This is a genomic window from Chitinophagales bacterium (assembly GCA_041392475.1).
Classification (GTDB): Bacteria; Bacteroidota; Bacteroidia; order Chitinophagales; family UBA2359; genus JAUHXA01.
The window spans coordinates 1,360,926-1,418,596 of sequence record JAWKLZ010000003.1 but is presented as its reverse complement, the minus strand read 5'-3'; the positions used below and the strand labels follow the sequence as shown (position 1 = coordinate 1,418,596).

Here is a 57,671-nt window from a genome sequence, read left to right as displayed (position 1 = left end):
GAGATGCGAAAAGACACGACAAGAGACATCAGCCGTTGGGTGTTGAATCGAGAATATCGGGTGAGTTTTCGGGATACGCTGGACGAATCCGAAAAGATCATTGCAGGGGAATGGCGGGGGCGGGTCAACTCGCCAGAAGATACCATTTTCATCTCCATTGCAGAACGCATTCAAGACAACATGAAAGTGGGTGTTGGTGATAGGGTCAGCTTCAATGTGCAAGGGCAAATCATTGAAACCGTGGTGGGTAGCATCCGCAAAGTGGATTGGCGCAGACTGCAAAGCAACTTTTTTGTGCTGTTTCCAGCAGGTGTTTTGGAGGAAGCACCGCAGTTTCACATCCTCGTTACCCGCACACCTTCCGAACAAGCTTCCGCCAAGTTTCAACAAGCGGTTGTCGAGGCGCATCCGAATGTTTCGATTGTGGATTTGACCATGATTCTCGAAACGGTGGACGATATTCTCGGCAAGGTGTCTTTTGTGATTCAGTTCATGGCTTTGTTCAGCATTTTGACAGGTTTATTGGTTCTGATTGGTTCGGTGATTATCAGCAAGTTTCAACGAATCAAAGAGAGCGTTTTGCTACGAACATTGGGCGCAAGTCGCCGCCAAATATTGACCATCAACGCTTTGGAGTATTTCTTTTTGGGGAGTTTGGCTTCTTTTGTCGGCATTTTGTTGGCGGTTGCAGGGAGTTGGGGTTTGGCGAAATATACATTTGAAACGCCTTTTACTCCCGATTGGACACCTGTGGTTGTGACCTTTTTTGTGATTACCGTTTTGACAGTTGTATTGGGAATGTTGAACAGCCGAGATGTGTTGAACAAACCACCATTAGAGGTTTTGCGGATGCAGGTGGGGTAGGGAGAAGAAAGATATAAGACAAAAGACATAAGGAGAAGACAGAAAAACTCTATGTCATTTTTCTAACAAGATTCCTTCCATAGGACAAATAAAATAAAATAGAATATGAATTCATACTACTTCAAAGAAGAACACGATTTGTTCAGAAAGTCGCTGCAAGATTTTCTGGCGAAAGAGGTGAAGCCGTACATCAATCGGTGGGAGAAAGAGGGTGAAGTGCCGAGAGAGATTTACCACAAGTTTGGTGAAATGGGCTATCTGGGTTTGGAAATGCCCGAAAAATATGGAGGAATGGATGCCGATATTTGGTACTCGGTGGTGCTGCAGGAAGAAATGGCAAAGGTCAATTCGGGTGGTTTTGCAGCTGCAATTGGAGCGCATTTTGGATTGGCAATGACGCACATCAATTCGGAAGGGAATGACGAACAAAAAGAGAAATATTTGATTCCTGGCATTGAAGGGAAATTGATTGGCTGTATGGCGGTTACGGAACCTTTCGGTGGGTCGGATGTACAAGCATTGCGGACAACGGCGGTGAGGGATAGCGACTATTTCATTATCAATGGTTCTAAGACCTTTATTACCAATGGTGTGAACAGCGACTACATTGTGGCAGCCGTCAAAACGAATCCAGATGCGAAGGCAAAAGGCATCAGCATGGTTATCATAGACCGTGATACGTCTGGGGTCAGTGCTATTAAATTGGATAAGTTGGGATGGAGGGCTTCAGATACGGGTGAGATTGCTTTTGACAATGTGCGTGTGCCTGTCAGCAATTTGTTGGGTGAAGAAAACCGAGGGTTCTTCTACATCATGCAGCATTTTGTTTCCGAGCGTTTGTCAATGGCAGTGGGTGCAGTTGCGGCTTCTGAGGAGGCTATTGAAGTGACCTTGAAGTACATGAGTGAACGAGAGGCTTTCGGGCGAAGTATCAACAAGTTTCAGGTATTGCGGCATCGAATAGCGCAGATGTCTGCCGAAATAGAAATGAACAAGGTTTTTGTACACACTTTGTATAAGCGGTATGAGGATGGAGATTATTTGGTGAAGGAGGCTTCAATGGCAAAATTGTTGGCAACTCAGTTGAGTGATAAGGTGACTTTTGAGTGTCTGCAAATGTTTGGAGGTTATGGTTATATGGAGGACTATCCTTTGGCGAGAATGTGGCGAGATTCGAGATTGGGGCAGATTGGAGGCGGAACTTCTGAGATTTTGTGCGAAATCATTGCTAAGACTTTGATTGATGGGAGGGGGTACAATGCGGCGATAAAGAATTAATTTTTGAAGACCGAAGTACGAAAACACAGAGTTTATGGTAGATGGCTAAAATTTTGTGGAAGTGCTAGTACAGCATACGCTAATATAATGGGCAACTTTTATTTAGTGCTCCTTTTGGAGTCAAATATTTGTAGCAAAAGAAGCTAGAGGAATCCACAACTCCTTTTGGAGTTGAACGGAAACTTGTCCCGATGGTGAATCGGAATGGAGTTCTGTGATTACCTTCTCCATTTTTCTACAAATATTCAAGGGATACCTGTTCCGAAGAAATCGGAAACGGACTTATGAGTTACCGTTTATTTACGGCTCATGGATACTTTTAGTGGAGCAGTTAAAGACTTTTGTAGTTTTCTTTTGAGAGCATACTGATTTTCAAACATTCCATATCTTTAAGGGTAAACTACAAAAGTCTCATTACACTAAAATCTTCGATGAACTTATTTACTTTTAGTTGTACTAGAGACTTCCGAAGTCTCCAATAACAGATTTTGTCAAAGAACCCATAAGTTTTGTCATGTAGTGCGAAAAATCAGATTCAATCTCTATTCCATCACTCCCCAATCAATAAATACCCCGCCCAATATATCGGAGCTTTTCCCTCCAATATCATCTGCCTTTTGGCTTCCTTCAATGCCGAAGCATAGTGTTTTTCCTCCAATATGTGCTGGAATAGGTGTTTGGTGAGTTGACAAGAAGCTCTATCGTAAACTTTGAAGAGGGTGAAAATCACATTTTTTGCGCCAGCGTAGAAGAAGCCACGGTTCAAAGACATTACCCCCTCTCCTTTCGCCAATTTTCCTACGCCTGTTTCGCAGCAACTGAGAACAACTAAGTCGGCATTGAGTTCGAGGTTGTAGGCATCGGAGAGGTAGAAGATGTTTTCATCACTGCAAACGTCACCATGTATTTCAGAAGACAACGGGTTTTTCGCTATTGACGAAGACTCCCGATGTATCGTCGGTATCTGGTTTACAGATGGCGACAAAATAATCCCTGTCAAATCTGACTGTTCTTCATTGTAGAATCCATGAGCCGAAATTAATACATATTTATATTTACTAATATTTTGCAGAAAATTGTGGGTATTGGCTTGGCTGTGTAAGTAGGTTTCGGAGGGTATGTTTTTGGCTTTGAAGTAGGATTGTATTTCCTTTACTTCCTCTTCCGAATAAATCAATTCGCTATAGGTATCCTGTCCAATCTGTACAGAACGGGTATTTTGCTCATTGAAATCCATTGTTATAGGGGCAATATCTCTGCTTTCGTTTTTATAAACAGGTGCAAAACCTACAAAACTACTAATCCCTAGTTTGGAATTGATTTTCATCTCTTTATCATACCTACTTTGAAGATTTTGGTGCCAAAGTGTAGCAGAATAATGGTAGCTGATGTCGTATTGAAGGAGCAAATAGGGTAAGTCGGCGTATTTCGCATTTACAGGAATGAATTCGGTCAAAAGGGCTTCAAAAGGAATCGTATTTAGTATATCGGCAGGGATAAGTTTGAGAGTCAATACCTGATATTGTGTTAGTATTGCTTCAATTGGAGCAATAAGAAGTTGGTACAATTCAAAAGCCAATTCACAATAATCGGTTTTATCGCTTTCTTCAATGGACGATTTGAAGGCTTCGATGAGGTCTTCAAAATCGGTGGGTTTGGTGATTTCGAGGCACTGAAAATCATTGGGGGTTAGGGCAAAGATATAGAGTTGTTTTTCTCCAACAAAATATTCAATCATTGCCGTTTGTGGAGGCATATTTTTTTGGAGGGCTTCAATGGTGACTGTTTCCACTTGGTGTTTGAGTTGGAAATAGTTGGGGTAGTCTCTTTCAAATTGCTGGATAAGTTGTTGGTATTCTTGCTCATAATCAAAATAAGTATTTTGCCATTTTCTGATTTGAGTTTCGTCTTTTTCGGCTTCTGGTTTGACCTGTTCTTGGTTGATTTTTTTGGTCAGTTCTGTACGTTCTATGCGTAAATTCTGCTCCTTTTCCAGGAGTTGGGATGGTATGTGCGCCATTGTTTTTGCAGCCTCGTCTTTTAGGTTTGCCAACAACAATAACCCTTTTGCCTGTTCACAAAACTCGAAAGCAGTTTGTGTACAATCTTTCTCATTTTCAGTATATTTCAGCGTTTCAGGCGGATACAAGGAGGTATTGATCTGAACGAGTTCCTTGCTCGTTTGCTCAAAAATTTGCGGTTTTTCCTGTGCTATTTTTGCTGCGGTGAGGGCTATTTCTATGCCTAAGTCACAGACGGGGAAGGTGTTTTGTGCCAAGCGTAATTTGCTGCCCTCATTGAAGTAGTTTTTTCGGATTTGATGGTAAAGCAGTATCGCAATTTTACAACCATTTAGCGCATAGTGCAATGCGTGAATGTTGGAATCTTGCTGTTTGTATAAATCAAAATAAGCTTTGGCTTCAAAAAAAATAATTTCCTGTAGCCATGAATTAGAAAGGGCATTTTGGATGGGAATATGCTCTATAAAGCCTGTTTGTTGAAGTTGGGGAATATTGCTTTGATAGGCTTGTTTGTAGCAGTCAATCGCTTGTTGGTTATTACCTCGTTCGTAATGGCATTTCCCTATTTTGAGGTGACATTCTGCGGTGTAATAATGCAGTTTCCCATTGGTTTGAAGAGAAAAGTGAAGGGCTTTTTGGAGGTGTAGTAAGGCTTTTGAAAAGTCTTTTTTGTAGGCATAGACAGTACCCAAATTCATATAGAACCAAAAAATATTCGGATGTTGTTCGCCCCAAACTTCAAGGGCAAGATTTAGGGCTTTTTGGTGGTGTGCAATGGATTTGGCTGTTTCTCCGATTTCTTTGAAACTTTGCCCCAGATTGCCGTATAGCTGAAAGACTGCGGGGTGTTTTTCACCCAAAATTTTCAGCCTAATAGCAAGTGATTTGTTGTAGTAATCAATGGCCGTGTGGGCATCTCCTTTTTCCGCAAAACATCCACCTAAATTATTGTAAATCATTGCTGTTTGAAGCGAATCTTCACCATAAGAATGAGCGTAAATATTGAGTCCTTTTTGGCAGTAGTTGATGGCTTCACTGTAAGCTCCATTGTTCATACATACTGATCCAATGTTGAGATAACAACCTGCTGTATTAACAGATTCGCTTTCTCCTCTCTTCAACAAATCCTGAAGTCCAGCATTGAAGTAATGGAGTGCTTTTCGACTATTTCCCAAGCGATAATGAGAACTTCCAACATTGTTGTAGTTTCGGTACAATTCAACGGTTTGCCCTTGTGCAGCTAAGTCCAGTTTCATCTCCAAAGATGCTTCGGCATACGCCAAGGATTGTTGGTAATCCCATTTGTACCAGTAAGAAAGTGCCAAATCAAAATAGAGTTCTGCTGTGTCGGTGTGCGGCGGATTGGGGTGAATGGAATGGAGTATTTCTTTGACTTTTTGAAGGGAAGCAATGGCTCGGTCAAAGTCTTGTAATACTTCACAACATTTCCCGATTTTCCACAGACAATCGCCATACGCTTCTTTTTCATTCGTTTGCAGAAAATGGGATTCAGCTTCTTCTAATAAAACCAAAGCTTCTTTGTATGCCTGTTTTTGGTACAAGAGGGTTCCCTCCTTCAATAACTGTGCTGCTTTTGGCAGGTGATTTACTTTGCTCATTTGGTGTTTGCTTCAATAGGGTGTTTTGGAGTGAGGGGAAGCAATCTACAAATTTAAGCAAAAATCGGGCTATTCTCCAATCAACAAATACTCGACCCAACGAATTGGGACTTTTTTCGACTAATGGTAAAGTTTCTCTCGGTGGTGAAAAACTCGCCGAATCCTTCGGATGTCGGCAACGTTTGAAACGAAGTAAAAAAAATGGACAGCCTCCTTCACGAAGCCGTCCATTTCCAAATATCCACTATCGAATCAAAGTCACATTCCCCTTCAACAACTCCCTATCCCCACTCCGATACGTCACCACCACAAAATAAGCATAAGACCCAATATCCAAATCCTGGTTCTTATACGTACCATCCCAACCATCGCCAACAGTTGAAGTCTGGAAAATGCGCTCTCCAAAGCGGTTGTAAATCTGCAAATCAATCGTTTCGATATTTCGGCCCAACACATAAAAGCGGTCATTCACACCATCCCCATTTGGAGAAAAAGCATTTGGCACCAAAGCCATTTCGTTGCTTTCCACCCGAACCGTCACATCAGCAGTAGCGGCGCAGCCATATTCATCCGTCACAACTATCGTATATCTGGTATTTTGAAGAGGCGAAACCGTCAAAAATTCGCAATCTTCGCAAGGCAATTCACCAGTTGAAGCAGACCAATTGAATTGCAAATTTTCGCCAATCGTAGCCGAAATATCCACAGGAATCTCTAATATTTCACCCAAGGTAATCAATACATCTTCAATCGTTTCCACCGCCATATCCGAAATTGTCACCTCCAAATTTGTACTACCATCACACACACTTGGGTCGGTCGAAACCGCCAACAATTGCACCTCATACATACCCGTAGAATCAAAAGTCATCGTGAAAGGTTCAGCACCAATATGTTCTGCAATCGTATCGCCACTTTCCGTATCAATGAACGTCCAAATATAAGCGATGTTTTCGGCAATCCCACTCGCCAAACTGAACTCAATTGCATCCCCCACACAGCCATCCGAAGCCGTTGCCGTAAAGCTACTTTCGGCAGGAACCTGCAAACTCAAATTAAAGGCAGTCGGTGAACTGATACAAGTGGTATCCGATTCATTCACCGCCACTGCAAAATAACTACCAGGAACGTCCGTCAAATAACTCGGTCCAACCGCCAACAAATTCCCATTCGTTGGTGCATCGTACCACTGAATCAATGTATTCGCCAAAGCCGTCAATTCAAACTCCACAGGTTCACCCGAACAAGTCACCGCCGTTTGAGGACTCACAGGAATCGGTGCATCAGGAGGCGTGCAAGTCGTACAATTAATTGCCGTCAATGTCACCGCCACCCTTTCACTCACGCAATCAGTCGTCAAATCCACCATTTCGGCATAATAAGTGCCTGCCATTGAAGGGATAAAACTCTCAACCGTTGCCAACAAATTGCCGCCTGTTGCTTCATCATACCATCGAATTTCAAAACCCGTTGGAGCAGCCAAAACCGAAATTGCAGTTGGTATTTCGTCTTCACAATATTGATTATTGGTTGCTCCAATCGGAGGATTCACCGTTGGACAATCGCAGTTGATAGCCGTCAAAGTCACTGCCACTCTTTCGCTCACACATTCAGCCGTCATATCGACCATTTCGGCATAGTAAGTGCCTGCCATTGAAGGAGTAAAAGTTTCGCCTGTTGCCAACAAATTGCCGCCTATTTCGGCATCGTACCAGCGAATTTCAAAACCCGATGAAGCTGCCAAAACCGAAATCGGTGTAGGCGTTTCGTCTTCACAATATTCATTGTTGACGATTCCCGTTGGAGGATTCACCGTTGGACAATCACAATTCACTGCCGCAAAATTCGCATTGATTGTACAATTTGCTTCATCTGTTGCAAAAATGCTGATACTCGTTCCCGAAGGAATCCCCACAATCGTATAGCTGCCTCCGCCATTCTCAATCACTTCAAAACCACCTACATTGATGTTAAAAACACCCGTTCCACCCGATAAATTGAAGGCCAAATCGTAGGTCGTACCATCTGTCGAACAGTTGCCACTTTCTTCAATCAAAACGATTTCTGGATTTTCCGAAAGCGTCACCGCCACACGACTTTCGCTTTTGCACCCACTACCATTTTCGACCATTTCGGCATAATAAGTGCCTGCCATTGAAGGCGTAAACACCGCACCCGAAGCAATCGAAAATCCACCTGCTGGCGTAGTGAACCATCGAATCTCGAAACCCGTTGCAGGGAAATCCACCGAAATATCCGCAGACGTTTCTCCAAAACAAATTGAATTGTCTTGTGGATTCGTTGGCAAAGGCACATTGTCACAGTCGCAATCAATCGGCCCAAGCAGTTCTTGCACATTGCAGCCTGCTTCGTCCGAAGCCATCGACAAGACGATGCTACCCGCAGGAATCGAGCGAATGACATAATTTCCATTGCCCAAATCTTCCACCGTTTGACCGCCAGCCGAGAAGCTAATCGCACCCGTTCCGCCACTCACATTCACCTCCAAATCGAAGGTCGTCAAGTCTGCCGAACAAGTCGCACTGCCTTGCGTAATCACGATGGCAGGGAATTGGGTCAGCACCACAGGCGTTCGAGGTGTACTTGTGCAACCGCTTCCAATTTGCTCCAATTCAGCGTAATACGTGCCGCCCATTGAAGGAATAAAGCTGGTTTGATTGCTCAACAAATTGCCGCCAAATTCGGCATCGTACCAGCGCACATTGTAGCCCACAGGAGGTGCATCCACCGAAATGACCGTTGGATTTTCGTCCGCACAGTAGGAATTTCCACTTGCGCCCGTTGGAGAGGCGATGTCGTCCGCACAGTCACAAACAGGAGCTTCAAAAATTGCCGTTTCCGAACAGCCATTGCCATCCGTTGCCACAATGCTGAGGCTGTTGTTGGCTTCAATTCCCGTAATTGTAAAACTGTCACCGCCATTGTTCAAAACCGAATAAGGCGCAGCCGATACGCTGAAATTACCCGCACCGCCATTGACCAAAACATTCAAATCGTAGGTCGTCAAATCTGCTGAACAATCGCTGCTGCCTTGTGTCACCACAATCGGATTGCCTTCAATGAGTTCCACCGCAATTCGACTGCTCACACAACCCGAAGCCGTTTCTACCATTTCGGCATAAAAAGTACCAGCCGAAGGTGGTAAAATACTCGCTCCCGTTCCTATCACACTGCCGCCATTTGCTGCATTGTACCAGCGAATCGCAAAACCCGAAGGCACTGCCGTCACTGCAATAGGCTTTGGATTTCCACCAAAACAGAAGCTGTTGGGTTGTGGATTTGTGGGAGGATTCACCACATCGCAGTCACAATTGACCGCTTCAAAAACAGCCATCGCCACACATCCTTCAATGTCGGTAGCCGTTGCAGTTGCTGCCGTTCCCGAAGGAATCGAGCGAATCGTAAATGAATTGGGACTGTTTTTCACGACTTCCAAACCATTGGCAGTCAATTCAAAACCACCGCTTCCGCCATTGACAGTCACCGTCAAATCGTAGGTCGTCAAATCTGTCGAACAGCTGGAAGTACTTTGTGTCAAGGTAATTTGTGGCAATTCCTGTAATGTCACTGCCACTCGATTGCTCGTACATTCGCTGTCGTCGTTCACCGTTTCGGCATAGTAAGTACCTGCTGCTGATGGGCTAAAGGTTGGATTGGTACTCAAAACCGTTCCACCAAATTGTGTAGCATACCAACGCACCGAAAAACCATCAAAGGGTGAGGCTACGGAAATCGAAGTCGGATTTCCGCCAAAACAAAAGCTGTTTCCTGTCGGCTGCAAAGGCGCAATCACCGTTGGACAATCGCAGTTCGGCGCTTCAAAACTCGCCATTTCTTCGCAGCCTCTCACGTCCGTTGCGGTTACACTCACGTTTGTTCCCGCAGGAATATCTCGGACAGTAAAATTGCCCAAGCCATTGTTCGCCACCACAAAGCCCAAACTCTCCAAAGTCAGACTTCCTTCGCCTCCACTCACTTGCACATTGAGGTCGTAGGTCGCCAAATCTGCCGAACACAATTTGCCCGCTTCTTCAATGATTATCGGTTTGCCCTCGGTCAATTTTACTGGGATTCGGCTACTGCTACACCCCGTTACATCTTCCACGATTTCAGCATAGTACGTACCAGCACTTGAAGGAACAAATCCACTCGAACTGCTCACCAAATTTCCGCCAAAAGGTGCATCATACCAATTGACGCTAAAGCCTGTTGGCGGTGTCGCTACCGAAATTGTTTTGTCGGGCGTTGCGCCAAAGCAGAAAGTCGCTGGTTTTGGGTTAGTCGGTGGGTTCACTGGGGCGCAATTGCAGACTTTCGGAGCTAAGGTCAAACTGCCTTCACATCCCTCGCTGTCCGTCACATTGACCGTCACCGCTTGCCCTGCTGCAATGTTGGTGATACTAAACTCGCCAAATCCTTCATTTACAACCGTTCCAGTGCTTGCGCCCAAAGTATAGCCATTGCCGCTTCCGCCAAAAACACTCAAAGTAGCGGTGTAAGTCGCCAAATCTTCGGAGCAAGCTGATGCGCCTTGGAAAATGCTGATGGGCGGCAATTCGCTCAAAGTGACTGCAATTCTATCGCTCCTACATCCGCTTGCATCTTCAACGACCAAAGCGTAGTAAGTGCCTGCCACTGACGGAGTAAAGCTATTGGAACTGCTGACCAAATTTCCGCCAAAAGGCGCATCGTACCATTCTATGCTGAATCCGTTGGGCGCATTTCCGACTGAAATAGCAGCCGTTTCACCCTCACAAACTTCTGCATTTTGGGGATTTGTTGGTGCTGCAATGTCGGGGCAATCGCATTGAGGGGCATTGAAATTGGCGTTTTTGGAGCAGCCTTCAATGTCGGTAACGGTCAGAGTCAAACCTGAATCGGCTGCAATTCCTTGAATCGTAAAGTTTCCGCCGCCTTCTTCAATGACCGTCAAGCCACCCACTGAAAAACCAAATCCGCCACTGCCACCGCTTACATTGACTGTCAAATCGTAGGTCGTCAAATCTGCCGAGCAATTGAAGCCCACTTGACTGACCACAATTTCTGGCAATTCGGTCAAAGTCACTTCAACGCGCTCACTCACACAGGCATTTGCATCCACTGTTTCTGCAAAATAACTGCCTGCTGCGGATGGGGTAAAGCTCGCACCTGTCGCCAATGAAATTCCACCCGTTGCGGTATTGTACCAGTTGATAATCGAACCTCCTGATGGGTTCGCTACCGAAATCGCTGTTGGGCTTTCGCCAAAACAAAACTCATTCGGCATTGGGTTGGTCGGTGCTGCAACTGTTGGACAATCGCAGGAAAAAGGGCCCGCTATCGTCTGCAAAATACAACCTTCGTCATCTCTCACTTCAATGTTTACGATGCTGCCAGAAGGTACTCCTGCGATTGAAAAATTAGTGGAGTTGTTTTGTGTAACGCTATAATTTTCAGCCGTAACGGTGTAATTTCCGACTCCACCGCTGACAAAAATTTGGAAACCGTAGGTTGTCAAATCTGCCGAACAGTTGTAGTCGCTGACTACTTCAAGGGTCATTTCGGGCAGCTCAGTCAAAGTTGCAGAGACTCGATCGCTGCTGCAATTCGAGGCTGTTTCCACAATTTCAGCCCAATATGTTCCCGCTATTGAAGGGGTGAAACTTGCGCCTGTCGCCAAAACATTGCCACCAAATTCGCTGCCAAACCATTGTACTTCAAAACCATTTGCAGGAATATCAACTGTCAAATCTGTTGGGTTTTCACCAAAACAGAAGCTGTTGTCTGTTGGATTCGTTGGAGGTGAAACTTCGGGGCAGTCACAATTGACGGTGGGCAAAACCAAAGTTGCAGCACAATCATTTGCATCTGTCACATTTGCCGTTGCAGCCGTTCCAGAAGTTACGTTTTCGATGGTGAAAGAGCCGTTTCCGTTGTCGGTAAATGACAATCCGTTGGCATTGAAGGTGTAGGGAGCAGTGCCGTTTTGGATGTTGACGGTGATATTGTAGGTCTGTAAATCTTCGGAACATTCGCTGCCATTGTTCACGATTTGAAGCGCATCTAATTCAATTGCTTCAACTGCAATTCTATCACTTGGGCAATCGCTTTCGTCTTCACGAATTTCGACATAATAAGTGCCTGCTGTTGAAGGGGTAAAGCTTGTGCCTGTTGCCAACTCATTTCCAGCATTTGGTGCATCATACCAATAAATGGTAAGCCCTGCTCCTGCATCATCGGCTGTAAAAGCTCCAAAATTTTCGCCATTGCAGATTGTTTGATTCGTCAAACCCGTAGGTGCTGCCACATCTGGACAATCACAATCAGGCGCATTGAAGGAATTGGTGGTATTGCAGCCTAAATCGTCTGTTGCAGTGATGTCAATGGCTGTTCCCGCAGGGATGTCATTGACGGTAAAGGTATTGTTGCCACCATCTACATTTCCTGCATTTGCCGAAACACTGTAATTCCCATTTCCACCCAAAACGGTGACAGTAATTGAGTAAGTCGCTAGGTCTTCCGAGCAGATTGTGCCAATGTTGAGCATGGCTACTTGCGACAATTCGATGGCTTCCACCGAAATTCGGTCGCTTGGACAATCGCTTACATCTTCTCGGATTTCGGCATAATAAGTGCCTGCTGTTGAGGGTGTAAAACTGTTGCCTGCTGCCAATTCTGTTCCTCCGTTGGGAGCATCAAACCAGTAAATGGTAAATCCTAGCCCTGCATCATCTACTGCAAAAGGTGCAAAATCACCTCCAAAACAAATCGTTTGGTTGGCTAATCCTGTGGGTTCGGTGATATTCGGGCAGTTGCAATTGGGAGCAGCAAAAGAGGAATTGCCTTCGCAGTCCAAATCATCAGTTGCGGTGATACTCAAATTGGTGTTGGCTGCAATGTCGCTAATCGTATAGTTTCCGCCTTCATTGTCGGTGACTGTTCCTTGATTGGCTGTAATCGTGTAGCCGCCATTGCCGCCAGAAACGGTAACATCAACGCTGTAAGTTGTCAAGTCGTTTGAGCAGTTGGCATTTGCATAAATAATGTCAATTGCTGATAATTCAAACGCTTCAACGGGTATTCGTTCGCTTGGACAGTCGCTTGCATCTTCTTGAATTTCTGCATAATATATACCTGCACTCGTAGGGGTGAAACTGTTGCCTGTTGCCAATTCCGTACCTCCGTTTGGTGCATCGAACCAGTGAATAGTGAATCCTGGGCTTGCTCCATTGGCGGTGAAAGGTGCAAAATCTGCACCATTGCAGATGGTTTGATTGACCAAGCCTGTTGGTGCTGCAATGTCTGGACAGTCGCAATCAGGCGCATTGAAGGAGGCGTTTGCTTCACAGTCCAAATTGTCTGTTGCGGTGATGTTTATGGAAGTGTTTGCAGGTATATTACTGATAGTAAAAGTGTTGTCACTATTGTCATTGATAGAACCTGAATTGGATTGAAGTGAATAATTGCCATTTCCTCCTGCAATTGCAACGACTATCGTATAAGTTGTTAAATCAGATGAACAGTTTGTACCGTTGTTGGAAATAGTGATTTCGGTCAATTCGATGGCTTCAACGGAAATTCTATCGCTTGGGCAATCACTTGCATCTTCTTGTACTTCGACATAATATGTTCCTGCGCTGCTTGGCGTGAAACTATTGCCTGTTGCCAATTCTGTTCCACCATTTGCAGCGTCAAACCAGTGAATGGTGAATCCTACTCCTGCATCGTTGGCATTGAAGGAGGTGAAATTTTCTCCAAAACAAACCGTCTGATTCGCCAAGCCTGTGGGTTCTACAATATCTGGACAGTCGCAATCGGGCGCATTGAAGGAAGTGGAAGCATTGCAATCTAAATCGTCAGTTGCGGTGATGTCAATGGGAGTATTTGCAGGAATGTTGCTAATGGTGAAGGTATTGTCACCATTGTTGTTGATTAACCCTGAATTGCTCGAAAGAGAATAGTTGCCATTTCCTCCTGCAATTGCAACAACGATTGTATAGGTTGTCAGGTCAGGTGAACAGAAAGTATTGTTGGTCGTGATGGTGATTTCGCTGAGTTCGATGGCTTCAACGGAAACTCGGTCGCTTGGGCAATCACTTGCATCTTCTTGGATTTCGGCGTAGTATGTTCCTGTGCTTGTTGGCGTAAAACTGTTGCCTGTTGCCAATTCTGTGCCTCCGCTCGAAGCGTCAAACCAGTGAATGGTAAATCCTGCGCTTGGGGCATCGGCATTGAAGACTGCGAAAGTTGCCCCGTTGCAGATGGTTTGATTGACCAAACCTGTGGGTTCGGCAATATCGGGGCAGTCGCAATCGGGGGCATTGAAGGAAGCAGTTGCGGTACAACCTTCTTCGTCTTCTACGCCAATGTTTGCGGCTGTATTTGCAGGTATTCCGCTTATTGTGTAAGTTCCATCACCATTGTCTGTTACTGTTGCAGTACCTGCGTCAATGGTTGAGTATGTTCCGTTTCCTCCTGATATGGTGACGATTAAATCGTAGGTAAGAAGGTCGGCAGCGCAAGCACTGGAATTTTGGGTGATGGCGATTGCGGGTAATTCGGAAATGGTAACGGCTGTTCGGGTACTTTCGCAATCATTGGCGGTTGGAGTTGTTGCGGCATAGTAAGTGCCTGCGGCAGAGGGGGTAAAACTATTACCTGTCGCAACTTGGTTTCCGTCTGTTTCGGCATCGTACCATATAATTTCGTTTTCGGCATCGGCTGGCGAGTCGACTGCAATGGCTTCCAAACTTTCACCAGAACAGAAAACGGCACCTTGTGGATTTTGGGGTGCGCCCAATGTTGGGCATGGACAATCAACGTTTCCAACTGAAAAACTGCCTGTGCATCCCGCATCGTCTTCTACATTGACGGTGACAGAAGTATTGGCGGGAATAGCTTCAATGGTATAGCTTCCACCGCCATTGTCGTTGATAGTCAATCCATTTGCTGTCACATTGGAGTAGTTTCCTGTGCCTCCACTAATGGAAATATCTAAGTTGAAAAAGTTCAAATCGGGTGAACAGGCACTACCGCCTTCATTGAGGGCAATTGGGGCGTATTGGTCTGCAATGACTTCAATGCGTGTGCTGTTGCAGTCGCTTCCGCTTTCGGTTTCTACGATTTCGGCGTAGTAAGAACCAAAAGAAGAGGGAGTAAAGCTTGCGCCTGCTGCTAAAAATGTACCCGCTGTTTGGGCATCGTACCAATGTACTTCAAAACCTGCTCCTGGGTCATCGATAGAAATGGATTCTGGACTATCGGTAGAACAAGCATTGGAATTGATAGGATTGCTGGGAGATGGTGGGCTGACTGCATCAGCAAGGGTAAAGTCTTCGGTGTATTCGCATCCTACTCCGTTTGTCACTACTAATGTGTAATCTCCACCTCCTAAACCGCCGATGTTATCGGTGTTGTTGCCAGCGTCTGCTGACCATGTATAGGTAATTGGGGCGGTATTTCCTATGGTGATGATTGCACTTGCCGTTCCATCTGCGTTGTCACAAGTAGGATTGGTGGTATTGAGAGTGACATCAAAAGGGGTTGGTACTCCACAGTTTGCGGGATCGTTGCAAGTTCCTGCGGTTGGCGTAGCATTGTTTTCCCAAGTGTCACCACCATCAACGGTACGGCGGATACTCAAATCTGTGTTGGAAACTTGGCCAATGTAAACAATACCAGGAATATCTTTGGCTTTGGGTAGGCTCGCTGCTTCTAAACAGGAATTGATGGGTAAACAAGGGGCAACATTGAATTCATTTTCGGAATTGAGTTTGAAGGCTTCGTTGTTGAAAAAAGTCCAATATATTGCATTTACAACCGTGCCGTCTGGCTCAAACAATGCAATCCACCCATCGGTGTTTTCGAGAAACCAAATATCGGAACCGCAAAAATTGTCGGTATTGGCGTAGTCGTTGAGAACGATATCAACATTGGTCGCTCCAGCTCCTCCAATGACCAAAAAATCCATTGGGGATATGACTGAACCTTCGGGAAATACAAATGTCCCGCTACTTCCTGCTTGGGTTTTGGAGGCAAGGATGTAGCAACTCAAATCGAAGAATAAACATTCATCGGGGTTGTAGAGTTCTACCCATTCATTGCCGCAAGCGGGTGTGGTGCTATTGAACATGGCTTGGTCACAGACATCAAATGCGGAGGAAGGTTTGGGCATCACTTCATTGATGAGTACTTGGGCTTGAAGGCTTAAAGAGTAAATTAGACTTAGGCACAACACTGCAATAGGAAAAATAAATCTTGGGTTGTTTAGTTTTTTCATTGTGTAAACAGTTTTACGATAGTAGATTTGGGGGAATTTTGACGGCAGACGATAGACGGTTTACGGCGAACGGAAAACGGCACACGTTTGACGGCTTTGAAGAAACGATTGGTTTTGGTTGATTTTTTAAGGTAGGTATATCAGTAAACTCTTGGTAGTGGATGGTTTTGGTGGCTTGGTATCGTTTTCGCTTCAACTGTTGACAAGGTTTTCAACCGTTGTCAAAGTTTTGCTGACAAAATTCCTATCTTATGGTATGCAAAATTCTTACCAAAATATGACACAACAAGTTTTATGTGTCTATTTATAGCAAAAAATCATAATGCTAATGGAAAAAATAAGTGTATTTCGTTGGTTGTTATTCCCAATTACTTTTCTGTATGGTGTAATAGGTTGGTTAAGAAATAAACTCTATGACTGGAATATATTGAAATCAACATCTTTCGAAGGAGTTCGGTTGATAGGTGTGGGGAATCTAAGTAGTGGCGGAACGGGTAAAACGCCTCATGTGGAGTATTTGGTGCGGCAGTTGAAGGATACTTATAATGTGGCGGTGGTTAGTCGGGGTTATAAACGAAAAACAAAGGGCTTTGTCTTGGCGGATGCAAAATCTACGGCTTTGGAGATTGGGGATGAACCGATGCAGATGTATCGAAAATTTGCAAAAGATGGTGTTGAAGTGGCGGTAGGTGAAAAACGGGTGAAGGCAGTTCGTAAATTGCTGCAATTGAAGCCTGATATTGAAGTGATTGTGTTGGACGATGTTTTTCAACACCGTGCGATTGCAGTAGATACACTGATTTTATTGACCGATTTTAATCACCTTTTTACGGAGGATTATGTGTTGCCAATGGGTAGTTTACGGGAGTTTCAGAGGGGATATCAACGGGCTGATATGATTGTGGTAACGAAGTGTCCTAAACGTTTGAATGCTCTTGAAAAACTCGAAATCATTGCTGCTATTTATCCTCTGCCTCATCAAAAACTCACCTTTTCCTTTTTGAAATACCAACAGCCCTACGCTTTTGTGGATAAATCGGTCAAATTGAACTGGAAGAGAAAGAAAGTTGATGCGGTTTTGGTGGTCTGTGGAATTGCAAAACCTGAACGAGTTGTGGAATATGTTTTGGCTCTCCCTAAAATGAATTCGTGGGCTACGGATGGGGAAGATAAATTAGAGACTCTGTTTTTTGACGATCATCATGATTTTTCGGTGGCGGATTTGGAGCAGATTAGGACAAAATTTGAAGCATTGGCAGCAAAATATGAACATGCCATTATTTTGACTACTGAAAAGGATGCCGTGCGTTTGGAGTTGTGGCAGAAGGAATTGGAGGAAATGGAATTGTTGGGGAGGATTTTTGTTTTGGGAGTAGAGGTTGGTTTTTGGGATAGAGAGGGGCTTTTTTGAGATTTGACCGTTTCAAACCTCGCCGAATCTTTTAGGTATTTCGACAAGTCTGAATGTTCAATAGGCGAGTTTTTGCTCACGTCAACTGTTGCCAAAACTTGTGTAGGAATAATTGTTTTTTGTAAAAATTACAAACCTATTCTTTCACCAACTGCCAATGGTAATTTTCCCCTTGCCTTCCTTCAATGACCACAAAATAAACTCCTTTGGCGAAAAAACTTATGTCCAATTCATTGGAATAGAAGGTAGAAGTCATCATTTCTCCTAAAATATTGTAAACTACAATCTGTTTGATAAAGTTTCTCTCCATATTGAACTTCAATATGCCTTTGGTTGGATTGGGATAGATGGCGAAAATATTGGGTGTGGTATCTTCAATAGATACAACTCCATTAAACTCATAAGCTCCTGCGTCTATGTTATTTACAGTATTTCGATGCATGAAATTGGTTGGGTGTTCATAAATCAGGTCTGGAATAAGTGAAAGGCCATTAACAGGATTTGTCATTACACCATAATCTATTGCAGGAGAGTTTGTTCTAAGGCGGTAATCAAAATTAGGTTCATCCACAAATTCCAGCATAGAAACATTGGCTTCGATAACATTCCCATTCATAAGATTTGCTGATACGCCATTGATAGTAGTTCCTGTACCTGCAAAAATATTGTTAAAAATCTCCATATTGCTTGTCTCATTGTTGATGTCCAAGAAGATACAAGAGGTAGTTCTTTTGTTCAAGAGTGTATTATTTGCCATATACAATTCATGCGGCGCAGTATTTGACAGCCCCTCTTTTCCATACCCCACCAAATTGTTGTTTTCTGCATTTTGACCCTGCATCAACAAGTTTCCTAAAAGAATGGCAAAACCTCCATTCGGCAAATCTATCAACCGACTCGAATTGCCCGTTTCTTCGTCCATAATACGGTTGTAAAGAATGTAATTCTCATTAGCTCTTGATTTTAGATTGTGTCCGATTTTGGCATGGTGAGAATAATTGAAGCGAAAGGTCAGTTTATTGACGTGTCCAATGTATAAATTATGGCTAAAACCATCTCCATAGCCATTGTTGGAAAATTCAGAAAACTCAATCAAGATGTCTCCATCATAAGGATTGGAGGTTAAAATACCATTTTCGTTGTCATGAAAATAACAATGCCGAACTGTCAAGCCTATTCCATCGAGTCGGATTCCTGCACCATTTTGGTCAGGCACAGCGGCTTCCGAAAATTCGATGTGTTCAACGGTAATATCATTCCCTACCAACACCCAAATTCCTTTTCCCCAAATATAACTTCCATTTGAGATTAAATGTGGCATTCCTCCTACTCCTTTGATTAAGAGTTCGTTGTTTTGCCAAACCGCCAACGCTGCTGAACCTATATAGGTTTCGGCATCTACTTCAATGGTATCCCCGTCTTGAATAACATTGGCCAAATAGAGTGCATTTGGCGAAACATAGTTTTTGGTAGATCCAACTTGATGAATCACCCCTAAGGCATTTATACTCAATGCCATCAAAACTATCGATAGTAGTTTGCCCATCATTCTCTACAGTTTAGCCATGTTTATTGTATTTAGCAAAATACCTTTTTTTCTTCATCCATACAATTGAAGTCTTGATTTGGAAATCTTATTTTCGCCCCAAACTTAAAAAATAAGCCTATTTTTGCGGATATATGACACTAAAAGTACTCTATATCTCCTACGATGGCATGACCGATCCTTTAGGACAGTCGCAGGTCATTCCCTATATTGTTGGTTTGCAGCAAAGAGGATATCAATTCACCCTTTTGAGTTGCGAAAAAAAGGAACGTTTTGAAAAATATGGGGCGGACATTCGCAGCTATTTGGAGGCGCATCACATTGATTGGCAGCCCATTTTTTATACTGCTTCGCCTCCAATTCTCGCCAAATACTGGGATATTTTTCAGCTTCGCCGAAAAGCGACTCTGCTACACAGACAGCAGAATTTTGATATGACGCATTGCAGAAGTTATGTGAGTGCAGATATTGGATGGTATTTGAAGCAGCGGTTTGGGGTGAAGTTTTTGTTTGATATGCGGGGGTTTTGGGTAGATGAACGGGTGGATGGTGGTTTGTGGGATTTGAAGCATCCTTTTTACCGTTTTGCATATCGCCAATACAAAAAGAAGGAGGCTGCTTATCTGCAAAACAGTGATGCTGTGGTGATTTTGACGGAAGCGGGTAAGGATGAAATGATGGTTTGGGAGGCCTACAATCCCAAAGTACCGATTGAAGTGATTCCTTGCAGTGCTGATTTTGAAGTGTTTCCATTAGCGACGGAGGAAGGAAGGGTGAAGGCTCGGAAAGATTTGCAGATAAACGGAAATCAATTGGTGGTTTCTTATTTGGGTTCGATTGGCACTTGGTATATGCTCAACGAAATGTTGTTGTTTTTCAGTTTGTTAAAAGAGCAATACTCCAATGCTTTGTTTTTGTTTGTGACCCCTGAAAAACCCGAAACCATTTTTGAAGCGGCTGCAAAGTACGGTTTGAAGCCCAGTGACTTCAAAGTGGTGTTTGCGAAACGACAAGAAGTGGCGCATTTTCTTTCGGCTTCAGATTTTAGTGTATTTTTTATCAGACCTTTGTATTCCAAAATTTCGAGTTCTCCGACCAAATTGGGTGAGTTGTTCGCCATGGGAATTCCTGTGGTCTGCAATTCGGGTGTGGGTGATGTTGGGCAAATTATTGTGGATATGGAAGGTGGGATTGCAATAGGTGATTTTGAAGAGCAAACATTGAAGGAAGCGGCAGCAAGGATCTTGGTAGATTTGAAGCGGAAAAAATACGATGCTGCTGCAATTCGAGAAAAGGCTTTTGCGTATTACGATTTGCAGAAGGCGGTGGATAAATATGCTGCCTTGTACCAAAAAGTTTCATTTTCATTTTAATTTCCAAATGATTCCATACACTAACAAACCCAAACATTTCATTCGGTCAGCGTCCAAATCCATTGCTTCTTTTTTGAAGGAAAAAGAAGAACAGCAATTCGCTGATGACCAAACGATTGATTCTTTTGGTGAGGAATGGCAGCGTTTTCACCAATTTGAAGCGGCTGAATTGGAGCGCATTGGAGAGGAATATTTTGATGTGGTGAACGAAGCAATGTTGAACAAGGATTCGAGGGTGTTGGACATTGGTTGTGGGAGTGGGCGTTGGTCAAAATATGTGAGCAGTCGGGCGGGATTTGTGGAGGCGATTGATCCGAGTGAAGCGGTTTTGGTGGCGGCAGAATTGTTGAAGGAAGCGGAGAATGTACGGGTGACGCAGGCGGGTATTGACGAAATTCCTTTTGCAGACGGCAGTTTTGACTTTGCTTTTTGCTTGGGGGTTTTGCACCATCTTCCGAATACGGCAGAGGCATTGAAGAAGTGTGTGGATAAGGTGAAACCAAATGGGTATTTTTTGACCTATTTGTATTACAGTTTGGACAACCGTGGCGCAACGTATCGCCTGATTTTCAAGGCTTCCAATCTTTTGCGGCAAGTGGTGAGCCGTTTGCCTTTTGCTTTGAAAGCAGTGGTTTGTGATGTGTTGGCGGTGGCGTTGTATATGCCTTTTGTGGGTTTGGGTCGGGTTTTATCCAAGATTCCGATAGTGAAACGGCTTGTTCCTATGTTGCCCCTCTCCTATTATTGCGACAAAAGTTTTTACATCATCCGCAACGATGCTTTAGATCGTTTTGGTACGCCTTTGGAAAAACGCTATTCTCAAGCAGAAATTCAAATGATGATGGAAGCGGCTGGTTTGGAGGATATTCGGTTTTCGGAGAAGGCTCCGTTTTGGCATGGGGTGGGGAGGAAGAAAGGGATTTAGGGCTGAGAGATTGCTTTTTTGGTCAAAAAAAAAGCAGTCGGATGAAAACGTTTACCATTTTTTCATTTAACTTACATACGTTTATCTGTATCTATCAACCAAAGCAAAAATGAAGATTAGCGAAATTCATATCAAAAATTTTCGTCAGTTTGAAGATTTAAAACTGAATTTGACTTATCCTAAAGATCATCCTACAAAAGCGGGTAGGGCATTGGATAAGGTTTGCATTATTGGGCAGAGTGGGACGGGGAAAACTACTTTGTTGAAAATATTGAGAGAAGGTATTTTATCTTCTCTTTATAATACTGTTCCCACAGTTACTAATGCAATACCTAAAATAAATTTTGGTGAAAATGAGCATGTAAAAGTAAGTTGCATACAATACCTTTCTAATGGAATAGGAGTACCTAACTATAAGATTGGGAATCGAAAAGAAGATGAAAACAATAAATCAAGATATAAGCCTAAAAACCCACAAATAACAAAACAACTATTGTATTTTCCTGAAAACCTTACAAATGTCAAAGATTTTGAGGAAATACAATTTACGAGTGTTGAAGAAAGAAAAAAAACAGATACTCTTTTTCAACTCATGTCTCACTTTTTCTACTTTGAATTTAATCAAGATACTGCTGCTGCTTTATGGAGGAATCACCTAAATATCATCAACAAACACCGAAATTTAGAAGTTGATTTTCGAATAGCACTCACCAAACGTGCTGAAAAAGAATCTGTTGATATCAAATCTGCAATGGAACATTGGAGAGCAGAGAACCCAAACCCTCTAAAAAAATTGGCAGATGAATGTTTGGACAAATTGCTCAACAAACTTCACTTGGCTACCAAAACAGAAATTGACAGCGTTGAAGAACTCAATACCATTCAAATTCAGCTATTGAAGGAGGGAAAAACAATTCCCTACCAAGATTTGAGTACAGGCACTAAACAGATTCTCTATACCGCTTTTCCGCTTTATTATTTGCTGCAAAAAGATACGATTGTATTGATGGATCAACCCGAAAACTCTCTTTATCCTGATATGCAAACTCAAATCGTTCCTTTTTATCTGTCCTTGAATAAAAAGGAAGAAAACGAAACGCAGTTCTTTTTTGCGACCCATTCTCCGCTTATCGCCTCCTCTTTTGAACCGTGGGAAATTGTGGAATTGAAGTTTGATGAAAAAGGGAAGGTCTATCGAGAAAAGTATTATACGGGAGAAGGAACACATATAGATGATTATTTTTTAGATCCTCGGTATTTGCGGTGGGATTCGATTTTGACCAAAGTATTTGATTTGGAGGAAGAAGGGAACACTTCTTTTAGAGCCAAAAAATTGATGGAGTTTTCCATTTTGAAGAATCAACTGACTACATTGAAGGATGAAGGAAAACTGCTTAATCCAACACCCGAAACCCAAAAAACCATTGAAGCCTACAAAAAAGCGGGGCAATTATTGGACTGGACATCTTTAAACGGTCATTAAAATGAGGAAAATTGACAAAAAATGTTCCCTTTCTATAAGATATAAAAAATGGGAAGAAGGCTTAGAAGCTAAGAATAAGAAACATCCTAAAATTGATACTTCAACAAAACGTTACGCAGATGTTGTCATGCAATTGTTTCATTGTCAAGATGGTTTGTGTGCTTATACTGAAAGACGCTTGTGTGATTCCATTCATTATGAAGCCACAAAATGGAAAGAAGGAAAATATGCTTCTTCAAGACCTAAAAGAGGTATAGAAGGAGATTTGGAGCATTTTGATGAAAAATTGAAGGCAAAGAAAAAAGACAAAGAAGGCATAAAAGATTGGCTTTGGGATAATTTGTTTGTTGTTCACCCTCACATCAATCAAAACGTAAAAGGTAGCAAATCGATTGACAAGATATTGAAACCAGATAGAGAAGATTATGACCCTTTTGAACTTCTTGATTACGATGAAGAAGAACACGTTTATCGCCCAAAAAAAACACTAAGCAAAGAAGATTTTCAGCGTGTCGAAACAATGATAGAAACATTGGGTATCAACCATTTTTACAATATCCGAAGAGATTACTTGGCTGAAAAATTAGATTTCATTCAAAGAGGTATCAATAGTTGGGAAGATTTTTTGATAGACCGTTTTCCTACTGCTTTTGAAATGTGTAAGCAAAATATCTTGAGGGCTTCCAAAACAAAAGAACCAGACATAGACTTAGATGATTTTCTAAAACAAAACAAGCTTTGAAAAATCACCCTTCTTTTACCGCCATCCTCAATATCCTCCAATATCCCTTTTCCAACAATCCCTTTTCATAAAACCCCCTTTCCTTCAATAACTCGTGCATTTTCGGCAAATTGTAAGGCGGAACTGCCATGAGCATGTGGTGTTCGAGGTGAAAATTGACATGGTAGGGTGCAAACAACATACGCTCCAGCCAATTGGCATAAGTCGTGCGGGTATTGCGAATCGGATCTTCGGAATCTTCAACCATCGAATGTTCTGCCATAGACCGAACCCGCAGGCTAAATTGAAAAGTAGTCAACATCGCTCCTATCCAAAGTAAATACAAATAAGGAGCACCGATTAACCAACAAATTCCCCATATCAAAGCATTGGTGAAGATTGCCCCACCCAAATTTTGCAGCAAGGTGCGGAAGAAAGCCCCCCAAGTACGGTTTTTCTGAGATACTTTTTCGAGTTTACCATCCTTGCCATATTGTAGGTATTCAAGGTGCAGCATCAATAGACCAATGTGTGTTTTGATGCCTGTGATACCCGTCAAATCTCTGGTGAATTTGCGGAACATACTGGCTCGACTCGTTGGATATCCTCGTGTGAGCAGCAAATCGGGGTCGTCGTCTGTACCTGTGGTGACGTGATGTCGGTAGTGATAGGGGCGGTATTTCAGCATATCCTGAAAAACGGGATAAGCTCCAAACCATTTGCCGACAAAATCATTGACTTTGGGATGGGTGAAAACGGCATGGTGAGAAGCATCGTGCATCAAAATGGCACACGCCAACTGTTTGCCGCCCAAAATGAATAGTGCAATGAGAATGGTCAAAATATTTGGGAAAAAATAGACCAAAGCGAAGGCTGCAACAATCCACAACCAATTTACAATCACTTCAATAGCTGCCTGCAAATCGTTTTTTTGCATCAGCATTTTTCGTTCTTCTCTGGTCAAGTAAGTGCTGGCTGATAGTTTTTCCATGCAATAAAGCTGTTTTTGAAGGCGTTAAGAAAACCTAAGTAGTGATTAGTTTCTGTTACACGGTATTAGTTTTACCACATTCCACAAGATAATCAAAACCCATTTTATTTTCAAACTCCCAATTTTTCCTTCAATAATTTCTATGGCAGCAAACTTTACATTCTGAAATCGGAATTTATTTAGATTGAACTTTCGATTTACTTGTTCACCCAAAATCACAGAAAACATGAAAAGTCCACTGTTGCTGCTGTCACTGCTAGGGTTTGGTGCTTCTATTCTTTCGGCGCAAAATCCTGATAATTTCACCTTTACCACCGAAACCGAATATTCAACAGGATTGGTAGAACTCCATCCACTGCAAAAAGTGGCTGATACCAAACCCAAGCAAAAAGAATCTTACACAGAAGAGAAATCCGAAACTCCTAAAGCTAACATCCCGCAAAACAAGGTAATAGATGGTGCTTATGTGCGTCACATTGCCAAAGACCGAAAGCCACTGCCTTACCCCAATATTAGGGAAGCAGATGTTTTTTGGCAGAAACGAATTTGGCGAGAAGTGAATGTTCACCAAAAAATGAATCAAATTTTTGCAGACTCCAGAGACCCGTTTGTCAATGTGTTGATGGACATTGCAGCCCAAAAAGAGGATGCCTACATCTTTGCAGATGAAGACTTCAAAACGCCTATTCCCATTTTGGAGGTCAAAAAATCGCTGGGTTTGACCGATACGATTCTGGTAATCGACCCTTACACTTACCAAGAATATACGGAGATTGTAACAAATGAGTTTAATTGGCAAACGGTTGAAACTTTCCGTTTCAAAGAAGACTGGATTTTTGATGAAAACACTTCTCGGATGCACATTCGTATATTGGGCATTGCGCCTGTGGTGAATGTGGTGGACGACAATGGTGAACTTCGAGGGCAACGCACCTTGTTTTGGGCTTATTATCCCAGCTTTCGCAAATATTTGGTGAATGTAGAAACTTACAATCGCTTGAATGATGGGATGCGATTAACGTGGGACGATATTTTGGAGGCCAGAATGTTTGTGAGCAACATTGTGAAAGAATCCAATATTTTTGACCGCCGCATCAAAGACTATGCAGTGGGGAAAGATGCTTTGATGGAATCGGAACGCATCAAACAGGAAATAATGGAGATCGAACACAATTTGTGGTCATATTGACGTGTTGGGGCGTTAATGTGTAGTGTGTTAATGTGTTATGAAGTCTTGTGTATTATCTATGTCTAAAAAAGAAAACCGAAATTTCTAAAATTTCGGTTTTCCATTTTTCTATTTTACTATTTTACCATTGTCTTTTTAATCCGTATAATACGCTCCAAAAATAATCATCATTTCATCTTCGCTCAACAGACCAAATCGAAGACTATTGTCAGTTGTATTGTTGTAAGTTGCTTCTCCACGCAAACCCTGACCTGCTTCTAACTCCAATGGCGGATTGATTTGCAGCAATGGAGGATGCTCCCAATCATTGGTGTAATAGACCAATTCACCATCCCTTTCACCACCTTTGATGTAGATTTTGAACTCGGTCAAATGTTTGTGGGCGTGTGACCACAATTGAAAAACATAACGTTTGTCATTGAAGGTGTAATTCGATTCAATAGTTGTTTGTTTTTGGGGAGGCAAAACAAAATTTTCGTAACTCAAAAAGAGATTTTCTGCAACGTGTGTCACTTGTGAACGGGGAACGGTATGCACGTTCACATATATTTCGCCGTCAAAAGAATTGCTGCCTCGATTGACATAGTGCGAATTGAGGTCGAAACCACTGTTTGCAGGAACTCTCAGCGCAACACCTTCTGGAAAATCATAGTCGGTGAAAGGAATTTGAGTGCCAAACACAAAGATTTGGTCGTTCATCTGCTGCAATACATCATAATTGTAGGTTCCATTTGGATTTCGCACATCTCGAATGACTTGTGGTTGTGGTGTGGGATAATTTGGAGGATAGGTGTATAATATAAAGTGGTGTGTACCTTGCCGCATGTTCATTTCTACTTTTGAGATGTAAATATCTTCCGCATTGTTCAGAGGTTCGTAGTAGAATAGTTCTCTCTCAAAATTGGGTACAACTTCAAAGGGTTGGAGGTGAAATTGGTAGCCGGATATAGGTGGATTCAAGGCTTGAAAGGCTTCTGTGGGCGGCTCATAACGATCGGTATTTTCCAACACAGATTCATCTACTACAAAGCCTTCTTTGGGTGCGCCTTCGGTTATCCATCTTCTAATATACTCCAATTCGCCATTGGTCAAAGCGGGCAAACCTAAGGGCATGATGCTGCCATATTCGGGATGGTCATCGTAAAAATGCGCTTGATCGGGCGCATTGATTTTTTCCCACAAAAAACTCCACGGCAAACCCGCTACTCCTTCTGTGTTCACCAATACCAAACCATCGGCTGCGGCTGCTTCATTTTTGGGGGTTCGATTGATAAGTTGTTCATATCCAATGTCAGCAGTCAGTACGAGGTCGGATTGTTTGGCGAAGGTCGAGCCTGCGCTGTGACAAGTAACACAATTGGGCTGAAAGATTTTTTGTTGAACCAATTCCCAACTTGAAGTGGGTTCGGGGTCAATTGGAGTGGGTTCTGTCGGATCTTTTTCACAAGCATACCAAAGTGTTACAGAACAAAGCAATAAGAACAAAAATAACTTTTTAGTGGTCATTGTAGGATGTTTTATGTTTTTACTAATCAATAGACAAACTTTATCAAAACAGACCACTATTGGAGAGCTGCATTTTTTCAAAAAAACACAAAAAAAAGTGTGGGAGTTCTCAAAACTCACCACACTTATTATATATGTAATTCAACTAAAAGAATGGTATGAAGGCTTTTGTAGTTTTCTGTTTGATAGAAAGTTGATTTTCTTCCTTATGATACATTTTTAAATGAAACTACGAAAGTCAATAGTTCGTGCAAAAATTACAACAATTTAATTATCAACAGTTTAGAGAATAAGTTTTATTTTGCTAATTATTTGATAACCAAAACTCTGTGCCTCCGTGCCTCTGTGTTCATTAAAAATTGCACGAACTATTGAAAGTCTAAATCGGGATTTTATTTTTAGTTCACCATTCCATTCAGTTTGTCAATATCTCTTACCAACAAACGTCTTTTATTGCAGTAAATCAGATTCTCACCTTTGAGTTCATTGATAATTGAAGTGACCGTTTGACGAGAAGTACCTGTCATACAGGCAATTTCCTGATGGGTAAAAAACTTGAATATCAACCACTCAAAACCCACTCTTTTACCTCGTTTTTCGACCAAATCAAGCATAAATGCAATGACTCGGGTTTTGGTATCTTTGAAAACTTGGCGTTCCAATCGTTGTTGCATCAATATTAATCGGTCAGCCATTAGCTGCGTCAATTGCATATTGAGTTCCCAATTACTTCGTACTTTGTCTTTTACATGTCGAATTGGAATCACATAAAGATAGGTATCTTCCATTGCTTGTGCATATTCATTGCGGTGGTCTTTTCCCGAAAGCAATAACTCGCCGAATAGTTCACCATCACTCAATACCAATTTGATAAATTCCTTACCTCCATCGCTGAAGGCTCCAATTTTTACACGTCCAGATTTGACGATGTATAAATTGGTCGTTAATTTATTGGGCAAATAAATGAAAGTTCCCTTTTCTACTTTTTGAATAGTTGGTGCGTGAACACCCGTGAAAGAATCTGTCAGTAGTTCCTTAAAATTGTAGATACTGTCCCTAGAAAGAAATGCTGCTTCTGCGTTCATAGTAAAATTGTGTTTAAAACCTAAGACTAATAGCTGTATTCACTGGTAAGATGCACGACAAAAGCTATCCCCCTATCTTTTTCAAAAAAAAATAAAAAAAAACTCCCAAAGCAGGTATCCCCGCCTCGGAAGTCTTCAAAAACCATTAAAACCTCAATTTTTATTATTAGATTATCTACCGTACACTCAAAGCACAATGGAAGGTTCTGTTGTTCTCCAATTTACTATACGCCACTCCAACGGCAATGAGTACAAAGATATTGTGTATTGACTACTATTTTAAATCCGCATCTTGCTTCGTTTTACCAAATAGGGCAATAATATCTGTCGAAAGTCCTGATTGATATCAGCCTCTACAAAGTCAATACTGAACTGACCACATTTGAGCTTCAATTCGGTGAGGAACTTTTTCATTTGCTCTTGGTAAAAATCTTTGACCTGATTCGGTTGAAGTTTCACCTCCTCCCCTGTTTCGATGTCAATAAAAACGTAGGGACGATTTTCAAATTCAAAATCTAATTCCTTTTTTTTGTCCACTACGTGAAACAAGATTACCTCATGTTTGCTGTACTTCAAATGCTGTAATGCTGAAAAAATTTCCTCAGAATTTTCTGCATTTTCAAACATATCGCTGAAAATAATGACCAAAGAACGCTTGTGAATGTTGTCTGCAATTTGGTGCAAACATTTTGCAGCGGCAGTAGCCTTATTGCGTTTTGGATTATCAAGCAAGTTTTGCAGTTGAGCAGTGAGAAGGCGTTGGTGAACGGTCGTAGACTTTGCTTTGGTATGAAAATCAATTTCATCCGAAAAAATACTCAAGCCTACGGCATCTCGTTGTTTCTTCAACATATACATCAAAGCAGAAGCACCCAAGGCCGAGAACTTCAATTTGTTGATTTTGGGATTGTCACCAATTCCTGCATCCTCTGGAAAATACATAGAGGAAGAAGCATCCAATACAATCCGACACCGAAGGTTGGTTTCTTCTTCAAATCGTTTGATAAACAATTTATCGGTACGACCATACACTTTCCAATCTATGTTTTTGATGGAATCACCTGCATTGTACAATCGGTGTTCGGCAAATTCCACCGAAAATCCATGAAAAGGGCTTTTGTGCAGACCAATGATAAACCCTTCTACTACCTGCTTGGCAAGCAGTTCGAGGTTGTCAAATTGGTGTAACTCTTGGGGACTTATGATTTCTTGAGCCATGTTTTCTTTTATCTTGGTTTCATTTTATGCCAAAGTTAGGAGTTTGAAAAGGATAAACGGCTAGATTACAACAATTATTCTTTGTCCATCACCTACCACTATTTTAACCAAACATTTTCGCTTCATCAATTCCATATTATTTTTGCATTGCATTTTACGATTCATGACAAAAGTAGGTTAATATACTCTATTTTTGAGTTCAAAAGTTTAATATGCCTACAAAATTGATTGGTAAAATCCACGATGCAACTTTTCGTTATATTCATAGTAAAAATTTGATTTACAACACTTGTTGGGAGGACCCTAAGTGTGACAGAGCCTTGTTGGATATTGATTCAAAGAGCAAAATAGTGATGATAACGAGTGCAGGCTGCAATGCTTTAGACTACCTCTTAGACGACCCCCAAGAAATCAATTCAATCGATGTAAACCCTATTCAAAATGCCCTATTGAATCTAAAATTAGCCCTTTTTGAAGCGAGCAATTATGAGGAGTTATTTCAATTTTTTGGAGAAGGACACCACAAAAATGCTCAAAAAATCTACACTGAAATGCTACGTCCCCATCTTTTAGACTTTGCTCAGACGTTTTGGGACAGAAAGATTGACTACTTCAACGGCAAAGGGCTAAAGAAAACATTTTACTTTCAAGGCACTTCTGGCATTTTTGCTTGGTTCATTCACCACTACATAAAAATTCAACCCAGTCTCAAAAAAAATGTTGAACAACTTCTTTGGTCTAATGATTTGGACGAACAACGCAGCAATTACAACGATGTAGAATCCAAATTACTCAATCCATTTGTGTGTTGGATTACCAACCAAAAATTTGTTTTTGCATTATTGGGAATCCCTCGTGCACAACGTGACTTGATAACTCAAAAATATGCAGGTGGAATTTCGGCATACATCATGGACTGCTTACGAAAAGTATTCTACAATTTGCCTATACATGAAAATTACTTTTGGCGCGTTTATATTACAGGTAAATACGAAAAAGACTGTTGCCCTAACTATTTGAAGGAAGAAAATTTTGAAAGTCTAAAAAGTAGGGTTTCAAACATTCATCTTCACAACACTACCATTAGTCGTTTTTTGGTATCCAACCCCCAAAAATATTCACACTATGTATTATTGGACCACCAAGATTGGCTAGCAGAACACGATGTACCAGCATTGGAAGAAGAGTGGGATTTGATTTTGCAGAACAGTAGATCAGGTTCTAAGATTTTGCTTCGTTCGGCAGCTAGTACCATTGACTTTTTTCCCGATATTGTGCAACGTAACGTACGTTTTGACAAGGAAAAAACAGCCCAATGGCACTCACAAGATAGAGTCGGAACATACAACAGCGTTTATTTAGCAACTGTCAAATAAATAAAAAACATGAGCATTTTTGAAGATAAATTATCGTCCAATGTAGATTCCCAAAAAGAAGACATGCGGCAGTATTATCGCTTTCAAGCCAAAATATACGATAGTACAAGATGGACTTTTTTATTTGGCAGAAAAGAAATCATTGATCAGTTTCCTTTTGCCCAAAATCAAACTTTTAGGGTATTGGAAATAGGATGTGGTACAGGAAGTAATTTATTACAAATTGCAGATAACTACCCAAATGCCAAAATAACTGGTTTGGATATTTCAAAAGACATGATTCAAAAAGCTGATAAGAAATTAAAAAGATATGCTCATAGGGTTGAATTGCTAAATGAAGCTTTTGGAGCAGATTTTTTTGTATCTCACAGATACGATTTGGTATTATTTTCTTATTCACTAAGTATGATGAATCCACAATGGAGTGATTTCATTCAATTGGCGCAGGATTATCTTTCACCAACAGGTTACATTGCCGTTGTAGATTTTCACAATAGCCCTATCAAATCCTACAAAAAGTGGATGCGAAACAATCATGTAAGAATGGATGCCCATCTATTGCCAGCTTTGGAAAAGGAGTTTATGCCTATCAATAGTGAAATCAAAAAAGCTTATTGGGGTAGTTGGCAATATTTTTTGTTTGTTGGACAAATGAAATTGTATTGATAGGGAACGCTTCAAAAATAAGGAGAGTTTCCCCGAGATGCTGAAGGTTTTGGGGCAGGTTATTCACTATCTTTCAACGTAAATGACCATCACCAAAAATATTGGTTTTTGTGTGATTACTTTGCTCATTTTCAACAAATATTCAAGTCTTATGGACTTACCAAATCCACCTCCTCCATAACCCTCGCCGTCTCCGTCAATGCCACAATCATCTGCTGATAATGCAGAATATCTTCAAAATCCAAAACCCTACCCACTCGGTCTTTCAGCCATTTTTGAAGAAAGATAATTAGACTTGTTCGGCTCGATAATCAGTGAATAATAAATTATTGAAAATATTTAATGATTTATTATTTTATGCTTAAAACACTCATAAACAAATGTTTTGAAAAAGAGTCCTATATTTTGATTATAACAAATGTTTTTCAAGAGGAAAATAATTGCACACAACAAATCACTTTTCACATAACTCTATCATAATCAAATCCGTACAAGTCTAATATAGAATAGTTTTCCGAAAAAATTTAAATTTACAATTTTAATTATCACCTCCAATCTTATGCATCAATTCTTCTTATACTTCTGCTGTTTCCTCTCCCTCGCTTCGCTTCAACACAAGCAAGGCGGTGAAAAAATAAAAGTAGAAATCACCCGCCAAACCACTTTGGAAGAATTGCAGCAAATCCAGCAATATTTGAAGGAAAACGGCATTGATTTAAGCATCGAAAAAAGCACCTACAATGCCATCAATCAATTGACTGCCATCCGAATCAAAGTAGATTTTGGAGGCGGAAATGTAAAGAAATACGGTGCGAAAAACTTCAAAAAATTCACCATCGTTCGAGATTTAAGCGAAGATGCCGAGCGACCTTTTTACATTCTATAGGATAGGTATAGAGTTGCCAACAAAGAATCAAATCTTCGACAAACCATTTATCTTAACAATTAAAATTTCTCAAACAACTGTCTATCAGTGTGTTTTTTTCATTTTCATTTTCATCTACTCCAATTCCTTCAACAAGAGTTCCCTTTTATCTTTCGGAAATGGCAGCGATTTGCGGGTTTCTTTATCAAAAAGCACCAAAACAAGTTTCATGGTACTCACCAATTCTTTTTGAGGATTGCGGTACATTTCGTGTAGAATGGTAAAAGCTTTGTTTCCAACGTCTAAGAGCGTGCTTTCGATATACAACAAATCATCTTCAAACACCTCTTGTAGATATTTGATTTGTTGTTCCAATACTACCACACCTATATTTTTTCCATCTTCTAACTCAAACATACCCATTTCCATAGTGAAATTTCGTCCACCATGCTCAAACTTATTGATGTAATACATCACATTCATATGACCATTCGAGTCACACTCCCAAGTCATCACCGCACCTTTGTAGGTCAATACCTTTTTCATCTAATTGATTTTTAATATTTTTTAATAAACCCTCACCAAAACACACACAATAGTTCCATAATCACACCATCAACACTCCAATACAATCAAAACCCCATCGAACGCCCAATAATTTCCTTCATGATTTCATTCGTACCACCATAAATTCGCTGAACACGGGCATCCGTAAAAGCCCTTGCAATCGGAAATTCCCGCATATAACCATATCCACCATGCAGTTGCAAACATTGGTCAATCACCTTTCCTTGAAGGTCCGTAATCCAATATTTTGCCATTGCAGCCTTTTCGGCAGTCAAAACCCCAGCGTTCAATTCCTCAATACACTTGTCCACAAAAGTCCGCCCGATGGTAATTTCGGTTTGCATTTCCGCCAATTTAAAGCGAGAATTTTGGAAAGAGCCAATCGGTCTGCCAAAGGCTTCTCGTTCTTTGCAGTATTGCACCGTCCACTCCAAAGCCATTTCAGCCGAAGCAATGCCACTCACTGCAATCGACAAACGCTCTTGCGGCAAATTGTGCATCAAATAATAAAAGCCCCTACCCTCTTGACCCAAAAGATTTTCAACAGGTACTTCCACATTTTCAAAAAATAACTCCGCAGTATCTTGTCCCTTCAATCCAATCTTGTCCAGGTTTTTACCCCTCACAAAACCCTTCATGCCCCTTTCTACCAACAACAAAGAAATCCCCTTGTGCTTCAATTCTGGATTCGTTTTCGCCACCACAACTACCAAGTCACTCATGATTCCATTGGTAATGAAAGTTTTAGCTCCATTCAAAACATAGTAACCCTCTTTTTTGACAGCAGTAGTTTTGATATTTGCCAAGTCGCTGCCCGTCCCAGGTTCGGTCATTGCAATGGCGGTAATGATTTCACCACCCGCAATCTTCGACATGTATTTTTCCTTTTGAGCATCCGTGAAATACTCGATAAAGTATGGAGCCATTACATCGTTTTGGAGGGTAAAACCAGGCCCAGATGCTGCTACTCGTGACAGTTCTTCACTCACAATCGTATTGTAGCGAAAATCCTTGATACCCAAACCCCCATATTCTTCGGGAAAATCTATACACAACATTCCCTGCGCTCCAGCTTTCAGCCAAAGTTCACGAGAAACTTGCCCTTGTTTTTCCCATTCCTCATTGAAGGGTTCCACCTCCTTTTTCATGAAATCACGAACCGCTTCTTGAAACATCAAATGTTCTTCTTCTAAAAGGTATTTTTGCATGATTTATACTTTTTTTTATCAATTTATTCATATTATTTTAACTACATAACTGACTGCCATAAAAATCACTAATATTTTCTATGATTGCTTTTTTTGCATACGATTTTGAGTTTGACACAAAAATACATTTTACTCAATTAATTTTTATCTTTATCTCACAACAAGGTTATGACAGAACCAAACAAGTCATATTGCAGAATATTGAGGAAAAAGTGGGGTAGATAGTACAGTGATTAGTTTTTAAAACTATTAATTGTCAGTTCTTTGTGCAAAAAATAAGTTGCCACTTATATCGTTTAAGCTGTACTATACCTTATTTGTAGAAAAATTGTTGAAGGTAAATTCAATTAATTAAAAAATTTATGTCGGAAAAAGAAGTATTGAAGGAAGTGATTTTGGGGTATCGGAGATTGATTGAAGAACGGTATCAATATGCTACAATTGAAGAACAATATGAATTACCTGCTTCTTTTGACGAGGTGAGAACGAATGTTTTTAGGGATTTTTTCTTAAACGATTTGTATCCACATCCCGATAAGCGCAACGAGCTGGAGGAAGCGTTTCACAATCTGGACAACTACATCAAAAATCCAGAAAAATTGCTGCGAATTTTGATTGATTCGGGCAGTCTGATTTTGAAGTATGGGAGGCATTTACCCAAAATCTTGATGGCTGGATTAAAGGCATTGAAGTCTTTTCGGGCGGCAACTGTTTTTGAAGACAAATTGGTGCACAGTGCTATAAATCTTGAATTGCAGCCCCCTTATTCGGAGGCAGATATCAAGACATTGTTGGCGACACTTTCAACTGAGGAGATTGAGGATTTTATTCAAAACAATGAATCGCTATTTGACACTTTGCACGACCGAAAATTGGTGGCTAAGATTGTGGAAATTGTGGAACATTTGATTGCAAAAATGCAGAAACGTCCAACTATTTACGCTGCAACGGAGGTAAATGCTTTGTCTATAGGGCGTGATATTATCAAAGGTGGAGATGCCTTGTTTGACCAATTATCGAAGGAGGAACAGGAGCAGATATTGAAGATGATTATCAGGATTGAAACGGATTTTTTAGAGGGAGTTTTTGCGAAGAATGAAAATTAAAAATACGAAAAAATGGATACACAAGTCAACACCAAGGGAAAAAAAGTGGTCTTACTCACAGGGGCAAGTAAGGGAATAGGTAGGGCTTTGACAGAGAAGTTATTGGAGCAAGGTTATTATGTAATTGGCACTTGCAGAAGCGGGAAAATTGAAGGATTGAAGCCTGATAACCTATCTGTCATTCCATTGGATTTGGCGGATAGCGAGAGTATCAAAGCTGCTCATCAAATCCTTTTTGACCGATTTGAAGGTATTGATATTTTAATCAACAATGCAGGAGTTGGGCCAGATTTGGGTACAGAGAAGCTCGATGAAGTGAGCTTTCAACAGACCTTTGATGTAAATGTAAAAGGGCAGGTCTTTTTTACAGAAGCCTTGATTGATTTTGTCAGAGATAATGGCATGATTTTGAATATTTCTTCAAAAATGGGTTCACTAGCTTGCTGCAATAGAAAAGGTTCGATAGCCTATAGTATGTCGAAAAGTGCCTTCAATATGTACTCCAAAATATTGGCAAATCGAGTGCAAAAAGGTATTCGAGTCGCTATCATTCACCCTGGTTGGGTCCAAACTGCAATCAACAAAAACAATGTTCATGCGCCTTTGACTCCAAAAGAATCGGCAGAAAGGATATTTTCGTTCATGGTTTCTGATTTTGAAAATGGAGCATATTGGGATGTGCAAGATGGAAAGGATTTACCATGGTAAAAAATTAAACAATGGAAAATCAATAAAACTTTCTAAATTGGTGTTTTAAAGCTCAAACGAAAAATCAATCAAAAAATATGAAAGCAATACAAGTAAACGGTGGCGGTTTGGACAATTTACAAATCGTAGAACGACCAAATCCGACACCAAAAGCTGGTGAAATTTTGGTACAATGGCACGCTACTTCTTTGAATTTTCACGATTATTTGGTAGCAATTGGCGGTATCAAAGTACCCGAAAACCGTGTGCCAATGTCGGATGGTGCAGGAGAAGTAATTGCTGTAGGTGAAGGAGTAACGAAATGGAAAACAGGTGATAAGGTAATGTCTTTGTTTTTTCCGAATTGGATAGAAGGAACACCTACTTTCGAGAAAACCCGCTTTATTTCGGGCGAAACGGTGGATGGTTATGTGGTTGAGCGGTCTTGTATTTCGGTGGAATCGGTGACTGCTATTCCAGAGGGCTATACCTATGCAGAGGCTGCAACAATTCCTTGTGCGGGATTGACCGCATGGCGGGGTTTGGTGACGGAGGGCAAATTGAAGGCGGGTGATACCGTGTTGATTGAAGGAACGGGTGGTATGTCCATTTTTGGTTTACAGATTGCTTTGGCGGCTGGCGCAAAGGTCTATGTCACAACTTCTTCTAACGAAAAGGCAGAGCGATTGAAGGAAATGGGGGCAACGGCTGTAGTGAATTACAAAGAGGACAGCAGTTGGGGTAAAACCATTTTTAAACTATCGGGTGATGGCGTTGACCATGTTTTGGATGTCGGTGGCGGTTCTACGATGTACAATTCGATTGAAGCAGCAAAAATTGGCGGAAACATCATCTCTATCGGTATTCTCGGCAATGGTCGGAAGGGGGAAATCACCTTTCCAAAGTTGTTTTTCAAACATTTGCGCTTGATTGGTGTGGCAGTAGATTGTCGTGTGTCGCAGGAAGAAATGGTGCGTGCCATCAATGTGAGTGGCTTCAAACCTGTGATTGACCGCAGTTTTGGATTTGACCAATTGGCGGATGCTTTCCGATACCAAGAAACGGGGCAGCATTTTGGGAAGATCGTGCTGGAGTGGTAGTAAGTACCTCGTCCAGTGAATGGTCAAAAACCAAGAGAAAGAAGATAATCATTTCTCTTTCTCCATCTCAATATCTGTCTTATAATCGTAGGTCAAACAAGGTAACAATTCGCCAATGGGTTGTCGTTTACACATCTCAAAGTTCTCTATGAACTCCTCCAAGCGTTCATATTCGTAATACGCACTGATAGCCATGCGACTTCCCTCCAAAATTGGGAAAAAACCATATTCATCCACGCCCCCTTTCACATACGGGTAGGCCGCTTCAATGCACTCCTTCAACAAAGGACTCGGAAAATTGTCCGCCAATTGGTCAAAAGGTCCATCCCAATAGTTGTTGCAGCGAATGTTTTGCCCCCAAACACCCGCCAAAATTTTGCGGTTTTGATGCAGGCTGTCTTCATAAAAAATAAAACTGCTTGCAGGGTTGATCCACAAATTTTCATACCGCACCGTATCTAAAAGCACCGTTTCCAAGTCAATCGGTAATTTTGCAGCTTCATCCAACACATACATAAAGTGTTTGTATTGCTTGTTGAAAATCAGCAAAAAAGGAAATCCCGATTCGTCAAAAGTTCGCTGCACAAAAACATCTTCTTTGCCCAATATCGAAGCATCAGGAGGTGTTTGGTCGAGTTCATTGAGTTGAAAAACAACCGTTTTGCCTTTCAAACTTACCGCATATTGCAGTCCCTCCAATCGCTTCACCTCTACGCCCTTGCTTTCGTCAAAATGTTCGATAAAACTTTGACCATCATTAGGCGATTGAGGATTGCCGTAGTAGGTATAATACGCAAAGTGCAAAACGCCTTTGTCTCTCGTCAAAACTCCCAGTCGGATATTGCCCCAAATCCATTGCCCATTTGCTTGAAATTGAAAGTAATAGTAATTTTCGCTCGGAAAAACATATACTTCATCGGGCAATGCTTCAAAAACCAAGTCAAAAACCGCTTCAATGGAATCCACTGCAAAGGGTGTTTGTAAACCTTCAATGTATTGCTCATTGAAGCTCACTTTCGGTAGAGAAATATTGGTTTGGGCATTTATGTAAGTGAAAAAAGGAACTGCAAAACAGAGCGTAAGTGCCAGATTTTTGAGGGTAATTTTGGTGAGCATAAGTGTAGTGTTTTAAATTGATTTTCAATCTCTTTTTGTTCCACTTTCTTTCTCTCTGCTCAAACCATACTCATGTTGTTGACTTTTCCATTGATTGGATTTTTGAGGATTGTGTCCATCGTCTTTCCAACGTTTCGACATCGCATAGTCATGCTCGTTTTCCCTCCAATTGACCGAAGTTTGCGTACTGTGTTCATCCTGTTTCCAAGTTGAAGTCTGCTCATACGTATGATTTCCTTCCAGCCATTTATTAGACGTTGAATAACTGTGATCATTGTCTTTCCAACCCTTACTATTCTCGTAATTGTGTTTTTTGTCAATCCAAATTTTTGAAGTACTCGTAGGATGTCTTTCCTCGACCATTTTTCGTGAAACCGCATACTGATGTTCTACCTCTATCCAATTCAAAGAAGTTGGATCTGTATGTTTATCATCCCTCCATTTTTTGGTTGTTGCATAGACATGATTCTTTTCAAGCCATTGGTTAGAAGTTCTTGTACTGTGTCTTTTATCCTTCCAATCCTTACTTGCAGCATATTGATGTCCTTTTTCAACCCAATAAAGAGAAATCGGCATATCGTGTTTATCCTCCACCATTTGCTTCGAAAGTTCATATTTATGACCCTTTGTTAACCAACCAGAAGAAGTACTCAAATCGTGTTTTTCTTCCTTCCATTTTTGAGTGCTTTCATAATTGTGCGCCAACTTTAGCCATTGATTTGAAGTCGAAGTGCTGTGTTTGTTTTTCTTTTCCTTCCAAATCGCACTTTCATCAAAAGTGTGCGGCAAAGGTTCAATCTGAGTCGAAGATCCAGCATCGGTATTTCCCCCTCTGCCACGTCCTCTATCCTGTGCATTCAATTCTGATACTACCAATACCAAAAATAAAGCAGCCATACTGAGTAGTGAAATGTAGTTTTTCATCTGCAAATAATTTAAAATATGAATAAAAAAGGAGGGAATAGTTGCAGAAAATAAGGAGTGAGTTTGAAAACAATACTAAGTTAACAAATTTTAGTGAGTTAAACAAATATTTTAGTGCCTTAAACAAACATTTTCATTCCTCCAAAAACCGTATCTTTCCCCTTCAATACTCATTCTTTACTTCAATATTGCCCATCATGAACAAACGTTTACCATTCATAGCAGCATTTTTGTTTCTTACTTCAATGCTTTTCCTTCAATCGGCAGAAGCACAAAACAAAAAGAAATCCATAGCCTCCTCCAATCTCCAATCCTCAACCTATCCCGAAAAACTCTACGATGCCCTGCAATGGCGCAATATTGGTCCCTTCAGAGGAGGGCGTTCTTGTGCGGTAACAGGCGTACCGAATCAACCCGACTTGTACTATTTTGGCAGCACAGGAGGAGGAGTTTGGCGCACAAACAACGGTGGCAATACTTGGGAAAACATCTCAGACGGATTTTTTGGCGGTTCGATTGGCGCAGTAGCCGTCAGCGAATGGGACAACAATGTAATCTATGTTGGCGGTGGCGAAAAAACCGTTCGTGGAAATGTCAGTTATGGCTATGGCGTTTGGAAATCAGTGGACGCTGGCAAAACGTGGGAGTCAATGGGATTGAAGGAATCTCGACACATCTCCCGCATCCGAATCCATCCCAAAAACCCCGATTGGGTCTATGCCGCAGTAATGGGCAACTTGTTCACCCCCAACACAGAAAGAGGTGTTTACCGCAGCAAAGATGGCGGCAAAACGTGGTCAAAAGTCCTCTACTCCAATGACATGGCTGGTGCAGTTGATTTAACTTTCGACCCCACCAATCCCCGCATTTTGTATGCTTCAACATGGCGTGTGCAGCGCACACCCTACAGCCTTTCGAGTGGAGGAGAAGGCTCAGCACTTTGGAAATCAACCGATGGTGGCGACACTTGGGAAAACTTATCCGAAAAGAAAGGAATGCCCAAAGCACCCCTCGGCATCATTGGCGTAGCCGTTTCCCCTGCAAAACCCGACCGAGTCTGGGCCATGATGGAAGCCAAAGACGGAGGACTTTTTCGCTCAGACGATGGCGGCGAAACTTGGACAAAAGTAAACAGTGACAGGGCTTTGCGGCAAAGAGCATGGTACTACACCCGCATCTATGCCGATACAAAAGATGCCGAAACGGTCTATGTCCTAAATGTGCAATACCAAAAATCAACCGATGGCGGCAAAACCTTCAAAGCCCGTTCTGCACCACATGGCGATCACCATGACCTCTGGATTGCGCCCGAAAACCCCGACCGAATGATTATAGGCGATGATGGCGGTGCACAAATCACCGATGATGGTGGCAAGGAATGGTCAACTTACCACAACCAACCTACTTCCCAATTTTACCGAGTGACAACAGATAACCATTTTCCCTACCGAATCTATGGCGCACAACAAGACAACTCTACCGTCCGAATCAGTCACCGCAGCAATGGCTGGACGATTGACGAAGACGATTGGGAATCCACCGCAGGGGGTGAAAGCGCACACATTGCAGTGGATCCCAACGACAATGACATCGTATATGGCGGCAGTTACGATGGGTTTTTGACCCGTGTAAACCACAAAACAAAACAAGCGAGAGCCATCAACGTCTGGCCCGACAACCCAATGGGCTACGGCGCAGAAGGCATGAAATACCGCTTTCAATGGAACTTCCCCATTTTCTTCTCACCCCACAATCCCAAACGCCTCTACGCTGCCTCCAATCACCTGCATGTCAGCGAAGACGAAGGACAATCTTGGCAAATCATCAGCCCCGATTTGACCCGAAACGACTCCACCAAACTCGTTTCTTCTGGCGGCCCCATCACCCAAGACAACACTTCTGTTGAATACTATTGCACCATTTTTGCAGCCGCAGAATCACCTTATGAAGAGGGGCTTTTGTGGGCAGCATCGGACGACGGATTGGTGCATGTGAGCAAAGATGCTGGTAAAAATTGGGAAAACGTCACTCCAAAAGGAATACCTGAATGGATGATGTTCAACAGTGTAGAAAGTGACCCCTTCAATAAAGGAGGTGTTTACATTGCAGGGACTCGCTACAAATTAGGGGATTTTCGCCCCTATCTCTACCACTCCAAAGACTACGGCAAAACGTGGCAAAAAATCACCAACGGAATTGACAACGAACATTTTACAAGAGTCGTAAGAGCCGATCCAAAACGCCAAGGCTTGCTCTATGCAGGAACTGAAACGGGGATGTATATTTCCTTCAATGATGGATTGCAGTGGCAGCCCTTCCAAATGAATCTGCCGATTGTACCAATTACCGACCTCGCCATCAAAAACGACAATCTCATTGCAGCGACACAAGGACGCAGCTTTTGGATGATTGACGACCTTACGCCTTTGCATCAATTGAACAGCGACATTGCCCGCAGCAAAACACACTTATACCAACCGATGCCAACCTATCGAATGGATGGCGGTTCGACCGAAAAAATGCCTAAAAAAGCAGGGCAAAATCATCCGAATGGGGTGATGGTGCATTTTTATTTGAAGGAAATACCCGATACTTCAAAAACAACGGTGAGCTTGGAATTCATGGAAATGAATGAAGACAGCACTGTGATTAAAAAGTATTCGAGCAAACCCGACAAGGAGAAGAAAGAGGGCAAATTGAAGGAATTGAAGGAGGGCATGAACCGTTTTGTATGGGATTTGGAATACCCTGATGCAGAATCTTTTGAAGGAATGATTTTGTGGTGGGGCAACTTGAGCGGCCCTAAAGCTTTGCCGGGTAAGTATTGGGCGAAATTGACGATTGGTGAGGATGTTCAAATGACCACTTTTGAGGTATTGCCCGACCCACGCATGGAAGCGACTGCGGAGGAATTGAAGGCGCAATTTGACTTTTTGCGGAAAGCTCAAGACAAGGTGACGGAAACGCACACCGCCATTAAAAATATCCGCAAAACCCGTCAACAACTGCAATTTGTGAAAGGCAATTTGAAGGATAAAGCGAAGGAAAACAAGGACTTCAAAGCAGTGGTGGAAGAAGCGGGCCGCATTGATTCGGTGATGACCCTCATCGAAAAGGAACTCTACCAAACCCAAAACCGCAGCGGACAAGACCCCCTCAATTTCCCCATCAAACTCAACAACAAATTGGCGCACCTTCTTTCGCTGACAAGTATGGGCGACTACCAACCGACGGACCAAACACTTGCTTTTTTCAAAGAAGTAACAGCTAAAATTGACGAACAACTGGCGGCTTGGTATGCGATTGTGGAAAAGGATATTCCTGCTTTTAATGGGATGGTGAGGGAGAAGAAGGTGGATGCGGTGATGATTGGAAATTAGAACATAAAGCGCATGGAATTACTTGAATGTAGCTTATTAACAGCTAAATAAAATGAAGAAAGGTTTAAAGTTAATTTCGGCAATTTATCGCTTGAAATCTCAGATGATTTCGCTTGTAGAATTAAGTTTATCAACTAATTATACACTTATTGCAACAGGAATAATATTATTCAGTTTTGGGTTAAGTTTATATCACGTCACTGTTATGCCAATATCCTATGATGAGGCTTTGACTTATCTGAATTTTACAAAAAAAGGGTTTCTTACCTCTATTTCATATTACCCTGCTCCTAATAATCACGTTCTCCATTCTCTCTTGACAAGAATATTCGTGGGATTCCCTTTTTCACAGCACATCAACCTGAGGTTACCAAATTTAATATTTTCCATTCTTACCTCTATAATCTTTTATCTATCATTTACGAAATTATTCAAACAAAAGACTGCATTATTGCTCTTGACAGTTTTTTGTTTTTTGTTTCCTGTTCAATATTACTCATATATGTCAAGAGGGTATATGTTAGTGCTTTTTGCTTTTACTATCTGCTTTTATTCCACAATAAGATTGATTTCTACACCAATAGTTGAATCCAAAAACCATACAAAATATTTTGTTTCTTTATCTCTTGGAGCTGTAGTAGGGTTCTTTACAATGCCTTCTTTTCTTTACCCATATTTTACTTGTGTTTTATTGATTTTTGTTATGTTCATAACTAAGAAAAATATTAAGGGCATATCGTATTTGACAGTTTCTTGTCTGCTAACATCTCTTGTTGTATTAATCCTATACACACCAATTTTTATAGTTTCAGGAATAGATGCAATAATAAATAATAGATTCGTAGTGCCTATTTCAAGGGTTCAAGTTTTGGAAGGATTATTAGGACATTTTAATTCAACTTCTATTTTTCTATTTTCTATCCCTTTACAAGTTTTTTTATTTGTTTTATTTATTATGTGTTTTGTTGCCAGAAAAACTAAAATGGTAATAATTCCCATGTGTTTTTTCTTAATTGTTCCGTTTATCCTTCTTTTACATAGCGTCATTCCTTTTCCACGAACATGGGTTTATTTAATTGTTCCTTTTCTTTATTTAATCGGATTAACAATAGAAAACTTTCAGGTTGATAAAAAATTAAGTATAAAGAGCATCGGCTTTTTTAGTATTATTATCATACTTTTTTCCATTTTTAATTTTAATAAAAAAGTGAATAGACGAGAGTCTTTTTCATTTAAAGTAATAAAAATTGCAGACTATCTGGTAGATCAAAAAGCAAAGCATATATATGTAAACCATCCTTTAATAAATATTAATTTGACATTTATTTTTGAAGAAAAAAACATAGATATCCCTATTACTTATTCACGAAAAGATATTGACAATTCCGAATTAAAAATGATAAAATCATGTTGTGATTTTGCAATAACACCCTATAAACCAAACCGAAAATCAAATCTTAAACATATAAAACGGTGGAGTGAAGATACTCATTTAAGTAAAGTGAAATAAGCATCTACCGAAAGTGCCTCTTTTCCGATGCACTTCATACTAAGAGTGTTGTTTTAATTTATAGTATCACCAATCCCAAAGGTTTTGTATTTTCAGCTACTGTCCAAAGTGTAAAACCCACCAAATAGTGAAAGATGAACTCTACCAACCGACCGACCAAACTTTGGCGTTTTTCAAGGAAGTGACAGCCAAAATTGATGAACAATTGGCGGCTTGGTATGCGATTGTGGAGAAGGATATTCCTGCTTTTAATGAGATGGTGAGGGAGAAGAAGGTGGATGCGGTGATGGTGGAGAGGAAGGATTAATACAAAAAATAAAAAAGACCGATATATTTTGTTTTCTGAAAAAGTTTTGGGATATTTGGGAAACAGTATTATCCAGAACGGCATGGAGAAACTCCAAAGCCCTTTGGATAATTTGGACATATAGAAATGTTAAAAATATGATTTTTTTAAGACTGTATTTTTTAGAATTGTTGATAATCAAAAAAGTACCTAATAAATGTTAACTTAATAATTCAAAAATGACTTGCGAGATTAATGCACCTTGGTGTATTAATATGCGAGTTACAGCCAACCAAAAAAAACAGAAAATCAACCAATGACAAAAGCCGATAGATTTGAGGGATGTATAATCGGAGGAGCAATTGGTGATGCTTTTGGAAGCGGATTTGAAAATGAAATTAAAGAGAAAGAAGATACATTTTACCTTTTTGGAAAGCCAGAAAAAAAAGAACCAATTTGGCAAATAACGGATGATACTCAATTGACTTTGGCAACAATCGAGGCAATAATTGAAGATGAAAAAGTAAATCCTGAAACGATAGCAAGCCAATTCCTCAGATACTACAAACAAAGAAAATTAAGAGGAATTGGAGCAAGTACTTTGAAATCATTAAAGGAGTTAAGTTTTGGAGGACATTGGAGCCAAGTTGGGAGAAGAGGCGAATATGCAGCAGGAAATGGCGCAGCAATGAGAATAGCACCAATTGCTTTTAAAGAAGAAATCACAAATTCCGAAATCAGAGATATTTGCATAATCACTCACAATAATGATGAAGCATATGTCGGGGCAAGAAGTGTGATAATTGCGATAAGAGAAATCCTAAACGGCAATTGGAATGGCAAAACAAATTTGATTGAATTGATAATTGACCAAATTTCAGATACAAGAGTCCGAGATAGATTAATTGAAATCAAAGACATCAAAAGTTTAAAGGAAATCGGACAATTTGGTAATGACGGATATGTTGTAAATTCAGTTCCATTAGCCATCGCAGCGGCAAATAAAGTTAGAGAAATTGGAATTGAAGAGATGTATTTGCAACTAATAGAAGTTGGTGGAGATACAGATACAAATTGCTCAATTGCTGGACAAATAGCAGGAACATTAATCGGACGAAAAGAGATACCAGAAAAATTGATAAGAAAGTTGAAAGAATTGAGTGAATATGAATGGATTGAAATGACAATGAACAAATTAATAAAAAAAGAAGGCTGGCTGTAATCGAGTAGGTAGCCCGTAAGCGGCTTGCCTACGGGAGTACCTCTCACACCACCGTACATACGGGTCTCGTATACGGCGGTTTCCTACCCATCTCCGATGATGCTCTTTTCACCATCACCAGCTATTTTGTACTTTAACATAGGGCTACTATCTGTCTATGCTTTTACAGCAATGGATGACAACATAGCTCCCTATCCAATTTCCAAAAGGGTAAGATTCAGTCCTTCGCCATGAGCAATCAATGCTCGGCTACTATGACCTCTGCTGACTTCTGCAATTGCCACCTTGCTTGTTACCAAGCGGTGTTTGCTCTTCGGCTGATGCGTTGCCTCCGTCTTTACAATTACAGACCTCCCTCGGTAAGGTAAATATCCTTCGGTCAATCCCTGCTGAATCTACTGTATAGGTACTCATTGCTTCCGCAACGTTTTTTGGGCGTTAGTATGATGTGCTACCTTACCCGACCTATACAGCCTCGTATCCAGTTTCTGTTCGTCAGTACCAACCTTTGCAGTCCTGCTTACTTCAGTGCATGGGTCGCCCCAAACCACCTTGCAGCTTGCTAACAGTTCGAGTCGTCACACCCGCCTGTAAGAGACTTTCACTCTCTGGACATTTTGCTTTCACTTCACAAAATCAAACGATTATTTAGGCAATAAGCTAAATCTTCGTTATATTTACCATTCAAGGCGCAATCGAGTAGGTAGCCCGTAAGCGGCTTGCCTACGGGAGTACCTCTCACACCACCGTACATACGGGTCTCGTATACGGCGGTTCATCATTGATGCTTAATCCGATGGTAGTAGTCCAATAGACTTTCATATCCCCTGCTTTCCAAACGTTTGAGGGTAATCGTTGTGCCAAGAATAGGGCTTTGGGCGATTCGCCATCCGCCCATTCTTGAACGGCTCCAAGCATATGCCATGTCGGGTTTGACTCCCAATCGTATCAAGTTTTTACGCTTGCGGTCGGGTTTCTTCCAATCGTGCCATATACAGTATCTCAAACGGTTTCGCAGCCATTCATCCATCTTCTTCAGCTTGCTGTGAATAGATGCCATTTTGAAGTAATTCAGCCAGCCTTTCATCGACCGTTTGATTTCGGTAATCCGTTTATCAAAACTCATAGGAAGCGTCTTTTGGGTCAGTCGTTTTAGCTTTTGCTTAAAAGTTTGCCAAGATTTCTTCTTCACTACAAATTGATATTTGCCTTTCTCTCCTTTTTGATAGGTTGGAACAAATCCATATCCCAATATCTTGAAGGTCGTAGGGCGACGAATCCCGCTTTTCTCTCGGTTGATGGGTAGGCATAGCTTGTCTCGTAGAAATACATAGATGTTGTTTCCCACTCGACGAGCTGCTTTCTTGCTTCGCAAGTAGATACTGAAATCATCGGCATACCGTACATAACGGTGTCCTCTTTCCTCCAATACTTTATCTAACTCGTTGAGCAGAATATTGGCGAGTAAAGGACTGAGGGGTGAGCCTTGCGGAACGCCTTTTCTCCGTTTGTGTAGTTTGCCTTTGATTAGTATGGGGCTGCGTAGGAATGTGCGGATTAACTTTAGGGTTAATCGACATTTTACCTTTTCATAAATCAATTGCATCAATCTATCGTGGGGTACTTCATCGAAAAAGGATTTCAAGTCTATATCCACAATGTCTTGGTAGCCTTCGTTGATATATGAAAGGCTTTGTTGCAGTGCGTCTTGTGCGCTGCGGTGGGGACGGAATCCGTAACTGTGTGGCTGGAAGTCTCGCTCAAATATGGGGCTTAACACTTGGTGGAGTGCTTGTTGTATCACCCTATCTGTGACTGTGGGAATACCGAGTAATCGGGTTTTACCCTTGCCTTTAGGGATGAATACGCCCTTGATTGGAGCGGCTTGATATTTTCCTGCTCTTATTTGCTCGATATAGGTGCTGCCATATTGGAGGAGATGCTCTTTGAGGTTTTCAACACTCATTTTATCTACTCCTGCTCCACCCTTATTGCGATATACGTGCAGATAAGCTCGGTTCAGATTCTGTTTGCTTACGATGATGTCTATCATTTGATTCCATCGGTTTAGGTTGTCTCGCTTAGTCAAAGGCTATGTTACGATTGGGAAACTACCCATAGCATCGCTGCACTCCTTTGTCCATTAAAGACCAATGATGTTCTGTCCTTCATCTGGCTATCAAGTGCCTGATTACTATGACTTCTGCTGACTTCTGCAATTGCCACCTTGCTTGTTACCAAGCGGTGTTTGCTCTTCGGCTGATGCGTTGCCTCCGTCTTTACAATTGCAGACCTCCCTCGGTAAGGTAAATATCCTTCGGTCAATCCCTGCTGAATCTACTGTATAAGTACAGCATCAAATAATTGATGTTTAGGGCGTTAGTATGCGTGGCTACCTTACCCGACCTATACAGCCTCTTATCCAGTTTCTGTTCGTCAGTACCGACCTTTGCAGTCCTGCTTACTTCAGTGCATCCCTCACGAGAAACCACCTTGCAGCTTGCTAACAGTTCGAGTCGTCACACCCGCCTGTAAGAGACTTTCACTCTCTGGACATTTTGCTTTCTCTTCACAAAATCAAACGATTCTTTAGGCAATAAGCTAAATCTTCGTTATATTTACCATTCAAGGCGCACCACAATGCATACCTGCCCATAGCCAGCAAAAGCTGGCTACGTCAGGTATGCGGGACGTTCCAGCCAATTAGAAAAAAAACAAAAAAAAGAAACCATATGGCATTTAATCCAAAACAAGAATATCTAATAGTTGAAGACAAAATTAGATTAAAAGATTTTCATGATTACAAAGATTATTATATCACAAGACCGCCTTATCAAAGAAAAGCTGTTTGGAGTGTAAAAAAACAACAAGCTCTAATTGATAGTATTTTTAGAAGATACTATGTTCCTAAATTGGTAATTCGAGAAGTTAGGTTAAGTGAAGAAAAAACTATTAATGAAATAATTGATGGTCAGCAACGAATTACTTCAATTCAAAATTTTTTCAATAATAAATTTAAACTACCAAAATCATTGGGAGATATTCATAAAGATTTGCCAGGTAAATTATTTAAAGATTTATCTCCTGAATTTAGAATGTTCATTGACAAAAATCTAAATATAAGTGGAGATGTAATAAAGAATATTGAGGACCCAAAAAATCCTGCTCATCAAAAAACTGCGACAGAAATATTTTGGAGATTACAGCAAGGAGAAAGTTTGAATTTCATGGAGATTGCTCATGCTCAATTGTCTTCAACTGCAAGAAATTTTGTGGTCAAGTACAGCGATGATATAACTTTCGATTTTGAAAACTATATTCCAATTGATTCAAATAAAAATAAACATAACTTTTTCAAAATTATCGACAGGAAAAACGATAGAATGCAACATCTCGCTTTAATGACAAGATTTTTAATTTTGGAAGAAGCAGATAATTATGTTGATGTAAGAGATTCATCGATTTTTGAATTTATAGATAAGTATATTGAGGAAGATGGAATAGGAAATGAAAGCTTTGAAAATACTGAGACAGCGAAAAGCTGTATTCGAAATCTAAATTTACTTTATGATATTTTTGGAAATGATACCATGTTAGACAAAAACAATGGAATCAAGGAGTTAAGCCGTGAATACGTGATTATGTCTGTTTATTTTTTAGTTCGACATTTAAAGAAATACTACGTAGTTGACGAGAAAGAAAAAGAAACGATTAAAGAATTCTTTTACCACTTCTATCAACGTTGGAGTAATCAAGACGGTAACGATTTAGACATTATGCAATTCAGTAATAATCGACAACAAAGTGCTAATAATATTAGGGAAAGAGATATTGTATTTAGACAATTGTTCTTTGATTATGTTCGAGAGAACAATCTTCAATTAATTACAAAGGATGGAAGAAGAATGTTTAATGAATCTGAAAGAATAAAAATTTATAGAAGAGACAAAGGGCTTTGCCAAAAATGTCTAAAAGAAGAAAAAAATGAAAAAGAAGCACAAGTAAGTTGGAGTGAATATCAAGCTGACCATATTTTTCCTCATGCAAAAGGAGGATTGACAGATATTGAAAATGGTCAAGTTCTTTGTAGATATCATAATGCTCAAAAAGGAGCAAGAATTGAAACTGAATAAAAAAGAAAACTGGCTGGAACAATGTGTAGCCGTCAATAGCTGGCAGCGGCTAAACGCGCAGGCAAACGCGACCGCCAGCTACTGCGGCTACACTCACGTTAGCCTTCATCAAAAAAGAAAAAAACAGGAAATGAAAACCTTTATCGCCGAAATAATTCCAAAAATCCAAGAATATTCAGAAAAATTGGATAATCTTACAATGTTAGCAAATCAGCATTGGGTGGTCTTTGATGATATAGATTCAGAAAAAAATGTCTACATTTTCCGTTCAAACAATCAATTGCTAATTTCGAAGAATGGGAAAGTAGAAAAAGGTAAATGGGAAAACATTGGCAATAATTCTATATTAATAGACCTGAAAAATGAAAGTTATCTATTTAAACATGGATTTTTTGATAGAAATATATTAGCACTAAAATTAGACGGAAAAAATGAATACGCTTTTTTGATAAATGAAAATAAACATTCAGGCGAATTAAACTCGTTAAATAAAATAACTGAATTTCTACGTCAAAATTATCTTGATAAACCATTACCGCGTGAAATTAAAAAATCAGGTAATTTTAAATCTACTAAAGGTGATATAAAAGTCATTGAACTTCCAATGACTAAATTTGAAACAGAAAACGGTATTCTTTATATTGAGGGGGCTGCATCATATATGGACGGAAGAAAGGTATATAAAAACTTAGAAAAAGAGCCAGCCTCTGAGGGAAAATATAAAGTTGGTTTTATGTGGTATATACATATCAAAAACGGAAAAGTCTTTAAAACAACTATACTTTAAAAAAATAAGACGAAAGGCTAATCGAGTAGGTAGCCCGTAAGCGGCTTGCCTAAAGTACCTCTCACACCACCGTACATACGGGTCTCGTATACGGCGGTTTCCTACCCATCTCCGATGATGCTCTTTTCACCATCACCAGCTATTTTGTACTTTAACATAGGGCTACTATCTGTCTATGCTTTTACAGCAATGGATGACAACATAGCTCCTATCCAATTTCCAAAAGGGTAAGATTCAGTCCTTCGCCATGAGCAATCAATACTCGGCTACTATGACCTCTGCTGACTTCTGTAACTACCACCTTACTTGTTACCAAGTAGTGTTTTCTCTTCGGCTGATGCATTGCTTCCGTCTCCATAGTTACAGACCTCCCTCGGTAAGGTAAATATCCTTCGGTCAATCCCTGCTGAATCTACTGTATAGGTACTCATTGCTTACGCAACGTTTTGGGCGTTAGTATGATGTGCTACCTTACCCGACCTATACAGCCTCGTATCCTACCGCTTTGCTCTTCTCTTCGACAAAGACATATCTATGTCTTTGGTTTCTTTCAGAAACTCTTCTTCGTTCACTATTCGTCAGTACCGACCTTTGCAGTCCTGCTTACTTCAGTGCTTGGGTCGCCCCAAACCACCTTGCAGCTTGCTAACAGTTCGAGTCGTCACACCCGCCTGTAAGAGACTTTCACTCTCTGGACATTTTGCTTTCACTTCACAAAATCAAACGATTATTTAGGCAATAAGCTAAATCTTCGTTATATTTACCATTCAAGGCGCACCACAATGCATCTATGTCCATTGCCAGCAAAAGCTGGCAACGCCATTTACACAAAACCGTTAGCATCAATTAAAAAAGAAAACCCGCTTTCAAGAACAAATAACAATGGAAGATAAACACGAAATATCGTCAATTGAAGAGGTTAAGTCTTTTATGCAAAAAATTCAACCTGAATTGGAAAAATTACTTAAGATGTTTTACGAATTGAAGAAAAACGTAGATGATAAAAATGAAATAAATGAGTTACTCGTCGATTTAGAAAATCAATTCAACTATTTGACTGAAACTACAAAAAAATATAAATCTTCAAATAAGCATATTTTAAATTTTCTAAATTCAATTGTCGATTTTGCAAAAAAAGATGAGATTAGAACAGGAAGTATGATAAGTAGAAAAGTAAGCACGGATTTCTTTGAATTAATGCGAGCAACCAAAAAAGGTTTTGAATATGGATATTGGGGAAAGATGAACAAAAGATTACAACAACTCTATTTGAGAATATATTCATATTATAGTAAATGCACATACGAATTGATAAAAACGCAAATAGAAAATAAAAACTGATGCTAATCGAGTAGGTAGCCCGTAAGCGGCTTGCCTACGGAGTACCTCTCACACCACCGTACATACGGGTCTCGTATACGGCGGTTTCCTACCCATCTCCGATGATGCTCTTTTCACCATCACCAGCTATTTTGTACTTTAACATAGGGCTACTATCTGTCTATGCTTTTACAGCAATGGATGACAACATAGCTCCCTATCCAATTTCCAAAAGGGTAAGATTCAGTCCTTCGCCATGAGCAATCAATACTCGGCTACTATGACCTCTGCTGACTTCTGCAATTGCCACCTTGCTTGTTACCAAGCGGTGTTTGCTCTTAGGCTGATGCGTTGCCTCCGTCTTTACAATTACAGACCTCCCTCGGTAAGGTAAATATCCTTTGGTCAATCCCTGCTGAATCTACTGTATAGGTACTCATTGCTTCCGCAACGTTTTGGGCGTTAGTATGATGTGCTACCTTACCCGACCTATACAGCCTCGTATCCTACCGCTTTGCTCTTCTCTTCGACAAAGACATATCTATGTCTTTGGTTTCTTTCAGAAACTCTTCTTCGTTCACTATTCGTCAGTACCGACCTTTGCAGTCCTGCTTACTTCAGTGCATGGGTCGCCCCAAACCACCTTGCAGCTTGCTAACAGTTCGAGTCGTCACACCCGCCTGTAAGAGACTTTCACTCTCTGGACATTTTGCTTTCACTTCACAAAATCAAACGATTATTTAGGCAATAAGCTAAATCTTCGTTATATTTACCATTCAAGGCGCACACACTGTGTACATGCAATAGCACACACTATTGCTGGTCCACAGTTACTTACATTTTTAAAGGTACGTACCTTAGCAGCGAGCTTTCGCTACACGTAGTCGTGGGTGCGACTGCGTGTACACTCGCTCCGTTGGCGGTAATTAAATGAAAAAAACAATCATCATACCACTGATACTAATGCTACTCGGATTCAAATGCAATGAGTCAGAGAAAGCAATTAATCAAACCACCACGGTTGAAGAAGAAACATTGGTAGGTGAAGATAGGAAAGTGGATGAAGTGAATCTCGATGAACGATTCAGCATGATTTCTACCTTTCCTGAAATTGCAGATACATCTGAATTTATCAGAGAAATGATTGACTTCTTTGAAATAGAAGTAGATTTTCAAGAAAAGGACGAACTGAGTGGAAGAATCAATGAATACAAAAAAATAAAAATCAATGGCTCAGAGAATAGCTTTGTCATTTTAGAATATGAATATAAGGGAGGTGCAATGGCTACTTTTCCTTGGAGATACCAAATATTAATGTCAGAAGATGGAAAACCAATCGAAACATTTTCTGGCTTAAGATATGAACTGATTGAAATCATACCGAATGAAAATCCCTTTCTTTTGATTTTAAAAGTGTCTTCAAGAGGAAACGGTGGACATGAAATTTATAAGGTAGTAGATGGAAAGTTGGAGAATGTCTATGAAGGATATTATGATTATGATTTGAGAACATACGACAATCACCAAGACCTTGCAGTTTATGAACCAGAGGAATTGACGATAAAAATCAAGGATGATAATGGGGATGGTTTTAATGATTTAATATTTGAAGGGAAGTTAATTTATCTCATGGCAAAATCTCCGAAAGGGTTTTGGTATGATGTAGATGAAATTAATGGAAAAACAATTGAATATTCCATTGAAAATCCTTGGAAAAAAAGCTCAATTAAATTTGTATTTCTCTTCGATGAGAAAACTGGACTTTGTGGCAAAGGAGAATTATCACGAAAAATATGAATTAGAAGTAAAATGAAAAGAAAACTACTGCCAATCGAGTAGGTAGCCCGTAAGCGGCTTGCCTACGGGAGTACCTCTCACACCACCGTACATACGGGTCTCGTATACGGCGGTTTCCTACCCTTCTCCGATGATGCTCTTTTCACCATCACCAGCTATTTTGTACTTTAACATAGGGCTACTATCTGTCTATGCTTTTACAGCAATGGATGACAACATAGCTCCCTATCCAATTTCCAAAAGGGTAAGATTCAGTCCTTCGCCATGCTTTGCAGTCCTGCTTACTTCAGTGCATGGGTCGCCCCAAACCACCTCCGATTATTCATCGGAGTATTCTACTGTGCAGCTTGCTAACAGTTCGAGTCGTCACACCCACCTGTAAGAGACTTTCACTCTCTGGACATTTTGCTTTCACTTCACAAAATCAAACGATTATTTAGGCAATAAGCTAAATCTTCGTTATATTTACCATTCAAGGCGCACCACAAAGCATGGCTGTCCTTAGCGGGCAAAAGCTGGCTATGCCGTTTAGCCGAAACCGATCTGCAATTCTATAAAAAAAAGATCAATCAGAATTTTAGTTTAAAACAAGTGACATAATTGTAAGGAATAGAAAAGCATTTATCGAAAAAATAACAAGAAACCCAAAAGAAAATTACTTAAATTACTTTAAAATATCTTGCATAAAAGAACATAAATAATTATTAATTAAATCAATAAAAAAAATGAAATTTAAACATTTACTCATTATTATAACAACTGTTATTTTTACAAATAATATTCATGCCCAAGAAATAACCATGTTCCCAGGTTTTTGGAGCACCAAATATTATCAAGATGATTCACAAATATCAAAACAGCAAGTAGAATCATTAATGCTCAAAGATTCAGAAGCAAATCAACTGTGGCAAAAATCGAAACAACATATGACCATAGGATGGATAGCCTTTGGTGCTGAAGTTGGTTTTTTATTCTGGCAACTCAACAAAGCAAGTAATAATGAAAGTCAAACTGTACCATTAATAGGGGTTTTAGGATCAGCTGGAGTTGCAACTGGATTTAGTTTATCTGCGAATAATTTAAAGAAAAAATCGATATTAAAATACAATAGTAACGCTGATACAGGAAGTCTAAATTTTGGACCCACTTATAACGGTTTGGGGCTTGTCTTAAGTTTTTAAAACAAAAAAACAGATAATCGAGTAGGTAGCCCGTAAGCGGCTTGCCTACGGGAGTACCTCTCACACCACCGTACATACGGGTCTCGTATACGGCGGTTTCCTACCCTTCTCCGATGATGCTCTTTTCACCATCACCAGCTATTTTGTACTTTAACATAGGGCTACTATCTGTCTATGCTTTTACAGCAATGGATGACAACATAGCTCCCTATCGAATTTCCAAAAGGGTAAGATTCAGTCCTTCACCATGAGCAATCAATACTCGGCTACTATGACCTCTGCTGACTTCTGCAATTGCCACCTTGCTTGTTACCAAGCGGTGTTTGCTCTTAGGCTGATGCGTTGCCTCCGTCTTTACAATTACAGACCTCCCTCGGTAAGGTAAATATCCTTTGGTCAATCCCTGCTGAATCTACTGCATAAGTACAGCATCAAATAATTGATGTTTAGGGCGTTAGTATGCGTGGCTACCTTACCCGACCTATACAGCCTCGTATCCTACCGCTTTGCTCTTCTCTTCGACAAAGACATATCTATGTCTTTGGTTTCTTTCAGAAACTCTTCTTCGTTCACTATTCGTCAGTACCGACCTTTGCAGTCCTGCTTACTTCCAGTGCATCCCTCACGAGAAACCACCTTGCAGCTTGCTAACAGTTCGAGTCGTCACACCCGCCTGTAAGAGACTTTTCACTCTCTGGACATTTTGCTTTCTCTTCACAAAATCAAACGATTATTTAGGCAATAAGCTAAATCTTCGTTATATTTACCAGTCAAGGCGCAATCGAGTAGGTAGCCCGTAAGCGGCTTGCCTACGGGAGTACCTCTCACACCACCGTACATACGGGTCTCGTATACGGCGGTTCATCATTGATGCTTAATCCGATGGTAGTAGTCCAATAGACTTTCATATCCCCTGCTTTCCAAACGTTTGAGGGTAATCGTTGTGCCAAGAATAGGGCTTTGGGCGATTCGCCATCCGCCCATTCTTGAACGGCTCAAGCATATGCCATGTCGGGTTTGACTCCCAATCGTATCAAGTTTTTACGCTTGCGGTCGGGTTTCTTCCAATCGTGCCATATACAGTATCTCAAACGGTTTCGCAGCCATTCATCCATCTTCTTCAGCTTGCTGTGAATAGATGCCATTTTGAAGTAATTCAGCCAGCCTTTCATCGACCGTTTGATTTCGGTAATCCGTTTATCAAAACTCATAGGAAGCGTCTTTTGGGTCAGTCGTTTTAGCTTTTGCTTAAAAGTTTGCCAAGATTTCTTCTTCACTACAAATTGATATTTGCCTTTCTCTCCTTTTTGATAGGTTGGAACAAATCCATATCCCAATATCTTGAAGGTCGTAGGGCGACGAATCCCGCTTTTCTCTCGGTTGATGGGTAGGCATAGCTTGTCTCGTAGAAATACATAGATGTTGTTTCCCACTCGACGAGCCTGCTTTCTTGCTTCGCAAGTAGATACTGAAATCATCGGCATACCGTACATAACGGTGTCCTCTTTCCTCCAATACTTTATCTAACTCGTTGAGCAGAATATTGGCGAGTAAAGGACTGAGGGGTGAGCCTTGCGGAACGCCTTTTCTCCGTTTGTGTAGTTTGCCTTTGATTAGTATGGGGCTGCGTAGGAATGTGCGGATTAACTTTAGGGTTAATCGACATTTTACCTTTTCATAAATCAATTGCATCAATCTATCGTGGGGTACTTCATCGAAAAAGGATTTCAAGTCTATATCCACAATGTCTTGGTAGCCTTCGTTGATATATGAAAGGCTTTGTTGCAGTGCGTCTTGTGCGCTGCGGTGGGGACGGAATCCGTAACTGTGTGGCTGGAAGTCTCGCTCAAATATGGGGCTTAACACTTGGTGGAGTGCTTGTTGTATCACCCTATCGGTGACTGTGGGAATACCGAGTAATCGGGTTTTACCCTTGCCTTTGGGGATGAATACGCCCTTGATTGGAGCGGCTTGATATTTTCCTGCTCTTATTTGCTCGATATAGGTGCTGCCATATTGGAGGAGATGCTCTTTGAGGTTTTCAACACTCATTTTATCTACTCCTGCTCCACCCTTATTGCGATATACGTGCAGATAAGCTCGGTTCAGATTCTGTTTGCTTACGATGATGTCTATCATTTTGATTCCATCGGTTTAGGTTGTCTCGCTTAGTCAAAGGCTATGTTACGATTGGGAAACTACCCATAGCATCGCTGCACCTTTGTCCATTAAAGACCAATGATGTTCTGTCCTTCATCTGGCTATCAAGTGCCTGATTACTATGACTTCTGCTGACTTCTGCAATTGCCACCTTGCTTGTTACCAAGCGGTGTTTGCTCTTCGGCTGATGCGTTGCCTCCGTCTTTACAATTGCAGACCTCCCTCGGTAAGGTAAATATCCTTCGGTCAATCCCTGCTGAATCTACTGTATAAGTACAGCATCAAATAATTGATGTTTAGGGCGTTAGTATGCGTGGCTACCTTACCCGACCTATACAGCCTCTTATCCAGTTTCTGTTCGTCAGTACCGACCTTTGCAGTCCTGCTTACTTCCAGTGCTTGGGTCGCCCCAAACCACCTTGCAGCTTGCTAACAGTTCGAGTCGTCACACCCGCCTGTAAGAGACTTTCACTCTCTGGACATTTTGCTTTCTCTTCACAAAATCAAACGATTCTTTAGGCAATAAGCTAAATCTTCGTTATATTTACCATTCAAGGCGCACCACACTGTGTACACTCAATAGCACCCACTATTGCTGGTCCACAGTCACTTACATTTTTAAAGGTACGTACCTTAGCAGCGAGCTTTCGCTACACGTAGTCGTGGGTGCGACTGCGTGTACACTCGCTCCGTTGAACAAAATCTAAATACATAAATCATTAAAGATGTTTTAATTACGTGATTTTTTTACGCTATTTTTGCATTATTAAA

The 57,671-nt window shown here is 40.8% G+C and carries 46 protein-coding genes (1 of these 46 only partly in view); 25 read left to right on the top strand and 21 right to left on the bottom strand.

The features are described 5' to 3' along the window. On the top strand, nucleotides 1-864 hold the 3' portion of the coding sequence (locus tag R3E32_28475) for an FtsX-like permease family protein (GenBank protein ID MEZ4888695.1). It extends 1,674 nt beyond the left edge of the window; the window shows 864 of its 2,538 coding nt (coding positions 1,675-2,538); its start codon lies off the left edge, out of view; it ends in the stop codon at nucleotides 862-864. A 105-nt stretch (nucleotides 865-969) separates the two neighbouring features. Next, nucleotides 970-2,142 carry an acyl-CoA dehydrogenase family protein gene (locus tag R3E32_28470; GenBank protein ID MEZ4888694.1) on the top strand — a complete coding sequence of 391 codons (1,173 nt, stop codon included), beginning with the start codon at nucleotides 970-972 and terminating at the stop codon, nucleotides 2,140-2,142. Between the two features lie 550 nt (nucleotides 2,143-2,692). On the opposite strand, the gene R3E32_28465 is transcribed toward R3E32_28470, so the two are convergent. Together R3E32_28465 and R3E32_28460 are read right to left on the bottom strand one after the other, a co-directional pair. Next, nucleotides 2,693-5,782 (bottom strand): tetratricopeptide repeat protein, encoded by a 3,090-nt coding sequence (locus R3E32_28465; GenBank protein ID MEZ4888693.1) that lies wholly within the window; start codon nucleotides 5,780-5,782, stop codon nucleotides 2,693-2,695. Between the two features lie 244 nt (nucleotides 5,783-6,026). Beyond that, nucleotides 6,027-16,061 carry a gliding motility-associated C-terminal domain-containing protein gene (locus tag R3E32_28460; GenBank protein MEZ4888692.1) on the bottom strand — a complete coding sequence of 3,345 codons (10,035 nt, stop codon included), beginning with the start codon at nucleotides 16,059-16,061 and terminating at the stop codon, nucleotides 6,027-6,029. Between the two features lie 328 nt (nucleotides 16,062-16,389). Between R3E32_28460 and lpxK the strand changes: the two genes are divergently transcribed. Continuing rightward, nucleotides 16,390-17,472: a tetraacyldisaccharide 4'-kinase gene (gene lpxK, locus R3E32_28455; GenBank protein ID MEZ4888691.1), complete on the top strand. Its 1,083-nt coding sequence runs from the start codon at nucleotides 16,390-16,392 to the stop codon at nucleotides 17,470-17,472. Nucleotides 17,473-17,608: 136 nt separating this feature from the next. On the opposite strand, the gene R3E32_28450 is transcribed toward lpxK, so the two are convergent. Continuing rightward, a complete protein-coding gene (locus tag R3E32_28450; GenBank protein ID MEZ4888690.1) occupies nucleotides 17,609-19,018 on the bottom strand; it encodes a T9SS type A sorting domain-containing protein in 1,410 nt (469 codons plus the stop codon). Nucleotides 19,019-19,152: 134 nt separating this feature from the next. Here R3E32_28450 and R3E32_28445 point away from each other — a divergent pair, with 134 nt between their 5' ends. The 4 genes from R3E32_28445 (at nucleotide 19,153) to R3E32_28430 (ending at nucleotide 23,541) form a co-directional block, all read left to right on the top strand. Further along, the gene (locus tag R3E32_28445) at nucleotides 19,153-20,391 is read left to right on the top strand and encodes a glycosyltransferase (protein ID MEZ4888689.1); all 1,239 of its coding nucleotides are present in this window, start codon (nucleotides 19,153-19,155) and stop codon (nucleotides 20,389-20,391) included. A 7-nt stretch (nucleotides 20,392-20,398) separates the two neighbouring features. Then, the gene (locus R3E32_28440; GenBank protein ID MEZ4888688.1) at nucleotides 20,399-21,316 is read left to right on the top strand and encodes a class I SAM-dependent methyltransferase; all 918 of its coding nucleotides are present in this window, start codon (nucleotides 20,399-20,401) and stop codon (nucleotides 21,314-21,316) included. A gap of 109 nt (nucleotides 21,317-21,425) precedes the next feature. Next, on the top strand, nucleotides 21,426-22,799 hold the full coding sequence (locus tag R3E32_28435; protein ID MEZ4888687.1) for an AAA family ATPase: 1,374 nt from the start codon (nucleotides 21,426-21,428) through the stop codon (nucleotides 22,797-22,799). Nucleotide 22,800: 1 nt separating this feature from the next. Next, nucleotides 22,801-23,541, top strand: coding sequence for a hypothetical protein (locus tag R3E32_28430; GenBank protein MEZ4888686.1), 741 nt, complete (start codon nucleotides 22,801-22,803; stop codon nucleotides 23,539-23,541). 4 nt (nucleotides 23,542-23,545) lie between these two features. Here the strand turns inward: R3E32_28430 and R3E32_28425 are convergent, their stop codons facing one another. Then, nucleotides 23,546-24,511 carry a fatty acid desaturase family protein gene (locus R3E32_28425; protein ID MEZ4888685.1) on the bottom strand — a complete coding sequence of 322 codons (966 nt, stop codon included), beginning with the start codon at nucleotides 24,509-24,511 and terminating at the stop codon, nucleotides 23,546-23,548. 226 nt (nucleotides 24,512-24,737) lie between these two features. Here R3E32_28425 and gldN point away from each other — a divergent pair, with 226 nt between their 5' ends. Then, nucleotides 24,738-25,700, top strand: a complete 963-nt coding sequence (gldN, locus tag R3E32_28420; GenBank protein MEZ4888684.1) for a gliding motility protein GldN — start codon at nucleotides 24,738-24,740, stop codon at nucleotides 25,698-25,700. A 135-nt stretch (nucleotides 25,701-25,835) separates the two neighbouring features. Here gldN and R3E32_28415 read toward each other — a convergent pair whose 3' ends face one another. From R3E32_28415 to R3E32_28405, 3 genes are all read right to left on the bottom strand, one after another. Then, the gene (locus tag R3E32_28415) at nucleotides 25,836-27,206 is read right to left on the bottom strand and encodes a hypothetical protein (protein ID MEZ4888683.1); all 1,371 of its coding nucleotides are present in this window, start codon (nucleotides 27,204-27,206) and stop codon (nucleotides 25,836-25,838) included. A 398-nt stretch (nucleotides 27,207-27,604) separates the two neighbouring features. Continuing rightward, nucleotides 27,605-28,291, bottom strand: coding sequence for a Crp/Fnr family transcriptional regulator (locus R3E32_28410; GenBank protein MEZ4888682.1), 687 nt, complete (start codon nucleotides 28,289-28,291; stop codon nucleotides 27,605-27,607). Between the two features lie 279 nt (nucleotides 28,292-28,570). Then, a complete protein-coding gene (locus R3E32_28405; protein ID MEZ4888681.1) occupies nucleotides 28,571-29,509 on the bottom strand; it encodes a DUF58 domain-containing protein in 939 nt (312 codons plus the stop codon). A gap of 212 nt (nucleotides 29,510-29,721) precedes the next feature. Here R3E32_28405 and R3E32_28400 point away from each other — a divergent pair, with 212 nt between their 5' ends. The 3 genes from R3E32_28400 to R3E32_28390 all read left to right on the top strand — a co-directional run bounded on the left by R3E32_28400 (nucleotide 29,722) and on the right by R3E32_28390 (nucleotide 32,437). Next, entirely contained in the window at nucleotides 29,722-30,885 is a 1,164-nt protein-coding gene (locus R3E32_28400; protein MEZ4888680.1) for a BtaA family protein, read from the top strand. Nucleotides 30,886-30,894: 9 nt separating this feature from the next. Then, entirely contained in the window at nucleotides 30,895-31,551 is a 657-nt protein-coding gene (locus R3E32_28395) for a class I SAM-dependent methyltransferase (protein MEZ4888679.1), read from the top strand. 559 nt (nucleotides 31,552-32,110) lie between these two features. Beyond that, nucleotides 32,111-32,437: a hypothetical protein gene (locus R3E32_28390; GenBank protein MEZ4888678.1), complete on the top strand. Its 327-nt coding sequence runs from the start codon at nucleotides 32,111-32,113 to the stop codon at nucleotides 32,435-32,437. Between the two features lie 114 nt (nucleotides 32,438-32,551). Here the strand turns inward: R3E32_28390 and R3E32_28385 are convergent, their stop codons facing one another. Both R3E32_28385 and R3E32_28380 read right to left on the bottom strand, forming a co-directional pair. Beyond that, entirely contained in the window at nucleotides 32,552-32,962 is a 411-nt protein-coding gene (locus R3E32_28385; protein ID MEZ4888677.1) for a thioesterase family protein, read from the bottom strand. A gap of 86 nt (nucleotides 32,963-33,048) precedes the next feature. Continuing rightward, nucleotides 33,049-34,191: an acyl-CoA dehydrogenase family protein gene (locus R3E32_28380; protein ID MEZ4888676.1), complete on the bottom strand. Its 1,143-nt coding sequence runs from the start codon at nucleotides 34,189-34,191 to the stop codon at nucleotides 33,049-33,051. A 362-nt stretch (nucleotides 34,192-34,553) separates the two neighbouring features. On the opposite strand from R3E32_28380, the gene R3E32_28375 reads away from it, so the two are divergent. From R3E32_28375 to R3E32_28365, 3 genes are all read left to right on the top strand, one after another. Continuing rightward, nucleotides 34,554-35,297 carry a hypothetical protein gene (locus R3E32_28375; protein ID MEZ4888675.1) on the top strand — a complete coding sequence of 248 codons (744 nt, stop codon included), beginning with the start codon at nucleotides 34,554-34,556 and terminating at the stop codon, nucleotides 35,295-35,297. Nucleotides 35,298-35,309: 12 nt separating this feature from the next. Next, on the top strand, nucleotides 35,310-36,005 hold the full coding sequence (locus tag R3E32_28370) for an SDR family NAD(P)-dependent oxidoreductase (protein MEZ4888674.1): 696 nt from the start codon (nucleotides 35,310-35,312) through the stop codon (nucleotides 36,003-36,005). 77 nt (nucleotides 36,006-36,082) lie between these two features. Continuing rightward, nucleotides 36,083-37,084, top strand: coding sequence for an NAD(P)-dependent alcohol dehydrogenase (locus R3E32_28365; protein ID MEZ4888673.1), 1,002 nt, complete (start codon nucleotides 36,083-36,085; stop codon nucleotides 37,082-37,084). A gap of 48 nt (nucleotides 37,085-37,132) precedes the next feature. Here R3E32_28365 and R3E32_28360 read toward each other — a convergent pair whose 3' ends face one another. Both R3E32_28360 and R3E32_28355 read right to left on the bottom strand, forming a co-directional pair. Further along, a complete protein-coding gene (locus R3E32_28360) occupies nucleotides 37,133-38,200 on the bottom strand; it encodes a hypothetical protein (GenBank protein MEZ4888672.1) in 1,068 nt (355 codons plus the stop codon). 24 nt (nucleotides 38,201-38,224) lie between these two features. After that, nucleotides 38,225-39,124, bottom strand: coding sequence for a hypothetical protein (locus R3E32_28355; GenBank protein MEZ4888671.1), 900 nt, complete (start codon nucleotides 39,122-39,124; stop codon nucleotides 38,225-38,227). 197 nt (nucleotides 39,125-39,321) lie between these two features. Here R3E32_28355 and R3E32_28350 point away from each other — a divergent pair, with 197 nt between their 5' ends. The 4 genes from R3E32_28350 to R3E32_28335 all read left to right on the top strand — a co-directional run bounded on the left by R3E32_28350 (nucleotide 39,322) and on the right by R3E32_28335 (nucleotide 45,522). Continuing rightward, nucleotides 39,322-42,504, top strand: coding sequence for a hypothetical protein (locus tag R3E32_28350; protein ID MEZ4888670.1), 3,183 nt, complete (start codon nucleotides 39,322-39,324; stop codon nucleotides 42,502-42,504). A gap of 52 nt (nucleotides 42,505-42,556) precedes the next feature. Beyond that, nucleotides 42,557-44,014: a hypothetical protein gene (locus R3E32_28345; GenBank protein ID MEZ4888669.1), complete on the top strand. Its 1,458-nt coding sequence runs from the start codon at nucleotides 42,557-42,559 to the stop codon at nucleotides 44,012-44,014. A 127-nt stretch (nucleotides 44,015-44,141) separates the two neighbouring features. Then, nucleotides 44,142-44,321: a hypothetical protein gene (locus tag R3E32_28340; protein ID MEZ4888668.1), complete on the top strand. Its 180-nt coding sequence runs from the start codon at nucleotides 44,142-44,144 to the stop codon at nucleotides 44,319-44,321. Nucleotides 44,322-44,616: 295 nt separating this feature from the next. Beyond that, entirely contained in the window at nucleotides 44,617-45,522 is a 906-nt protein-coding gene (locus tag R3E32_28335) for an ADP-ribosylglycohydrolase family protein (protein ID MEZ4888667.1), read from the top strand. Nucleotides 45,523-45,713: 191 nt separating this feature from the next. On the opposite strand, the gene R3E32_28330 is transcribed toward R3E32_28335, so the two are convergent. The 3 genes from R3E32_28330 to R3E32_28320 form a co-directional block, all read right to left on the bottom strand. Beyond that, nucleotides 45,714-45,905, bottom strand: coding sequence for a hypothetical protein (locus R3E32_28330; protein ID MEZ4888666.1), 192 nt, complete (start codon nucleotides 45,903-45,905; stop codon nucleotides 45,714-45,716). A 395-nt stretch (nucleotides 45,906-46,300) separates the two neighbouring features. Next, the gene (gene ltrA, locus R3E32_28325; GenBank protein ID MEZ4888665.1) at nucleotides 46,301-47,575 is read right to left on the bottom strand and encodes a group II intron reverse transcriptase/maturase; all 1,275 of its coding nucleotides are present in this window, start codon (nucleotides 47,573-47,575) and stop codon (nucleotides 46,301-46,303) included. 44 nt (nucleotides 47,576-47,619) lie between these two features. Further along, nucleotides 47,620-47,847: a hypothetical protein gene (locus R3E32_28320; GenBank protein ID MEZ4888664.1), complete on the bottom strand. Its 228-nt coding sequence runs from the start codon at nucleotides 47,845-47,847 to the stop codon at nucleotides 47,620-47,622. A 42-nt stretch (nucleotides 47,848-47,889) separates the two neighbouring features. Between R3E32_28320 and R3E32_28315 the strand changes: the two genes are divergently transcribed. The 3 genes from R3E32_28315 (at nucleotide 47,890) to R3E32_28305 (ending at nucleotide 50,442) form a co-directional block, all read left to right on the top strand. Beyond that, entirely contained in the window at nucleotides 47,890-48,057 is a 168-nt protein-coding gene (locus R3E32_28315) for a hypothetical protein (GenBank protein ID MEZ4888663.1), read from the top strand. 197 nt (nucleotides 48,058-48,254) lie between these two features. Next, nucleotides 48,255-49,655 (top strand): DUF262 domain-containing protein, encoded by a 1,401-nt coding sequence (locus R3E32_28310; GenBank protein MEZ4888662.1) that lies wholly within the window; start codon nucleotides 48,255-48,257, stop codon nucleotides 49,653-49,655. Then, entirely contained in the window at nucleotides 49,642-50,442 is an 801-nt protein-coding gene (locus R3E32_28305; protein MEZ4888661.1) for a hypothetical protein, read from the top strand. The genes R3E32_28310 and R3E32_28305 overlap by 14 nt, the downstream gene beginning before the upstream one ends. A 302-nt stretch (nucleotides 50,443-50,744) precedes the next feature. On the opposite strand, the gene R3E32_28300 is transcribed toward R3E32_28305, so the two are convergent. Beyond that, entirely contained in the window at nucleotides 50,745-50,873 is a 129-nt protein-coding gene (locus R3E32_28300) for a hypothetical protein (GenBank protein MEZ4888660.1), read from the bottom strand. Nucleotides 50,874-51,324: 451 nt separating this feature from the next. Between R3E32_28300 and R3E32_28295 the strand changes: the two genes are divergently transcribed. Then, nucleotides 51,325-51,783, top strand: coding sequence for a hypothetical protein (locus tag R3E32_28295; GenBank protein ID MEZ4888659.1), 459 nt, complete (start codon nucleotides 51,325-51,327; stop codon nucleotides 51,781-51,783). Between the two features lie 196 nt (nucleotides 51,784-51,979). On the opposite strand, the gene R3E32_28290 is transcribed toward R3E32_28295, so the two are convergent. Then, the gene (locus R3E32_28290; GenBank protein MEZ4888658.1) at nucleotides 51,980-52,171 is read right to left on the bottom strand and encodes a hypothetical protein; all 192 of its coding nucleotides are present in this window, start codon (nucleotides 52,169-52,171) and stop codon (nucleotides 51,980-51,982) included. Between the two features lie 521 nt (nucleotides 52,172-52,692). On the opposite strand from R3E32_28290, the gene R3E32_28285 reads away from it, so the two are divergent. Together R3E32_28285 and R3E32_28280 are read left to right on the top strand one after the other, a co-directional pair. After that, nucleotides 52,693-53,559: a hypothetical protein gene (locus tag R3E32_28285; GenBank protein MEZ4888657.1), complete on the top strand. Its 867-nt coding sequence runs from the start codon at nucleotides 52,693-52,695 to the stop codon at nucleotides 53,557-53,559. A 725-nt stretch (nucleotides 53,560-54,284) separates the two neighbouring features. Further along, nucleotides 54,285-54,740, top strand: a complete 456-nt coding sequence (locus R3E32_28280) for a hypothetical protein (GenBank protein MEZ4888656.1) — start codon at nucleotides 54,285-54,287, stop codon at nucleotides 54,738-54,740. A gap of 208 nt (nucleotides 54,741-54,948) precedes the next feature. On the opposite strand, the gene R3E32_28275 is transcribed toward R3E32_28280, so the two are convergent. Next, nucleotides 54,949-55,140: a hypothetical protein gene (locus R3E32_28275; protein ID MEZ4888655.1), complete on the bottom strand. Its 192-nt coding sequence runs from the start codon at nucleotides 55,138-55,140 to the stop codon at nucleotides 54,949-54,951. A 42-nt stretch (nucleotides 55,141-55,182) separates the two neighbouring features. Between R3E32_28275 and R3E32_28270 the strand changes: the two genes are divergently transcribed. Beyond that, the gene (locus tag R3E32_28270) at nucleotides 55,183-55,419 is read left to right on the top strand and encodes a hypothetical protein (protein MEZ4888654.1); all 237 of its coding nucleotides are present in this window, start codon (nucleotides 55,183-55,185) and stop codon (nucleotides 55,417-55,419) included. 185 nt (nucleotides 55,420-55,604) lie between these two features. Here the strand turns inward: R3E32_28270 and R3E32_28265 are convergent, their stop codons facing one another. Genes R3E32_28265 through R3E32_28250 form a run of 4 tightly spaced genes read right to left on the bottom strand, consistent with a single transcriptional unit; the run spans nucleotide 55,605 to nucleotide 57,150 of the window. Further along, a complete protein-coding gene (locus R3E32_28265; GenBank protein MEZ4888653.1) occupies nucleotides 55,605-55,739 on the bottom strand; it encodes a hypothetical protein in 135 nt (44 codons plus the stop codon). Continuing rightward, nucleotides 55,736-55,951, bottom strand: a complete 216-nt coding sequence (locus tag R3E32_28260; protein MEZ4888652.1) for a group II intron maturase-specific domain-containing protein — start codon at nucleotides 55,949-55,951, stop codon at nucleotides 55,736-55,738. The genes R3E32_28265 and R3E32_28260 overlap by 4 nt, the downstream gene beginning before the upstream one ends. Before the next feature lie 37 nt (nucleotides 55,952-55,988). Then, a complete protein-coding gene (locus R3E32_28255) occupies nucleotides 55,989-56,879 on the bottom strand; it encodes a reverse transcriptase domain-containing protein (GenBank protein ID MEZ4888651.1) in 891 nt (296 codons plus the stop codon). Nucleotides 56,880-56,919: 40 nt separating this feature from the next. After that, nucleotides 56,920-57,150 carry a hypothetical protein gene (locus R3E32_28250; GenBank protein MEZ4888650.1) on the bottom strand — a complete coding sequence of 77 codons (231 nt, stop codon included), beginning with the start codon at nucleotides 57,148-57,150 and terminating at the stop codon, nucleotides 56,920-56,922. Nucleotides 57,151-57,671: the final 521 nt, after the last annotated feature.

Excerpts from the sequence above, each read along its gene's own strand:
- R3E32_28470 (MEZ4888694.1), top strand. The coding sequence starts at position 970 with ATGAATTCATACTACTTCAAAGAAGAACACGATTTGTTCAGAAAGTCG.
- R3E32_28465 (MEZ4888693.1), bottom strand. The coding sequence starts at position 5,782 with ATGAGCAAAGTAAATCACCTGCCAAAAGCAGCACAGTTATTGAAGGAG.
- R3E32_28460 (MEZ4888692.1), bottom strand. The coding sequence starts at position 16,061 with ATGAAAAAACTAAACAACCCAAGATTTATTTTTCCTATTGCAGTGTTG.
- lpxK (MEZ4888691.1), top strand. The coding sequence starts at position 16,390 with ATGGAAAAAATAAGTGTATTTCGTTGGTTGTTATTCCCAATTACTTTT.
- R3E32_28450 (MEZ4888690.1), bottom strand. The coding sequence starts at position 19,018 with ATGGGCAAACTACTATCGATAGTTTTGATGGCATTGAGTATAAATGCC.
- R3E32_28445 (MEZ4888689.1), top strand. The coding sequence starts at position 19,153 with ATGACACTAAAAGTACTCTATATCTCCTACGATGGCATGACCGATCCT.
- R3E32_28440 (MEZ4888688.1), top strand. The coding sequence starts at position 20,399 with ATGATTCCATACACTAACAAACCCAAACATTTCATTCGGTCAGCGTCC.
- R3E32_28435 (MEZ4888687.1), top strand. The coding sequence starts at position 21,426 with ATGAAGATTAGCGAAATTCATATCAAAAATTTTCGTCAGTTTGAAGAT.
- R3E32_28430 (MEZ4888686.1), top strand. The coding sequence starts at position 22,801 with ATGAGGAAAATTGACAAAAAATGTTCCCTTTCTATAAGATATAAAAAA.
- R3E32_28425 (MEZ4888685.1), bottom strand. The coding sequence starts at position 24,511 with ATGGAAAAACTATCAGCCAGCACTTACTTGACCAGAGAAGAACGAAAA.
- gldN (MEZ4888684.1), top strand. The coding sequence starts at position 24,738 with ATGAAAAGTCCACTGTTGCTGCTGTCACTGCTAGGGTTTGGTGCTTCT.
- R3E32_28415 (MEZ4888683.1), bottom strand. The coding sequence starts at position 27,206 with ATGACCACTAAAAAGTTATTTTTGTTCTTATTGCTTTGTTCTGTAACA.
- R3E32_28410 (MEZ4888682.1), bottom strand. The coding sequence starts at position 28,291 with ATGAACGCAGAAGCAGCATTTCTTTCTAGGGACAGTATCTACAATTTT.
- R3E32_28405 (MEZ4888681.1), bottom strand. The coding sequence starts at position 29,509 with ATGGCTCAAGAAATCATAAGTCCCCAAGAGTTACACCAATTTGACAAC.
- R3E32_28400 (MEZ4888680.1), top strand. The coding sequence starts at position 29,722 with ATGCCTACAAAATTGATTGGTAAAATCCACGATGCAACTTTTCGTTAT.
- R3E32_28395 (MEZ4888679.1), top strand. The coding sequence starts at position 30,895 with ATGAGCATTTTTGAAGATAAATTATCGTCCAATGTAGATTCCCAAAAA.
- R3E32_28390 (MEZ4888678.1), top strand. The coding sequence starts at position 32,111 with ATGCATCAATTCTTCTTATACTTCTGCTGTTTCCTCTCCCTCGCTTCG.
- R3E32_28385 (MEZ4888677.1), bottom strand. The coding sequence starts at position 32,962 with ATGAAAAAGGTATTGACCTACAAAGGTGCGGTGATGACTTGGGAGTGT.
- R3E32_28380 (MEZ4888676.1), bottom strand. The coding sequence starts at position 34,191 with ATGCAAAAATACCTTTTAGAAGAAGAACATTTGATGTTTCAAGAAGCG.
- R3E32_28375 (MEZ4888675.1), top strand. The coding sequence starts at position 34,554 with ATGTCGGAAAAAGAAGTATTGAAGGAAGTGATTTTGGGGTATCGGAGA.
- R3E32_28370 (MEZ4888674.1), top strand. The coding sequence starts at position 35,310 with ATGGATACACAAGTCAACACCAAGGGAAAAAAAGTGGTCTTACTCACA.
- R3E32_28365 (MEZ4888673.1), top strand. The coding sequence starts at position 36,083 with ATGAAAGCAATACAAGTAAACGGTGGCGGTTTGGACAATTTACAAATC.
- R3E32_28360 (MEZ4888672.1), bottom strand. The coding sequence starts at position 38,200 with ATGCTCACCAAAATTACCCTCAAAAATCTGGCACTTACGCTCTGTTTT.
- R3E32_28355 (MEZ4888671.1), bottom strand. The coding sequence starts at position 39,124 with ATGAAAAACTACATTTCACTACTCAGTATGGCTGCTTTATTTTTGGTA.
- R3E32_28350 (MEZ4888670.1), top strand. The coding sequence starts at position 39,322 with ATGAACAAACGTTTACCATTCATAGCAGCATTTTTGTTTCTTACTTCA.
- R3E32_28345 (MEZ4888669.1), top strand. The coding sequence starts at position 42,557 with ATGAAGAAAGGTTTAAAGTTAATTTCGGCAATTTATCGCTTGAAATCT.
- R3E32_28335 (MEZ4888667.1), top strand. The coding sequence starts at position 44,617 with ATGACAAAAGCCGATAGATTTGAGGGATGTATAATCGGAGGAGCAATT.
- ltrA (MEZ4888665.1), bottom strand. The coding sequence starts at position 47,575 with ATGATAGACATCATCGTAAGCAAACAGAATCTGAACCGAGCTTATCTG.
- R3E32_28315 (MEZ4888663.1), top strand. The coding sequence starts at position 47,890 with ATGTTTAGGGCGTTAGTATGCGTGGCTACCTTACCCGACCTATACAGC.
- R3E32_28310 (MEZ4888662.1), top strand. The coding sequence starts at position 48,255 with ATGGCATTTAATCCAAAACAAGAATATCTAATAGTTGAAGACAAAATT.
- R3E32_28300 (MEZ4888660.1), bottom strand. The coding sequence starts at position 50,873 with ATGAGTACCTATACAGTAGATTCAGCAGGGATTGACCGAAGGATATTT.
- R3E32_28295 (MEZ4888659.1), top strand. The coding sequence starts at position 51,325 with ATGGAAGATAAACACGAAATATCGTCAATTGAAGAGGTTAAGTCTTTT.
- R3E32_28285 (MEZ4888657.1), top strand. The coding sequence starts at position 52,693 with ATGAAAAAAACAATCATCATACCACTGATACTAATGCTACTCGGATTC.
- R3E32_28280 (MEZ4888656.1), top strand. The coding sequence starts at position 54,285 with ATGAAATTTAAACATTTACTCATTATTATAACAACTGTTATTTTTACA.
- R3E32_28270 (MEZ4888654.1), top strand. The coding sequence starts at position 55,183 with ATGTTTAGGGCGTTAGTATGCGTGGCTACCTTACCCGACCTATACAGC.
- R3E32_28260 (MEZ4888652.1), bottom strand. The coding sequence starts at position 55,951 with ATGAGTTTTGATAAACGGATTACCGAAATCAAACGGTCGATGAAAGGC.
- R3E32_28255 (MEZ4888651.1), bottom strand. The coding sequence starts at position 56,879 with ATGATAGACATCATCGTAAGCAAACAGAATCTGAACCGAGCTTATCTG.